Below are 54,036 nucleotides of genomic sequence, written 5' to 3'. Positions count from 1 at the left end.
ACCTCCACCGGCCCCTCCCACCCGGCGACCCCCGCCTCCGCGCACCCCACCAGCCGATCCCGCAACCGCTCCGCCGCCCCCCGCCGATCCCGCCACCATCCGTCCGGCACGGACCCGACGACATTCGCGGCATCGATGACGACAAGGGGCACACTCAACTCGGCCATGGGAGAAGCGTCGCACGCGCCTCCCCACCACCACCGGCCCCTCCCACCGGCCCCCGCCCCCGCACGTCATAAAGTGAGCCCGTGAACGGCGACTGGCTCCTCCGCGGCCGCGACGGCCGGCTCAGCGTCTACCAACTCTCCGAGGACTCCGTCCTCTGCCGGGCGGAAACCGTCCCCTCCGGCGCCTGGGACGCCCCTCGCCGGGTCGGCGGCGACCAGAAACTGCACCCCGTCCTCGCCGTGGGGCAGGGCGCCGACCGCTACGCCCACCTCGTCTCCTGGCGCCCCACCGTCCGCGGCGAGTCCGGCCTCGTGCACTCGACGCACTTCCGGCCCGCGCTGGCCGCCCTGGACTGGGCGCCGATCGGCCACCCCAACAAGAGCGGCAAGGTCACCGGAGCGCCGGCGGTCGCCGTCGACGCGCAGGGCCGTGCGCACGTCTTCGTCCGCAACAAGGGCGGCGGACTGAGCATGATCGCCCAGAAGGAGAAGGGCGGCTGGGACCCGTGGCGCGACCTCAAGGGCCGCGACCTGCACGACGACCTGGTGGCGGTGACCACCCGGGCGGGGCTTGTGGAGGTGTACGGCACCGTCCCGGGCGGAATCGTGTGCTGGCGGCAGCCGGAGGCGGGGGCGCGGCCGGTGCCGGACGACTCGTTGCGGATTCCGGTGCGGCCGGGGACGCTGCGGCCACTCGCGACCTCCGACGAGCACGTCACCGTGTTCTTCGGCGACGAGCACGGGAATCTGTGCGCGTGGCGTTCCGGCGGGAAGCCGATGGTGCTGTTGCCGGCGGCGGGTCCGGGGCCGGTGGCGGCGGTGGGATGCGAACTGGACGGTCACCCCTGCACGTTGCTGGCGCAGCGGGCGGCGGGGAGCGGGCGGGTGGCCTTCGCGGCGTATCCGGCGGAGGAGGAGTCGGCGGGGGCGTGGTGGACGGAGTCGGGGGACGCGGTGGGGGCGGATGCGGGGGTCGCGCTCGCGGAGGACGAGGCGGGACGGGTCGTCGCCGCGACGCTGTCCCCGGCGACGGGGGAGCTGCGGATGACGCGTCGCAAGGCGGAGCCGGGGCTGGCGCTGGAGGCGTGGCGGACGTTCTAGTTCTCTTCGCCGGCCAACCGCCGGTGGTGCTGAGCCCCGTGCACCCCGTGCGCCCCGCGTCCCTGAAGGAGGCGCGGAGTGTGACCTTCGACGCTCCCGGCGGGGGGACTGGGCAGCATGGTTACCCGTAAGTAGCATAGACTCTGAGCGCACGCTCAGCGTGCCGCGGCAGTGCCATCCCGCACCCTGGAGGAGAGCCATCGTGCCTCGTACCGTCAGGGACGTCGTCTTCGTCGACGGCGTCCGCACCCCGTTCGGCAAGGCGGGCCCGAAGGGCATCTACCACGAGACCCGCGCCGACGACCTCGTCGTGAAGGCGATCCGGGAGCTGCTGCGCCGCAACCCCGGCCTCGACCCGCAGAAGGTCGACGAGGTCGCCGTCGCCGCCACCACGCAGATCGGCGACCAGGGCCTCACCATCGGCCGCACCGCCGGCATCCTCGCGGGCCTGCCCACCTCCGTCCCCGGTTACTCCATCGACCGCATGTGCGCGGGCGCCCTGACCGCCGTCACCACGGTGGCCGGCTCCGTCGCCTTCGGCGCGTACGACGTCGCCATCGCCGGCGGCGTCGAGCACATGGGCCGCCACCCGATGGGCGAGGGCGTCGACCCCAACCCGCGGTTCGTGAGCGAGAAGCTGGTCGACGAGTCCGCCCTGTTCATGGGCATGACCGCGGAGAACCTGCACGACCGCTACCCGAGCATCACCAAGCGGCGCGCCGACGAGTACGCCGTGCGCTCCCAGGAGAAGGCCGCCAAGGCGTACGCCAACGGCAAGATCCAGGCCGACCTGGTGCCGATCTCCGTACGCCGCACCAGCCCCGAAGGCGGCGAGACCGGCTGGGGCCTGGTCACCGCCGACGAGCCGATGCGCCCGGGCACCACGCTGGAGAACCTGGCGAACCTCAAGACCCCGTTCCGCGTGCACGGCCGGGTCACCGCGGGCAACGCGGCCGGCCTCAACGACGGCGCCACCGCCTCCGTCATCGCGAGCGAGGAATTCGCCCGCGAGAACGACCTGCCCGTCAAGATGCGGCTGGTCTCCTACGCCTTCGCGGGCGTCGAGCCCGAGGTCATGGGCTACGGCCCGATCCCGGCCACCGAGAAGGCGCTCGCCAAGGCGGGCCTGTCGATCTCCGACATCGGCCTGTTCGAGATCAACGAGGCCTTCGCCGTCCAGGTCCTCGCCTTCCTGGAGTACTACGGCATCGCCGACGACGACGCCCGCGTCAATCAGTACGGCGGCGCCATCGCCTTCGGCCACCCGCTGGCCTCCTCCGGTGTCCGGCTGATGACCCAACTCGCCCGCCAGTTCGAGGAGCAGCCGCACGTCCGCTACGGCCTGACCACCATGTGCGTCGGCTTCGGCATGGGCGCGACGGTCGTCTGGGAGAACCCGCACTTCGAGAACGCCGGAGGCGACAAGTGAGCACCACCGCCGACCTGTTGAAGCGCGCCGCCGAGCTCTTCCCGGACGAGGTCGTCACGCAGGCGCACGTACGCCACTTCGACCTGCCCCTCACGGAGTCCGACAGCGGCTCCGCCGCGGGCGGCCGTTTCGCGCTCATCACGCTCGACAACGGGCACGACCACACCAAGCCGACCACCCTCGGCCCCCAGTCGCTGGCGAACTTCGACGCCGCGATCGACCAGGTCGAGAAGGAGGCCGCCGACGGCGAGATCGTCGGCGTAGGCGTCACCGGCAAGCCGTTCATCTTCGCCGTCGGCGCCGACCTCAAGGGCGTCGAACTGCTCGGCAGCCACGAGGACGCGCTCGCCATCGGCAAGGGCGGCCACGACGTCTTCAAGCGGCTCTCCCAGCTCGCCGTGCCGACCTTCGCGTACTACAACGGTGCCGCGATGGGCGGCGGCGTCGAGATCGGCCTGCACTGCGCCTACCGCACGGTCTCCGCGGCCCTCCCGGCGTTCTCGCTCCCCGAGGTCTTCCTCGGCCTGGTCCCCGGCTGGGGCGGCTGCACGCTGCTGCCGAACCTGATCGGCGCCGACAAGGCCGTCTCCGTCATCATCGAGAACAGCCTCAACCAGAACAAGCAGCTCAAGGGCGCGCAGGTCTACGAACTCGGCATCGCCGACGCGCTGTTCGAGGGCGCCGACTTCCTGGAGCAGTCGCTGATCTGGACGGCGGCCGTCCTCAAGGGCGAGATCGCCGTCGACCGTCCGGTGATCGACCGCGGCGAGGGCTGGGACCAGGCCGTCGCCAAGGGCCGGTTCATCGCCGACTCCAAGGTGCACGGTGCCGCACCGGCCGCCTACCGCGCCCTCGACATCATCGCCGCCGCCAAGAACGGCGACCTCCAGCAGGGCTACGACGCCGAGGACCAGGCGCTCGCCGACCTCATCATGAGCGGCGAACTCCGTTCCGGCATCTACGCGTTCAACCTCGTCCAGAAGCGCGGCAAGCGCCCCGCGGGCGCCCCGGACAAGAACCTGGCCCGCCCGGTCACCAAGGTGGGCGTGGTCGGCGCCGGCCTGATGGCCAGCCAGCTCGCGCTGCTGTTCCTGCGCCGTCTGGAGGTGCCGGTCGTGCTGACCGACATCGACCAGGAGCGCGTCGACAAGGGCGTCGGCTACGTCCACGCCGAGATCGACAAGCTGCTCGGCAAGGGCCGCATCAACCAGGACAAGGCCAACCGGCTCAAGGCCCTGGTCACCGGCGTCCTCGACAAGGCGGAGGGCTTCGCGGACGCGGACTTCGTCATCGAGGCCGTCTTCGAGGAGATCGGCGTCAAGCAGCAGGTGTTCGCCGAGGTCGAGGCGGTCGCCCCGGCGCACGCGATCCTGGCGACCAACACCTCCTCCCTCTCCGTCACGGAGATGGCGTCGAAGCTGAAGAACCCCGAGCGGGTCGTCGGCTTCCACTTCTTCAACCCCGTCGCCGTCCTGCCGCTCCTGGAGATCGTCCGCGGCGAGCAGACGGACGACGCCTCGCTGGCGACCGCGTTCGCCGTGGCGAAGAAGCTGAAGAAGACCGCCGTCCTGGTCAAGGACGCCCCGGCGTTCGTCGTCAACCGGATCCTGACCCGCTTCATGGGCGAGATCCAGAACGTCATCGACGAGGGCACGCCGGTGCCGGTGGCGGAGAAGGCGGTGGAGCCGCTCGGCCTGCCGATGTCCCCGCTGGTCCTGCTGGAGCTGGTCGGCCCGGCGATCGGCCTGCACGTCTCCGAGACGCTGCACCGGGCCTTCCCGGACCGCTTCACCGTCTCGCCGAACCTCAAGGCGGTCGTCGAGGCCGGCAAGCGCGGGTTCTACGTGTACGACAGCGGCAAGCCGGAGCTGGACCCGGAGGTCGCCGCGCTGCTCAAGCAGGGCGACGTCGTCCTGACGGAGGAGCAGGTGCGGGCGCGGGTCCTGGACGCGGTGGCCCAGGAGATCGGGCTGATGCTGGAGGAGGGCGTCGTCGCCGAGGCCCAGGACATCGACCTCTGCCTGATCACGGGCGCGGGCTGGCCCTTCCACCTGGGCGGCATCACGCCGTACCTGGACCGCGAAGGCGTCTCCGACCGGGTCAACGGTTCCCGCTTCCTCGCCCCCGGCGTGGCCAGCGTCCCCGCGTAACCCAGGATTGCGCAGTTCCCCGCGCCCCTATGAGGGGCGCGGGGAACTGCGCATCTTTTTGGGGGTCCGGGGGCTTGCCCCCGGGGACGGGAAGGGTAGGGGCGGCGGGGGCGAAAACCCTCCTGCGCGAACTCCCATGCCCATACCCACACCCCGGCCGAAGATCTTGGCGTGATCTCGTCGGTCGGGGACCGGCCGGGAAGGGGCCGGTCAACCCACCGAGCGCAGCGCCTCCACCAGCACCGGCCCCACCAGCCCCACCTGCCACGCCCGCGCCCCGTACCCCGCGAGCGCCTCCGCGACGGACTCCCCGTCCACCACCCGCGGCGGCTCCCAGCACACCCGCCGCACGGTGTCCGGAGTGATCAGATTCTCCGGCGGCAGATTCAGCTCCTCGGCCCGCGCCGAGACAGCCGCCCGGGCCGCACTGAGCCGCGCGGCCGCCGCCGGATCCTTGTCCGCCCACGCCCGCGGCGGCGGGGGCCCCGTCACCGCCTGCCCCGGCTGCGGCAACTCCGCCTCCGGCAACGCCCGCGCCCGGTCCACCGCACTCTGCCACTGCTCCAGCTGCCGCCGCCCCATCCGGTGCCCGAACCCGTTCAGCCCGGCCAGCGCGTGCACGTTCGGCGGCAGGGCGAGCGCCGCCTCGACGATCGCCGCGTCGCCGAGCACCTTGCCCGGCGACACGTCCCGCCGCTGCGCGATCCGGTCCCGCGTCTGCCACAGCTCCCGCACCACCGCCATCTGCCGGCGCCGGCGCACCTTGTGCATCCCGGACGTCCGCCGCCAGGGGTCCTTGCGCGGCTCGGCGGGCGGCGCGGAGGCGATCGCGTCGAACTCCTCCAGGGCCCACTCCAGCTTGCCCTGGCGGTCCAGCTCCTTCTCCAGCGCGTCGCGCAGGTCGACCAGCAGTTCGACGTCGAGCGCGGCGTACCGCAGCCAGGGCTCGGGCAGCGGGCGGGTCGACCAGTCGACGGCGGAGTGCCCCTTCTCCAGGACGAAGCCGAGGACGTTCTCCACCATGGCGCCGAGTCCGACCCGGGGGAAACCGGCCAGCCGTCCGGCCAGCTCCGTGTCGAACAGACGGGTGGGGCGCATGCCTATGTCACGGAGGCAGGGCAGGTCCTGGGTGGCGGCGTGCAGAACCCATTCGGCGTCGGCGATCGCCGCGCCGAACCCGGAGAGGTCGGGGCAGGCCACGGGGTCGATCAGGGCGCTCCCGGCGCCCTCGCGGCGCAGCTGGACCAGATAGGCGCGCTGGCCGTAGCGGTACCCGGAGGCGCGCTCGGCGTCGACGGCCACGGGGCCGCTGCCGGCGGCGAAGGCGGCGACCACCTCGGCGAGCGCGGCCTCGTCGGCGATCACCGGCGGAATGCCCTCGCGGGGTTCGAGCAAGGGGACCGGGGCCTGAGCCGCAGCGGCTCCGTCATTGTCCGGAGGGGCGCCCTCCGCGGTGCGCAGGGGGCTGTCTGCTGCGGTGTCTTGGGCGTCGGTCACCTGTCAAGGGTATCCGTGGATGCACCGCACCCGCCGACGGAACGTTCCGTCGGCGGGTGCGGGAGGGGCGTAAACCGGTCAGGTACGGGACGAGACCGGTCGCCCGGGTGACTTTCCGGCCGGGAGTCCGGGCGGCCGTACCGTCGGCCGGCCGGTCAGTGGATGATCCCGGTGCGCAGTGCGACCGCCACCATGCCGGCCCGGTCGCCCGTGCCGAGCTTGCGGGCGATGCGGGCCAGATGGCTCTTGACGGTGAGCGCCGACAGGCCCATGGAGACGCCGATCGCCTTGTTCGACTGGCCCTCCGCGACCAGCCGCAGCACCTCCACCTCGCGCCCGGACAGCTCGCGGTAGCCGCCCGGGTGGCTCGGGGCGCCCGGGGGGCGCCGGTGCATACGGGTGGCGCCGAGGGGGGAGACGCCGGGCCGGGCGGGGAGTCCGAGGTTGGTGCGCGTGCCGGTGACGACGTAGCCCTTGACGCCCCCGGCCAGGGCGTTGCGGACGGCGCCGATGTCGTCGGCGGCGGACAGCGCGAGACCGTTGGGCCAGCCGGCGGCGCGGGTCTCCGACAGCAGGGTCAGACCGGAGCCGTCGGGGAGGTGGACGTCGGCGACGCAGATGTCGCGAGGGTTGCCGATTCGGGGACGGGCCTCCGCCACGGACGACGCCTCGATGACGTCACGCACTCCGAGCGCCCACAGATGGCGGGTGACGGTGGAACGGACCCGGGGGTCGGCCACGACCACCATGGCGGTCGGCTTGTTGGGGCGGTAGGCGACCAGGCTTGCGGGCTGCTCGAGGAGAACGGACACCAGGCCTCCTGGGAGGTGGGGGGTGGGGACGGGGCCGGCTTCGGGGTTTAAGCCGGGACGAACCGTGCTTTCAGGGTCACAGTCGTCTTCGGCAGTGACGGGGGGCTCCTTTAGAGAATGATCACGATTTGGTGAGTAACAATCCGTGCAATTCGGACGCGCGATCGATCACCCGAAGATCGAATCGGGTCGCTGGTGAGTCGATAGCTGTCGGAAAGTGGTCGTATCGACAAAACGTGAGGTGTCATATCGACAAATTGAGGTGCCGGGTGGGGTGACACGGCGGACGGCGGAACCGCCGCCGGGCGGCATGCGGGCGCACACGAGAGAAGAGCCGCACGGAGTGTGCGGCTCTTCGGGTGGGCGGAGCGGTGGGCGTCAGCGGGGCTGGGGGCCCCGGCGCTGGGGGAGGGTCACCACGGAGGCGTCGGACGGACCGGCCGGCGGCAGGCCGGCGACCTGGCAGAGCAGGTCGCCCCAGGCGGCGAGGTGCGCGGCGGTGTCGGGGACCCCGCCGAGGCCCTCGCGGGGCGTCCAGGAGGCACGGATCTCGATCTGCGAGGCGGCGGGACGCTGCCCCAGGCCGCCGAAGTAGTGCGAGCTCGCCCGGGTGACCGTGCCGCTGGGCTCGCCGTACGACAGGCCGCGGCCCTGGAGCGCGCCGGTCAGCCAGGTCCAGCAGACGTCCGGGAGCAGCGGGTCGGCGGCCATCTCCGGTTCCAGCTCCGCGCGGACGAGGGTCACCAGGCGGAAGGTGCCCTGCCAGGCGTCGTGGCCCGCGGGGTCGTGGAGGAGGACGAGACGGCCGTCGGCCAGGTCGTCGTCGCCCTCGACGACGGCGGCCTCCAGGGCGTGGGCGTAAGGGGCGAGCCGGCGGGGGGCCGGGGTCGCGGAGAGCTCGATCTCCGGTCGCAGCCGGGCGGTGCGCAGGGCCTCGACGGCCGCGCGGAAGGGGGGCGGGGCCGTCTGCATCGCTTTCCGGTTCTCCTCCGTCGTGTCGTCCCTTCCGCCAGCGTCGTCCGACAGTCGTCCCTGAGCCGCAGCCATGCGGGGAAGATTAAGGGGAAGTGCGGGCTCGTGCGGGGAGGGACACCCGGGCGGCGGTGTCCGGGGGCGCTTTTGCGCCCCCTCCGCCCTTGCTCTTTCCCCTCCACCAGGCGCTCCGGCCCCTCCGGCCCCGGACGTGCGCGTGGGGCGGGTGGGGGCGCGGCCCCCGGCGTTCCGGGGGAGCCGCGCATGGGAGACTGGGGCGTGTGAGTGCCATGGACCAACGCCCCGCGCCGGGCGGCCAGCCGTCAGCGACCGACCCCGCAGTCAAGGAGTCCGCCTTCCTGAAGGCGTGCCGGCGGGAGCCCGTGCCGCGCACCCCCGTGTGGTTCATGCGGCAGGCCGGCCGGTCCCTGCCGGAGTACCGCAAGGTGCGCGAGGGCATCCCGATGCTGGAGTCCTGCACGCGGCCCGAGCTGGTCGCGGAGATCACCCTCCAGCCGGTCCGCAGGCACCACGTCGACGCGGCGATCTACTTCAGCGACATCGTCGTCCCGCTGAAGGCGATCGGCATCGACCTCGACATCAAGCCCGGCGTCGGCCCCGTCGTCGCCCAGCCGATCCGCACCCGCGCGGACCTCGCCCAGCTGCGCGACCTCACCCCCGAGGACGTCTCCTACGTCACCGAGGCCGTCGGCATCCTCGTCCGAGAGCTCGGCCCGACCCCGCTCATCGGCTTCGCCGGCGCCCCCTTCACCCTCGCCAGCTACCTCGTCGAGGGCGGCCCGTCCCGCAACCACGAGCACACCAAGGCGCTCATGTACGGCGACCCGCAGCTCTGGGCCGACCTGCTGGACCGCCTCGCGGTGATCACCTCCGCCTTCCTGAAGGTGCAGATCGAGGCCGGCGCCTCCGCCGTCCAGCTGTTCGACTCCTGGGCCGGCGCACTCGCCCCCGCCGACTACCGCCGCTCCGTGCTCCCCGCCTCCGCCAAGGTGCTCGACGCCGTCGCCGGGTACGGCGTCCCACGCATCCACTTCGGCGTCGGCACCGGCGAGCTGCTCGGCCTGATGGGCGAGGCCGGTGCGGACGTCGTCGGCGTCGACTGGCGCGTCCCGCTCGACGAGGCCGCCCGCCGCGTCGGCCCCGGCAAGGCGCTCCAGGGCAACCTGGACCCCGCGATCCTGTTCGCCACGCCGCAGGCCGTGGAGGCCAAGACCCAGGAGGTGCTGGACGTGGCCGCCGGCCTGGAGGGCCACGTCTTCAACCTCGGCCACGGCGTGCCCCCGACCACAGACCCGGACGCGCTCACCCGCGTCGTGGACTACGTGCACACCCACACCGCGCGCTGACCCCGCGCCCGCACCCCCGGGCCGACGGTCTTTCCCGCGGCACCGATGGTATTCGGCAGCGCCTTGCAGCATTATTGGTGCATAACTTCCCACGGGGAAGTGGGTGCCGCGGAGGTGCGCGGCGCTCACGGGCGAGAGGAGTGGCGGATGGCGACGACGACAGCGACACAGCAGAGGGCGCGGGCCAAGGTGGACTACGACGCCTTCGTGGCCGCCTGCCCCAGTCGCCAGTTGCTCGACCGGCTCTCCAACAAGTGGGTCACCCTGATCATGGCCGCGCTCGGCAGCGACAGCGCGCACGGGCCGGGTGCCGTCTGCGCCGGCGAGCCGCGGGCGATGCGCTACTCGGAGCTGGCCCGCCTGCTGGCCGGCGTCAGCCAGAAGATGCTCACCCAGACGCTGCGCTCGCTGGAGCGCGACGGACTGGTGACCCGCACCGTGGTGCCGACCGTGCCCGTGACGGTCTCGTACGAGCTGACCGGTCTGGGTCTGTCGCTGTACGAGACGATGCGTGGTCTCAAGGCCTGGGCCGAGGCGCACATGGACGACGTGCTCACCCACCGCGAGAGCTACGACACCCGCGTCGCCTGAGCGAGCACCGCACCGGACAACGTGCCGTCGCTGCCCCCGGCCGACGCCGTTGCCCGTGTGACTCCGGATTCTTCGGCGCCTCGACCGGCGGTCCGGACGGCGGCGAAGCCGCCCGGACCGCCCTGCTCTCACTTCCCGAGTGTGCGGGCGAGCCAGCGGTCGATGAGGTGCGTGGTGGTGTCGGCGTTGCGCTGGAGCGCCAGGTCGTGCCCCGCGTCGCGGACGGTCACCACGTCGGCGTCGGGGCTGGCGGGGTAGGACCTGGGCTCCGCGGCGACGGCCTCGTCGCGCTGGTCGGGGTCGAAGAAGAAGGTGTCGTGCTCGCCGACGACCGACAGGACCGGGACGTCGACCCGTCTGCCGAAGGCGGCGCTGTTCGCCTCCGTCTGGAAGTCGGCCACCTCTCCCGGGGTGGCGGTCTGCTTGGTCTCCTCGTCGGCCCCGATGGTGCTCAGGTCCGCGTCGAAGGGCCAGTAGAACAGGTGGCGCAGGCCGTCCTGGCTGGTGAGGTAGCCGGACGGCACCGGGTGCGCGGCGAACCGGGGGTCCTCGGCCGCCGGCTGGATCAGGGCACTGAACAGTCCGCCGGCGACACCGGAGTGGTGGAGGTACCCGGTCGCCGCGACCGCGTCGACGTCCTTGTAGGTGGCCGCTTCCTGGAGCGCGACGGCGCTGCCCAGGGAGTGGCCGACCAGCACGACGGGCAGCTTCTTGTAGGTGGCCTTGAGACGGGTGACGAGTTCGTGCACGGTGAGGGCGTGGACCGTGTTGTCGAGGTCGTCTGCGGGCGGACGGCTCGACCTGCCCGTTCCCAAACGGTCGACGGCGACCGTGATCCAGCCGTCCCCGGCCGCCCGGCGGGCCTGCGAGACCCAGCCGCGGCTCGTTCTCAGGTCGAAGTAGCTGTGGTCGTAGGTGACGCCGGGAATCATGACCTGGATGCCGCGGGCGGGTCGACCTCTCGGCTCGTGGACCACCGCGCTCAGCGTCTGGTCGGCCCGGCCGCCGGCCGTGAGCGAGACGTGCTGGGTGATCGTGTGGCGTTCGAAGGGCCGGGACTCGTTGGTCGCGGCGGCCTGACCCGGTGCGGGAAGGATGCCGGCAGCGACGACGGAAACGGGCACGAGGGCGAGGGCCGCGCGACGGACCGCGCGACTTCGGAGTGTGGCAAGGGCCACGGAATCCTCCTGCGACTGTGGCGAGTGGGAGAAAGGGTGTGCTCCGGTGCTCCGGCCGGCGGCTTCCGGGCGCCGTGGCGCACGTCCCCCACGGGTTCGGCCCGGTGCCTTCGGAGCAGCGGGCAGCGGGCACGGGGGAGTGGGAAGCCGGTGAGATGGGTGGCGCCCCGGCCCGGTGCGGACGGCCGTCCCGGGGAAGGCCGTGCCGGGCGGGCCGTGCGGTGGGGGCCGGACGGTCGGGATCGTCAGGCCCCCACCGGCCGGACGGTCGGGACCGTGGCGAGGCGGTGTCGTCCGCGGTCGCTCCCGCACTCGGCCGGAGAACGTCCGAGGGCCCGCCCCGTGCCGTACGGAGAGGACCCTCGAGCGGCGTTGTCAGCGGCCGATCCGGTCCAGCTCGGCGACGTCCTCGTCGGAGAGCGGGAGAGCCGCGCCCGCGACGTTCTCGCGCAGGTGCGCCACCGACGAGGTACCGGGGATCAGCAGGATGTTCGGTGACCGTCGCAGCAGCCAGGCCAGGGCGACCGACATCGGCGTGGACTTCAACCGGTCGGCGACGGCGGTGAGCGCGGAGGACTGCAACGGGGTGAAGCCGCCGAGCGGGAAGAAGGGCACATAGGCGATGCCCTGCTCGGCGAGCTCATCGATCAGCTCGTCGTCCTGGCGGTGGGCGAGGTTGTACATGTTCTGCACGCACACGATCGGCGCGATCGAACGCGCCTCGGCGACCTGTTCCGCCGTGGCGTTGCTCACGCCGAGATGCCGGATCACTCCCTGCCGCTGGAGCTCGACGAGCGTCTCGAACGCCTCGGCGAGCGAACCGGGCTGGGGCCCCTCGGCGTCGCCGAGCCGGAGGTTGACCAGGTCCAGCGTCTCGACCCCGAGGTTCTCCAGGTTGTGCTCGACGGCCCGGCGCAGGTCGTCGGGCTTGCGGGCCGGAGGCCAGCCTCCCTGCTCGTCACGGTTCGCGCCGACCTTTGTCACGATGTGCAGCGAATCCGGGTACGGGTGCAGCGCTTCACGGATCAGCCGGTTGGTGACGTGCGGCCCGTAGGCGTCGGCGGTGTCGATGTGGGTGATGCCGAGGGCGACCGCCTCGCGCAGGACGGCGAGTGCGCCGTCGTGATCAGCCGGCGGGCCCATGACCCAGGGGCCGGCGAGCTGCATGGCGCCGTAGCCGAACCGGGTGACGGACAGGTCGCCCAAGGCCCAGGTGCCACCGGGAAGCGAGGCGGGGAACGTACTCATGACTCTGCCTTTCGAATCGGGCGTCAGAGGTGCCTGACAGCGCCTTGCACCATATTCGGAAAGTAACTCTCCAATGAGAAGAGGGCACTTCAGAGTGCGTAAGGCACCCGCTGGTGAAGGACGTGGCAGGCGGCGGCCCGGTGGCGGGACGGGGGCCTCACGCCTGTGCGGCCGGCCCCCGCGGAGCTCGTCGGGCCCGGCGGCCGAAGAGGATGCCGCGCGGCTCCGGCGGTGGGGGAGTGCCGCGTCTGAGCGGCCAGGCGAGAAGCATGCCGACCGCGAACCCGACCACGTGGGCCACGTAGGCCACGGCGCCGGCGTCGGAGACGCCCCGGCCGGCGGAGTAGAAGGCCTGGAGGACGAACCACAGGCCCAGGACGATCCAGGCGGGCAGGCGCAGCGGCAGGAAGATCAGGAAGGGAACGAGGACCCAGACGCGGGCGCGCGGGTACAGCACCAGGTAGGCGCCGAGGACGCCGGCGATCGCCCCGGAGGCCCCGATCAGGGGGGTGGTGGACGAGGGGTCCGTGAGCGCGAACCCGTACGCGGAAGCGTAGCCGCACACGCCGTAGAACAGCAGGTAGCGCAGATGGCCCAGCCGGTCCTCGACGTTGTTGCCGAAGATGTACAGGAACAGCATGTTGCCCAGCAGGTGCAGCCAGCTGCTGTGCAGGAACATCGCCGTGAACACCGACAGCGGCGGCGACTTGTCGTAGTCCGGCGGCGCCGCCAGACACGCCGTGCCGTGCGGCCCCCCGGCCACCTCGCCCGTCGGCACGAGATGCGGCATCTGGTGGTGGATCAGCTCTCTGGGCACCGCCGCGTAGTGGTCCAGGAACGCCTGTAGATGGCACAGCTGCGCCACGTCGCTCTGTCCGGCCACCGCGCCCGACAGACCGGGGGTGAGCAGGAACACCAGGAAGTCGGCCGCGATGAGCGCATACGTCACGTAGGGCGTGCGGCGCGCCGGGTTGACGTCATGGACGGGGATCACCACAAGGAAGTACTGCCCGGGACGGCCCCGGCGAACCGGTGAACGCGGCCGTACGCCCGTGCGTATGACTCCTCGACCGTCCAGGGACGACGTGAGGAACGAACGATGAACGACCGAGCCATCCCCGCGATGCACGCCCTGCCCGACGGCGAGGCGGAGATCGCGCTCGTACTGCGTCTGCCGTGGGAGGACGTCGCCCGGCTCGGCCAGGAGGCGGGGCGGCTCGCCGCGCAGATGCAGCGGCCGGTGACGTTGGACGAGGCGGTCAGTCATCGGTTGCGGTCGGTGCGGGGGGCGGCGCACGCACGGGCGACGGCGGCACCGGCCGCGTCTTCCGCCTCCGCGGCGTCCGTCTCCTCCGGGTCCGTGTCCTCGCTGCCGCCGAGGCCGCCGGCGGAGCCGGTGCGGGGGAGCGGGGAGTCCGCGTAGGGCGCCTTACAGCTCGGGGGCGCGCACGCCCCCCGAGTTCTCAGGCGCCCCGCGCCCGCACCGCCGTCGTTGCCTTGCGGGCTGCGACGAGGACCGGGTCCCAGACCGGGGAGAACGGTGGGGCGTAGCCCAGATCCAGCGCCGTCATCTGTTCGACCGTCATGCCCGCGGTGAGGGCGACCGCGGCGACGTCCACCCGCTTCGCGGCCCCCTCGCGGCCGACGATCTGCGTGCCGAGGAGCCGGCCCGTGCGGCGCTCGGCGAGCATCTTCACCGTCATGGGGGCCGCGCCCGGGTAGTAGCCCGCGCGGCTGGACGACTCGATGGTGACCGTCACGTATTGCAGCCCCGCCCGCCGCGCGTCCTTCTCCCGCAGCCCGGTGCGGGCGATCTCCAGCGCGCAGACCTTGCTCACGGCCGTGCCGACGACCCCCGGGAACGTGGCGTAGCCGCCGCCCGCGTTGGTGCCGATGACCTGGCCCTGCTTGTTGGCGTGGGTGCCCAGCGCGATGTGCCGCTCGCTGCCCGAGACCAGGTCGAGGACCTCGACGCAGTCGCCGCCCGCCCAGATGTTCTCGTGGCCGCGCACCCGCATCGCGAGGTCGGTGAGCAGCCCGCCGTGCGCGCCCAGCGGCAGCCCGGCCGCCCGCGCGAGCGCCGTCTCGGGGCGCACGCCGATGCCCAGCACCACGACGTCCGCCGGGTACTCCGTGCCCCCGGCCACCACGGCCCGCGCCCGCCCGTCGGCACCGGTCAGCACCTCGGTGACCTCGGCGTCGTTCACCATGGTGATGCCCATGCCCGCCATGGCGTCGTGCACCATGCGGCCCATGTCGGGGTCGAGCGTGGCCATCGGCTCCGCGCCCCGGTTGAGGACGGTCACCTCGTAGCCGCGGTTGATGAGCGCCTCCGCCATCTCCACGCCGATGTACCCGGCGCCGACCACCACCGCGCGGCGGCCCTCCGTCGCCGCGAGCGTGTCGAGGAGGGCCTGGCCGTCGTCCAGGGTCTGCACGCCGTGCACCCCGGGGGCGTCGATGCCGGGCAGCTCGGGGCGGACGGGGCGGGCGCCCGTGGTGATCACCAGCTTGTCGTACGACGTCCAGGACTCGGCCCCGGAGTCCGCGTCCCGGGCGCGGACCCTGCCGCCCGCGACGTCGATCTCCGTGACCTCGGTGCGCATCCGCAGATCGATGCCGCGGGCCCGGTGCTCCTCGGGAGTGCGGGCGATCAGGTCGTCCCGGTCGGTGACGTCGCCGCCGACCCAGTACGGGATCCCGCAGGCCGAGAAGGAGGTGAAGTGGCCGCGCTCGAACGCCACGATCTCCAGGCGGTCCCGGTCCCGCAGGCGGCGCGCCTGCGACGCGGCGGACATGCCCGCCGCGTCGCCGCCGATCACGACCAGTCGTTCCCCGCCGCCCCTGTCCGGGCGCGTGCCACTCATGCTCATGCGGACACGCTACGGGGGCGGGGGAGCCGACCGTGCGGCGGGCCGGACGGTCGACTCCCCGTGGGATCCGCGCGTGTCAGTCGCCGTCGGCCGGGGCGGGCGGCGCCGTCGGCAAGGTGCCCGGGGAGGTGGCCGCCACCGGGGCGGGGCGGCGGGGGAGGCGTGGGCGGACGAGCCGCGTCCAGACCAGCGCCCCCAGGGCGATCACCGCGGCGAACGGCAGCAGCGCGCCGACGGCGAGCGCGATCCAGCGCAGCAGGGTCAGGAACACGTCCCAGCCGCCGGCGAGCGCGTCCAGGAACCCGGGGCCGTCGTCCCCGGCCGCCTTCTTCGCCGCCGCCGGGGCCCCGGTGAGGGAGAGCGTGATGGTGGCGAGGCCCACCCGGTCCTTCAGGGAGGCCTGCTGGGCGAGGAGCGCCTCCAGATCGGCCTCGCGGCTGCTGAGTTCGCCCTCCAGAGCGACGACGTCGCCGAGCTTGTCCGCCCGGTCCATCAGCTCGCGGATCCGGGCGACGCTGGCGCGCTGCGACTTCACCCGGCTGTCCACGTCGACGACCTGGTCGGTGACGTCCTCCGCCTTGGCGGTGCGGTGGAGCAGGACGCCCGTGCCCTGGAGGTCGCCGAGGACCTCGTCGTACTTCCCGGCCGGCACGCGCAGCACGACACGGGTGTGCTCGTGGCCCTCGGCGTCCCGGCGCGTGGTCTCGTCGCCGACATAACCGCCCGCGTCCTCGGCGGCCGTACGGGCGGTGCCGAGCGCCTTGGGCACGTCCTTGACGCGCACGGTGAGGGAGGCGGTGCGGATGATGCTGCCGGCGGTGAGCTTCGGCGCCTTGGAGGCGGTGCCGGCGCCCGCCGCGTCGCCCTTGGCGGCGCCGCTGCCGGCCGCGCCCTGCCGCTGTGCCTCCGCGCCGGACGCGGCGGCCTTGTCGCCGGCCGCGCCCGAGTCCCCGGAGCCGGCACCGCAGCCGGCCAGCGCGAGCGCGGCGGCCAGCAGCGCGACCGCCGGCAGCCGGCGAGGGCACCGGGCGCGGGTACGGGCGTGCTGGTGTGCGGAACGTGAGGTGGTACGCATCTGGGAGCCCCCCGGAGTGTCGACGTGCGAGTTGCTACTTCGACGTACGTCCACCCGCAAACGTTGGCCGACAGGCGTACCGAACCCATCACGGTCCGGCCTCGGCCCGGACACCGGGGCGGGGGAGAAGGGCCGGCCGGCCCCGCGTCGCCGGGCCGGTCGGCACGGTCGCCGAGGGCCGGCCGGCCCCTTCCCCGCGCGGAACGGCCCCCGGGGCGAGGGGCCGGGCCGGGTTGTCGGTGGGGTCTGAGAGGGTGGAGGCATGAGCGCAGAGGAGGCCCGTGCGCAGGCCGGGCATGTCGTCGTCATCGGGGGCGGGATCGCCGGACTGGCCGCCGCGCACCGGCTGCTGGACCGCGGCGCGCGGGTGACGGTCCTGGAGGCCGCGGGCCGGGTCGGCGGCAAGCTGCTGCCCGGCGAGATCGCCGGCGTCCGGGTCGACCTCGGCGCCGAGTCGATACTGGCCCGCCGCCCCGAGGCGGTCACCCTCGCCCGCGAGGTCGGCCTCGGCGGCCGCCTGACACCGCCCGCCACCGCCTCCGCGTCGATCTGGACCCGCGACGCCCTGCGCCCCATGCCCAAGGGCCACGTCATGGGCGTCCCCGGCACCGCCGCCGCGCTGTCCGGGCTCCTCTCCGCGGAGGGCCTCGCCCGCATCGAACGCGACGCCGACCTGCCGCCCACGGAGATCGGCGACGACGTGGCCGTCGGGGAGTACGTGGCGGCCCGTCTCGGCCGCGAGGTCGTCGACCGCCTGGTGGAACCGCTGCTCGGCGGGGTCTACGCGGGCGACGCGTACCGGCTGTCGATGCGCTCCGCCGTCCCCCAGCTCTTCGACGCCGCCCGCACCCACACCTCCCTGACGGCGGCCGTCCGCGAGATCCAGGACCGTACGACCGCCGCACCCAAGCAGGGCGGCCCGGTGTTCACCGGCATCGAGGGCGGGGTCGGCCGGCTGCCGCTCGCCGTCGCCGAGTCGGTACGGGCACGCGGCGGCGAGATCGCCACCCACACCCCCGCCACCGCGCTGCGCCGCACCGCCGACGGCTGGCGGGTCACCGCGGGGGAGCGGGAACTGGCCGCCGACGCCGTGGTGGTGGCCCTGCCCGCCGGGCCCGCCGCCACGCTGCTGCGCGCCGAGGCGCCCGCCGCCGCGGCCGAGCTGTCCGGCGTCGAGTACGCCTCCATGGCGCTGATCACCCTCGCCTACCGCCGCCGGGACGCCGCACTGCCCGAGGGCAGCGGCTTCCTGGTGCCCCCGGTCGACGGCCGCGCGATCAAGGCCGCCACCTTCGCCTCCCGCAAGTGGGGCTGGATCGCCGAGGAGGACCCCGAACTGCTGGTGCTGCGCACCTCGGTGGGGCGGTACGGCGAGACGGAGATCCTCGGCCGGGACGACACCGGCCTCGTCGAGCTCTCCCGGCGCGACCTGCGCGCGGCGACCGGCCTCGCGGCCGAGCCCGTCGCCACCCGGGTCACCCGCTGGGACGACGGCCTGCCGCAGTACCCGGTCGGCCACCACGCGCGCGTGGCCCGCGTCCGCGCGCACCTCGCCGCCCTGCCCGGCCTCGCGGTCTGCGGAGCGGCGTACGACGGCGTCGGCATCCCGGCGTGCGTCGCGAGCGCCCACGCCGCCGTGGAGCGGCTCGGCGCCCCTCTCGCAGGAGTGCGGGAACTCACCGCGCACCCGGTGCCAAGTGCCCAGGCCGGAGCAGGAGAATAGCCCCATGAGTGACGACGCACCCACCACCGAGCCCGCCCGCATCCCGAACAAGGGCAAGCTGGCCAAGGACCTCAACGAGGTCATCCGCTACACCCTGTGGTCCGTCTTCAAGCTGAAGGACGTGCTCCCCGAGGACCGCGCCGGGTACGCCGACGAGGTCCAGGAACTGTTCGACCAGCTCGCCGCGAAGGACGTGACCGTCCGCGGCACGTACGACGTCTCCGGCCTGCGCGCCGACGCCGACCTCCTGATCTGGTGGCACGCCGAGACCGCCGACCAGCTCCAGGAGGCGTACAACCTCTTCCGCCGCACGAAGCTGGGCCGCGCGCTGGAGCCGGTGTGGTCGAACATGGCGCTGCACCGCCCCGCCGAGTTCAACCGCGCGCACATCCCGGCGTTCCTCGCCGACGAGACCCCGCGCGACTACGTCGCCGTCTACCCGTTCGTGCGCTCCTACGAGTGGTACCTGCTGGCCGACGAGGACCGTCGCCGGCTGCTCGCCGAGCACGGCAGGATGGCCCGCGACTACCCGGACGTGCGCGCCAACACCGTGGCGTCCTTCGCCCTCGGCGACTACGAGTGGGTCCTCGCCTTCGAGGCCGACGAACTGCACCGCATCGTCGACCTCATGCGCCATCTGCGCGGCTCGGAGACCCGCCGCCATGTGCGCGAGGAGGTTCCGTTCTTCACGGGCCGCCGGAAGGATGTCGCGGAGCTGGTGGCGGGACTGGCCTGAGGCCACGGATCAAGGGGGCGGCGTGTCCCGGGTCCCGCGACGCGCGGGGCCGGGGCTACCGGTGGGTGAACGCCGCCCTCAGTTCCGGTTCGCCGAGCGCCCGGGTGCCGCGGACGGCGACCAGCGCCAGCTCCTGGTCCGTCCCCTCGGCGGCCACGGCCGCGGCGAGCAGCCGCTGACCGGCCGGTGAGGCCCACCGCGTGTACGGATGGGCCTCCACCCGGGCGATCGCCAGACAGCTGACGCTCAGCAGCAGCGGCAGTGCGAACCACAGCGCGACCAGCCAGTCGGCCGCGCCGCCGTCCTCCGGCATCAGCAGCGCGACGGCGCCCAGCGCCACCACGGCCGCGGCGGCGGCCCGCACCTGGCGCACCGCGCCCGCCACCGTCGTCCGCGCCCCGTCCCCGTCCGGCACCGCGAGCCCCGCGGCGGTCAGCCGGCCGGCGAGGCCGCGCACGGCGTCCGCGGCGGCGGCCGCCCTGCGCACCGGGGCGATCCGGGACTGGCCCTGTGGCCCTATGGCCGCCAGCACCGACCGTTCCAGCTCGTCCTCGGGCTCCGGGTCCACGACCGTCACCCAGCCCGTGTGCGCCAGCAGCAGCCGGCGCCCGCGCGCCATGGAGACGAGGGTCAGATCGACGACCCTGGTGGGGCCGCCGGACAGGAACGCGGCCTCGTAGAGGGTGAGTTCGCGTGGCTCGTCCCGCTCCCGGCCGGCGGCGCCGGTGCTCCGGGCGGTCTCGGTCCCGGCGGTCTCGGTCCCGGCGGAGGTGACGACAGCGGTGGCCGCGCGGACCGCGGCGAGGCAGAGCCGCGCGCAGGCCGTGCCGGCGGCGCACCAGGCCAGGAGCAGCAGGAGGACCGAGACCATGGCGTTGATCCAAGACCAACCGGCCGGTCACCGCCATGGGGTTCTCACGATGCGGACGGCACGGGCGGTGCGGGGGCTTCCGCGGGTGGTTCCGCAGACGGGGACGACATGACGTCAGTGGGCGAGGAGGCGGCGGGCCGCGCGGGTGAGGCGGGCCGGCGGGGTGGGGCCCGCGCGCTCCAGCCACCAGCGACGCAACCGGCGGCGCGCCCGTGCGCCCACCGCCCCGCCGCCGTCCAGCACATGCTCCGCGAAGTCCAGCGCGTCCCGCCGGTACCCCCCGTCCATCGGCCGCAGCTCCGCATACGCCAGGAACGCCGCCCGGTACCCCTCCCCCAGAATCTCCGGCAGCTCCGGTGCCACCTTCGCCACCACCCCCGCCCGCTTCGCCGCCAAGGCCCGCGCCTGCACCCCGACCCGGACCGCGTCGAACCCCTCCGGCACCGCCGCCCCCGCGACGAGCGCGGCCAGCAGCGCGGTCTCCGCACGCCCGACCCGCTCCCGGGCGGCGTCGGACGCGGTGGCGGGACCGGCGCCGGAGAGGCGGCCGGCAGCAGGGGCCGCGGTGACGGCAGTCGTCCTCGCCCCCCTCTCCACCGCCTCCCCGATCGCCCGCAGTTCCCCCTCCAGCTCCGCCCCCGACGGAAAGTCCTCGTCCCGCTCCAGCAGCACCCCCGGCGGCCGCACCCGCGCCGCGAGGTCGGCCAGGATGTCGAGGACCCGCGCGGGCACCGGGTGCGCATGGCTGTCGTGCCAGACACCGTCCCGCTCGTAGCCGCCCGCCACATGCACGTACGCGATCGCCTCGACCGGCAGTTCGTCGAGCGCCCGCGCCGGATCCTCGCCCCGGTTGACGTGATTGGTGTGCAGATTGGCCACGTCGATCAGCAGCCGCACCCCCGTGCGGTCGACGAGGTCGTACAGGAACTGGCCCTCCGTCATCTCCTCGCCGGGCCAGGCCAGCAGCGCGGCGATGTTCTCCACCGCGAGCGGCACCGGCAGCGCGGCCTGCGCGATCCGTACGTTCGCGCACAGCACGTCCAGCGCGTCCCGGGTGCGCGGCACCGGCAGCAGATGGCCCGCCTCCAGCCGCGCGGAACCGGTGCCGGGGCCGCCCGCGCGGACGAACGCGATGTGCTCGGTGACCAGCGGCGAGCCCAGCGCCTCGGCACGCTCGGCGAGGGCGGTCAGCCGGGCCTCGTCGGGCCGGTCGGCGCCGCCGAGACCGAGGGAGACGCCGTGCGGCACGACGGTCACCCCGCGCTCGCGCAGCCGCAGCAGCGAGTCGGGCAGATGGCCGGGGCAGAGGTTCTCCGCGACGGCCTCGACCCAGTCGATGCCCGGCATCCGCTCCACGGCCTCCGCGATCTCCGGCCGCCAGCCGATCCCCGTCCCCAACCGCTCCATCCCCGGCCCCCTCCTCCCGTAGGTGACGGTGTCATCGCCCGGGAGGGCCCGGCCGAACCGCCCACGAGCACCCTTCAGAGCAACATTTGAGGTTGCCCGGCCCCTCGGGCCCCGCCCGCTCAGCCCCGCCGCAGCGCCGGGTGCTCCGCGACCACCGTGGCCGAGCCGGGCGCGATCTCCGTGAACCCCGCGTCCCGCACCAACGGCAGCCCGGAGGCGGTCAGTTCCGCCCACCGGGGCGCCGGCGCCGTACGCACCGCCAGCGGGAAACCGGCCGCCCGCCAGTCGGCGCGCTGGGCGTCGGACAGCTCCCACCAGGCCAGTTGCGCGCCATGACCCGCCTGGGCCATGGCCTTGCCCGCCGACATCTCCAACCCGGGGTTGAGCCACAGCACGGGCAGGCCGGCCCCGGCGGCGGGCGGCGGCTCCGGGTCGTCGAGGTCGGTGCCGGAGACCTGTAGCCGGGCCAGGTCCTTGGGCCAGCCGTCCAGCGGTACGGGAGGGAAGACCCGTACCTCGGCGGCGCCGCCGGTGACCGTGACGCCGTCGAGCGCCTCGGCCCGCCGCCACTCCGCGCCGCGCGCCCGCCGCACCACCTTGCGGATGCGGGCGTCCTGCCAGTCCCGCACCGCCTGCGCCCAGGGCCCGTCGCCGAGCGACCGCTCGTCGCTCAGCATCACCAGCACCGCCCGGGCGGCCGTCTCCAACGCGTCCGTACGGGCCGGCGGGGCGGCCCGCTGGATGCGGACGACCAGCGGCAGTACGAACTGCCGTGCGGTGTCGCGGGCGGTCGGCTCGGTACGGAAGGGGCTGTCCTGCTCGCTCGCGGACGGCGGCGGCACCTCGGCCCGGGCGGGCGGGGCGGCGCTTCCCGGGGAGGCGGCGGTGTCGGGGATCGGGTCGGTCGTCACAGCCCCAGTCTGCCAGGGGCGCGATCACGGCCGTCCGGTCAGCCCGAGCAGGCGGTCCGCTGGGCCTCCTGCCATTCGCAGACGGGGCAGAGGGTCATCCCCTTCCGGGACTCCGGGTACTCCGTCGGCTCCCGGCACAGCACGCACTCGGCGTACGGCGGCCCGTCGGCCTTCGGCTCCGCCTCCGCCGTGGCCCCGGCGGGCGCGCAGTAGCCGTCCGTGTCCGCCGCGGACTCCGCCGGCTCCCGCGGCTCCCGTGTCCGCCGCGCTTCCCCTGTCTTCTCCACCATGACTCCAGCGTAGAGCCGCCCACCGACAGTCGTGGTCCGGCGCGGGTCCGGCTCAGTGCCGCCCCGTCGAGGCGCCGATGAGCTCCGAGACCCGGACGAACCGGTAGCCGCGCGCACGCAGTTCCGGGACGACCTTCCGCACCGCCCGCTCGGTGGCCGGGGCGGCGCTGCGGGTGCAGTGCAGGACGACCACGGAACCGGGGCGGACGCCGTCGAGCACCTGCCGCGCCACGGCGTCGGCGTCCGTCGCGAAGGCGTCCCCGCCGACCACGTCCCACTGCACCGCCGTGACCCCGAGCGCACTGATCGCGCGCAGCGACCGCCGGTCGTGGCAGCCACCGGGGAAACGGAAGTACGGCATCGGGTGGGGCACACCGGCCGCGCGGATCGCGGTGAACGCCCGCTCGACGTCCTCGCGCATCCGGTCCGTGTCGCCGTCCAGCGTCGGCAGTCCGTAGCAGTCGCCGGTGAAGGCGTAGTGGCTGTAGGAGTGGTTGGCGATCTCGAAGAGCGGGTCCCGGCCGATGGCCTTCGCCTCGTCCGGGTACTCCTCGGCCCACCGCCCCGTCATGAACACGGTCGCCGGGACCTTCAGCGTGCGCAGGGTGTCGATCAGCCGCGGGTTGTCGAAATGCTCCCCGGCGGCGGCACGCGGCCCCTCGTCGGCGGTCATGTCGGCGTCGAAGGTGAGGGCGACGGCCTTCTCCTCGCCGTTCCGGGGACCGTGCGCGAAGACGGGGGTCCGCCCGGCCGGACCAGGGGCGAGGGTGGGCGTCGGGGAGGCCGCGGTCGCCGGGGGGTGCGAGGAGTGCGTCGGGGGACGGGACGGGGGACGGATGCTGTCCGGTGTGCCGGGGGACGCGCAGGCGGCGAGCGCGGCCCCCAGCACACAGGCGGCGGTGAGCCGGCGTACGAGAGGGATCACCGCATGAAGATAAGCGGATGAACGTGACGGAACGGCCGTCATCCGGGTCTGTCGCCGGGAAGGGCCCCGACATCACCCGTCGGACGGACGTCGGGACGGGGGACGGGACGGGGGACGGGGGCCGGGGCAGCGCCTCCTTGTCCCGCCCCGGACCCCAGCCCCTTCCCCGCCCCCTCAGACCGCCGGTTCGGTCACCCGTACCGCCTCCACCCCCACGCCCCCGTGCCGCTCGGCCCAGGCGTCCAGGGCGGTACGGCAGGCATGGTCGAGATGGTGCAGCCCGGAGAGGTCCAGCTCCACCGGCCGGTCCGCCGGCAACGCCTCCAGGGCGTCCAGGATGCGCGGCAGCCGGAGGAACGTCGCGTTCCCGTGCAGGTGCGCCCGCACCGGTCCCGCCCCCTTGTCGACGATCTCCAGCCGCAGGTGGGACGCCTCCCAGGCGGTCTTCACCACGGCCAGGGCCAGCCCGATGAGCACGCCCTCGAACATGCCGACCATGACGATCGACACCGCGGTGACGGCCAGTATCAGCGCCTCGCCCCGCTGGCCGCGCCACAGCGCCACCAGCTGCCGTACCGGAATCAGCTTGGCCCCGGCATGGACCAGGACGGCCGCCAGCGCCGGGATCGGGATGTACGCGAGGACGCCCGGCAGCAGCGCCGCGAACAGCAGCAGCCAGACGCCGTGCAGGACCCGCGACGCCTTGGTCCGCGCGCCCGCCTGCACGTTCGTCGCGCTGCGTACGATCACCGCGGTCATCGGCAGCGCGCCGAGCGCCCCGCACACCGTGTTGCCGACGCCCTGGGCCATCAGCTCCTGGTCGTACCGGGTGCGCGGGCCGTCGTGCAGCCGGTCCACGGCCGCCGCGCTGAACAGCGATTCGGCGGACGCGATCAGCGTGAACGCGACGACCGTGCCCAGCAGTCCGAGTCCCGCCAGCTCGCCGAAGGCGTCCACCGGGGGCGGCTGGACCGAGCCGAGCAGGCCCTTCACCTCGACGGTGGCCACCGGGAGACCGAACGCGGACGCGACGACCGTGGCGAGACCGACCGCGGCGAGCGGGCCGGGCACCGTACGCGCCTTCGCCGGCAGCCGCTTCCACAGCGTCAGGACCGCGAGGGTGCCCGCGCCCAGGGCCAGCGAGGCCGTCGCCCGGTCGTCCCCGAGGGTGTCGAACAGTGCCCCCGGCAGCCCGGCGATCTTCCCCGTACCGGAGTCCGGGGCCTCGGCGCCCACCACCGAGTAGAGCTGCCCGGCGATCAGCACCAGCCCGATCCCGGCCAGCATGCCCTCGACCACGGAGACCGAGATGGCCCGGAACCAGCGGCCCAGCCGCAGCGCGCCCATCAGTATCTGGAGCACTCCGGTGGTGAGCACGACGGCCCCGAGCACCGGCAGCCCGAACTCCTGGACGGCCTCGAAGACCAGCACGGTCAGACCGGCGGCCGGACCGGACACCTGGAGGCTGCTGCCGCGCAGGAACCCGGTGACGATCCCGCCGACGATCCCGGTGACCAGTCCCAGTTCCGCGGGCACGCCCGAGGCGACGGCCACGCCCACGCACAGCGGAAGCGCCACCAGGAAGACCACGAGCGAGGCCGCGAAGTCCTGCTTCAGATACGGGAACCGGGCCGGCTTCCCGGCGCCCGGAGCGTTCGTGCCGGTGCCGGCACCGGTCGTGTCCCTCGCGTCCATGCCGGCGCTCACAGGGCTTCGAAGGTGTCGGTACCCGCGCGGTGCGCCAGTACGGCGCCGGTGTGCACCTCGTAGTACCAGGCGTGCAGCGTGAGCCGGCCGTCGGCCAGCCGCTGTTCCAGGCACGGGTACGAGCGCAGTCGCAGCAGTTGGGTGAGCACATGGCTCTGCACGCCCTCGGCGACGGCCGGGTCCTCGGCCCCGCCCCGGGGGCGGGGGGTGGTGTGTGCCAGCCAGTCGCGTACGGCGGGCACGCCGGTCAGGTCGTCGCCGCGCACCAGGGCGCCGACCGCTCCGCAGTGGGAGTGGCCGCACACGACGACGTCGGTGACGCCGAGGACCTCCACGGCGTACTCGATGGTGGCCGCCTCGCCGGTGGGGCGTTCGGAGGCGTACGGCGGGACGATGTTGCCCGCGGTGCGCAGTTCGAAGAGATCACCGGGCCGGGCTCCGGTGATCAGGGCGGGGACGACCCGCGAGTCCGAGCAGGTGATGAAGAGCACCTGCGGCGACTGGCCCTCGGCCAGCCGGGCGAGGTCCCGCGGATGCCGACCGTACGCACGGGCGTGATCGATGAGGGGCTGCATGTGTCCATTCCTCCTGGCGCGCCTGTTCCGGCGCGTTGGCCTACGAGAACTCGGCAGTCGAGGCACGGCGGAGCGACCCACGTCGACGCGCTCCGCCGACGTGGCGTGGTGAGGTGGGGGAAGGCCGCGGTCCGCGCGTGCACCGGACCCCGTCGCCGCGGCCTCGTCCGTCCGCGGGGCGGAGGGGCGAGGGACGACGAGGGTCAGTGGCGGCTCAGCAGCGGAACACCTGAAGTGCCGCGGGGGCGCGGGTGGTCGAGGATCTCGACATCCGGACCGAGCCGGAGGCCGTGACCGCTGGGGCCGGGTCCGGCGCGCCGTGCGCGAGCAGGGCCCGGGCGGGGGCGTGCGGCGGGGTGTCCACGGTGGTGCGGTGCCGGTCCCGGGTGCGCAGCGGTGCCGTGCGGCTCGTCGGGGAGTCGGTGTCGCCGACGGTGGCGATCTCTTCTTCGGTGTCCGCCCGGCGGTCCGGCGCGGTGGTGCGTTCGCCGGCGTACGCGGGTGCCGTCCCGGAGGACGTCAGGTGCGAGGGGCCCGAGAGGGGCGAGGCGTGCGCGGACGCCGACGACGCGGTGGGGGCGAGGAGTTGCAGGGCCAACAGGACGGCGGAGAGGAGCGTGAACGCCAACCGGACCGTCGTACCTCGTGCCATGCGCCTCCCTCCCCCGACCGTGGGCGTGCCCTCCGCCGCCCTTCGGCACACGCTAACCCGGCCGACCGCAGGCCGGGTTAACTCCATGTTTCGGGTAAAGAGAAGCCCAAAAATCGAGGTCGAATGACTGGAACTCGCCTCTCTTCCCCTACTTGGGGTTCTCGACGAGCCCCTTCGCGTCGCGTGCCAGGGCCGTGAGGCGGGAGATCGCGCGGAAGTACTTCTTGCGATAGCCGCCGTTCAGCATCTCCTCGCTGAACAGCCGGTCGAACGGCAGCCCCGAGGCCAGTACCGGCACCTCACGGTCGTACAGCCGGTCGGCGAGGACGACGAGCCGCAGCGCCGTCGACTGGTCCGGCACCGGGCGCACATCGGTGAGGCAGACGGCCCGCAGCCCGTCGGTCAGCGCGCCGTAGCGGCTGGGGTGGACCCGGGCGAGGTGGTCCAGGAGGGCGGGGAAGGCGTCGAGCGAGGCGCCCGGGGCCGCGTGCGCGGCCTTCGTGACCTGCGCGTCGCTGAACGGGGCCGGTGCCTCGGGCAGGCCCCGGTGGCGGTAGTCCTCACCGTCGATCCGCAGGGCGCGGAAGTGGGCGGACAGGCCCTGTATCTCGCGCAGGAAGTCGGCGGCGGCGAACCGGCCCTCGCCGAGCTTGCCCGGCAGGGTGTTCGACGTGGCGGCGAGCGCGACCCCGGCGTCGACCAGCCGGCCCAGCAGGGTGGAGACGAGGACGGTGTCCCCGGGGTCGTCCAGTTCGAATTCGTCGATGCAGAGCAGCCGGTGCCCGGAAAGCGTCCGCACGCTCTGCTGGAAGCCGAGGGCGCCGACCAGGTTCGTCAGCTCCACGAAGGTGCCGAACGCCTTGCGGGCGGGCTCGGCGGGGGTGGCGTGCCAGAGGGAGGCCAGCAGGTGTGTCTTGCCGACGCCGTAGCCGCCGTCGAGGTAGACGCCGCGGGGGCCGGCCGGGGCCTTGGCCTTCCGGGAGCCCTTCCCGAAGCCGAGGAACGAGCGCTTGCCGGCGCTCTCCGGGCCGCCGCCGTCGAGCCCGGCGGCGAAGCCCTCCAGGACGCGGACCGCCTCGGTCTGGCTGGGCTGGTTCGGGTCCGGGAGGTACGTGGCGAAGCGGACCGAGTCGAAGCGCGGCGGCGGCACCATTTCGGCGACCAGCCGGTCGGCCGGGACGTGCGGTTCGCGGGCGCACAGCGAGAGCGGGGCCGTGTCGGCCATCGGTACTGGTCCGGCGGCGGGGGTGGAGGAGGGCACGGTTCCCCATGGTAGGCGCCGTGCCAGACTGCACCGCATGCGACGCCTGCTGCCTGTGACCGACACGACACCTGGAGCTTCCGGCACGGGGGCCGGCTCCGGACCCGCCGACGCCGCCGGTTCCGGAGATGCCCGTTCGGATACCGCCGGTTCCGCCGGTGCCGCCGGCGTCCGTTCCGGCGCCGTCGACCGTGAGTGGACGTTCGACGAGCTCGCCGCCGCGTACGCCTATCCCGAGCCGGCGGGCGGGGAGCCCCGGCCGTGGCTGCGGGCCAACATGGTCTCCACGCTCGACGGGGCCGCGCAGCACGAGGGCCAGACGAAGCCGATCTCCAGCGCGGCCGACATGCGGATCTTCGGCATGCTGCGGGCGCTGGCGGACGTGGTGGTCGTCGGCGCGGAGACGGTACGGCAGGAGGGGTACCGGCCGGCCCGGGCGGTGGCGGAGGCCGCGGCGCTGCGGGAGGCCGCCGGGCAGGGGCCCGCGCCGGCGATCGCGGTGGTCAGCGCGGGGCTCGAACTGGACTTCTCGCTGCCCTTGTTCACGTCGCCGCTGGTGCCGACGTTGCTCCTGACAGGGGCGGCGGCGGATCCCGGGCGGGTGGCGGAGGCGGAGCGGGCGGGGGTGCGGGTGGTGGTCGCGGGCGACGGGATGGGGGTGGATCCGGTGCGGGCGGTGCGGGCGCTGGGGGAGCGGGGGCGGACGCGGCTGCTCACGGAGGGTGGGCCGCGGTTGCTGGGGCAGTTCGTGGCGGGGGGGGTGCTGGACGAGTTGTGTCTGACGGTGGCGCCGGTGATGGTGGCGGGGGATGCGCAGCGGATCGCCGGGGGGCCGGGGGTGACGGTTCCGGAGCGGTTCCGGCTGACGTCGGTGCTGGAGGAGGAGGGGTTCCTCTTCACGAGCTACCGGCGGGGGTGAAGGGGCGCGGCTGCTCGCGCCCACGCGGCGGAGCCGCGGATCCGGTACGGTCCCGCGCCCCTCATAGAGGCGTCTACCCCTGCCTCCGCCGGGCAGGCGGGGCAGGATGGTAGGAACCCGGGTCCGGGTTGCCGAGGGAGAAGAGGGGCAGACGGCGTGTTTTCGAGTGTGTTGATGATTGAGAAGGCCCTGACGTCGGCCGACGTGGAGTTCGTGACCACCTTGCACGGTGAGGAGGCCGTCTCCTTCCACGTTCTGCTGCAACCTCGCGGGGATCAGGCGGACCGCCTGTTGCGCGCGCTGGACGACGTCGCCCTCGGGGAGCTCGACGAGGCCGCGCGGGAGGGGGAGACGCCCGAGGGGGACGAGGCGCTCGGCCCCGGCCGGCGTGCGCTGGACGTCTCCCTGCGCGCCCTGCACGCGGCCGGCAGCGAGGCGGACGGCAGACTCATCGAGGCGCATCCCCTGGACGCGCTCAAGGCGCTCGTGGCCGAGGTCGGCGCGGACGAGGTGATCGTGCTGACCGATCCGCACTACGTGGAGGAGTTCTTCCACCGGGACTGGGCGTCCCGGGCGCGGCACAAGGTCGGCGTCCCGGTACTCAAGCTGTTCAGCCACAGCAAGGACTGAGCGTGCGGCGGGCGCCGGGCACCGACGGGCACCGCATAGGCTGTGCCCGCGCCCCCGGCGCGTTCACCGTCGTACCGCATCTGGGAGAGACACGTATGGCACCCGGCCTTCCCCCCGCCATGGACCGACCGCACTTCATCGGCATCGGCGGCGCCGGAATGTCGGGCATCGCCAAGATCCTCGCCCAGCGCGGCGCGAAGGTCGCCGGCAGCGACGCCAAGGACTCGCCGACGGCGGACGCGCTGCGCGCGCTCGGCGTCACCGTGCACCTCGGCCACGCCGCCGAGCACCTCGCCGACGACGCCAGCTGCGTCGTCGTCTCCTCCGCGATCCGCGCCGACAACCCGGAGCTCGCCCGCGCGGCCGAGCGCGGCATCCCGGTCGTCCACCGTTCGGACGCGCTCGCCCGGCTGATGGACGGGCTGCGCCCGATCGCCGTCGCCGGCACGCACGGCAAGACGACCACCACCTCCATGCTCGCCGTCTCGCTCACCGAGCTGGGCCGCCGGCCCTCGTACGCGATCGGCGGCGACCTCGACGCGCCCGGTTCCAACGCCCTGCACGGCGAGGGCGAGATCTTCGTCGCCGAGGCCGACGAGAGCGACCGCAGCTTCCACAAGTACGCCCCCGAGGTCGCGATCGTCCTCAACGTCGAACTCGACCACCACGCCAACTACGCCTCCATGGACGAGATCTACGAGTCCTTCGAGACGTTCGCCGGACGGATCGTGCCCGGCGGCACCCTCGTCGTCAGCGCCGACCACGAGGGCGCCCGGGAGCTGACCCGGCGGCTGGCCGGGTCCGTGCGGACGGTGACGTACGGGGAGGCGGAGGACGCCGACGTGCGGGTGCTGTCCGTCGTGCCGCACGGGCTGACCAGCGAGGTCACGATCGACCTCGACGGCGCCCCGCTCACCTTCACCGTCTCCGTCCCCGGCCGGCACTACGCGCACAACGCGGTCGCCGCGCTCGTGGCCGGCCGGGCGCTCGGTGTCCCGGCCGCCGAGCTGGCCCCCGCGCTCGCCGCCTACCGGGGGGTCAAGCGGCGGCTGCAACTCAAGGGCGAGGCGGCCGGCGTCCAGGTCGTCGACTCCTACGCGCACCACCCCACGGAGATGACCGCCGACCTGGAGGCCATGCGCGCCGGGACCGACGGCCGCATCCTGGTCGTCTTCCAGCCGCACCTGTTCTCCCGCACGCAGGAGCTGGGCAAGGAGATGGGGCAGGCGCTCGCCCTCGCGGACGCCTCCCTCGTCCTCGACGTCTATCCCGCGCGCGAGGACCCGATCCCCGGCGTCACCAGCGAGCTGATCCTCGACGCGGCCCGGGCCGCCGGGGCCGGTGTACGGGCCGTGCACGGCATGGACGAGGTGCCCGAGGCCGTCGCGGGAATGGCGGAGCCCGGTGATCTCGTTCTCACCATGGGCGCGGGAGACGTGACCGACCTCGGTCCGCGGATCCTGGAGCGCCTGGCGCGGCGGTAGCCGCGCCGAAGACAAGCGGTTCGAGCGGTTCGAGTGGGTAAGGGGTGGCAGTCGTGGCGTACGACGTCGACAAGCCGGACGAGCAGTGGCGCGCGGAGCTGAACCAGGCGGAGTACGCGGTGCTGCGCCAGGCCGCCACGGAGCCGGCGTTCACCGGTGAGTACACCGACACCAAGACCAAGGGCGTGTACTCCTGTCGCGCCTGTGGTGCCGAGCTGTTCACCTCCGGCACCAAGTTCGAGTCCCACTGCGGGTGGCCGTCCTTCTACGACCCGAAGGACACGGACGCGGTGGAACTGATCCAGGACCGCTCCCACGGGATGGTCCGCACCGAGGTGCGCTGCGCCCGCTGCGGCTCCCATCTCGGGCACGTGTTCGAGGGTGAGGGCTATCCGACCCCCACGGACCAGCGGTACTGCATCAACAGCATCTCGCTGCGGCTGACGCCCGAGGAGAGCTGAGCCGGACGGGGAAGCCGGGCCGGGCCGGGGAGACCCGTGCCGGGCCCGGCCGCCGGGCGGGGTGCGTGCGCGCCCGGCGGCCGGGTCCGGCACGCCGTCCGGCCCCGCCCGGCGGTCCGGCCGGTCAGTCCTCCCAGCCGGTCCAGCCGTCCACCTCGTCCGCCTCCACCTCGTGCTCGGTCATCAGTTGCCCGGCCTCCGCCACGGCGCCGCGGGCCCGCAGGATCCGGACGAGGACCACGGCCGCGTGCCACCGGGTCTCGTTCCAGAGGTCGTCCTCGGTCTCGGCCAGCACGTCCAGGGCGGCGCGGGCCGCCGCCTCGGCCGCGTCCGGGGCGCCGAGGAGCAGCCGGACGCTCGCGAGCCCGGCCAGCACATGGCCGAGCAGCTCCCTGGCCGCGCCGGAACGTCCGCCGTCCGGGGTCTCGGCGGTGAGCAGTGTGCGGGCCTGCTCCAGATGGTCCGCCGTCTCGGCCGTCCGGCCGGTGTCGTAGAGCGCGCGGGCGCCGGTGAACCGGAGCCCGGCCCTCTCCTCGGCCGTGGCCTTCGCCGCCTCGGGTCCGGTCAGTGCCGACTCCACCTCGGCCAGCAGTCCGTCCACCGCCGTCGGGTCCGGGCCGGACAGCAGCGCCCGCCGCAGCGCGGCCAGCCTCTCCTCGGTGCGGCCGAGGGCGGCGAAGCCGCGGGCCGCCGCCGCATGGCGGCGCGACGCCTCCGGCCCGTGCACCAGCCACCGACCGAGCTGCTCCTCCAACTCCGGACGCGGCGGCAGCCCGGGTATCTCCCCGTCCCCGCTCCCGGGCTCGGCTCCGGTCCCGGGCTCGGCCCCGCCTGCTCCGGCCCCCGCCCCTGCTCCGGCCCCCGCCCCGGTTCCAGCCCCGGCCCCGGTTCCAGCCCCGGCCCTGGTTCCAGGCTCGGACCCGCTCGCTCCGGCCCCGGCATCGGTTCCAGCCCCGGCCCCGGCTCCGGGCTCGGCCCCAGCCCCAGCCCCCGCCCCGTCCTCCGCCCCGCGGTCCAGCAGGTCCCGCAGGCGGCGGGCCGCCTCCGCATGGTGGCCGTCGCTCGCGTACGCGTGGGCCAGGAGCAGCCGGCAGCGGTCGGCCTCCTCCGTCAGGCCGAGGCGGGCCAGTTCGCGGACCGCCTCCTCCGCGGCTTCCTGTGCTTCCAGGGGCCGCCGGGACTCCAGCAGCGCCTCGGCGACGGCGAACCGGGTGCGCGCGGCGGTCTCGGCGTCGCCCGCGGCCGTCGCGGCGGCCACCTGTTCGACCAGCGTCCTGACCCGTGCCGCACCCGGCTTGCGCCCCGTATGGGCGGCGGCGGAGAACACGGACAGCTCCACCGGCTCGCCGATCCGCCCGGCCGCCATCCACCGCCCGAGCCGGGTGCTCTGGTAATCGTTGCCGTTGCGGGCGTCGAACCGGGCCGCGATCTCCCCCGCCCGCTCCCGCAGCTCGACGGCGAGCGCGGCGACCGTGGTGTCCGGGCGGCGCCGCCCCTCCACCGTCGGGAACCGCAGCGTCAGCCCGCCCTCGCCGCGCCGCTCCAGCTCGCTCAGCACGGCCACCGCCGCGGCCGCGAACTCGGCCTCCGCCAGCGGCGTCCGGGCGTTGTCCAGCCAGGACAGATGGCGCTCGACGAGGTCCAGGCCCCGCCGCGCGTTCCCGGTGTGCACGCAGAACAGCAGGTGCAACGCCAGCTCGGCCAGGTGGTGCGGGTTGTCGCGGATCCGCCGGTAGGCGGTGCGGTGGGCCTCCGCCGCCTGGCCGCCCCGCCCGGTGCGCACGTACGGCAGCAGCAGCTCGGAGTTGATCCACTGCGGCTGCTCGCTGCACCCCGAGGTGCGGGCCGGCTCCCCGACCCGTATCGCCTCCTCGTCCCGGCCCAGCGCGACCAGCGTGCGCACCTGGCTGCTCGGCACGCAGCCGGAGCAGTCCGACAGACCGTCGCGCCGGGTGCGGGACATCTGCTCGTAGAACTCCTGCGCCCGGTCCAGTTCACCCACGCTCTCCGCGATCAGCCCGCGGTGCTGGAGCACGGCGTGCATGCTGTGGCCGCCGCGCCGGTAGCGGCGCTCCATGTCCTCCAGCAGCTCCGTGGCGCGCCGGAGCGGGATCTCCGGGAACTGGTGGACGCTGTAGATCATCCACTTCATGCCCCACAGCAGCCGGTGCTCGGCGCCCGCGCCGAACCGCTGCGGCTCGCGGTCGTACGCCGCCAGGCACCACGAGTAGGAGAGGAACGCCTTGGCCGGGACCCAGCTGTGCTGGAACACCGACGTGGCGTTCATCCGTACGTCGAAGGCGAACTCCACCAGACCGAGCGCGTCCGCGTGCCGCATCACCTCCTCCAGCGCCGCGAACTTCGCGGGCCCCTTCGGCATGGCGAACGTCTTCTGGTAGAGCCCGCGCAGTTCCTGTTCGGTGTAGCTCATCGGGCACCCCCGGCGACGGCCCGGCCGATGAGGCCGAGGAAGGACTGGTTGAGCGCGGCCGTGTCGGCCGGGCGCAGGGGATGGTGACCGAGCAGCAGGGCCTGCACGTACAGCCCCTCCAGACAGGTCGCGCGCAGTTCGGCGTCCTCCAGCGCGAGCACCTGGCGGGCCAGCGCGTTGCGGTGGTTGAGGACCAGGCGGGGGCGTGACTCCTCGGTGGTCTCGAAGCTGCCGAGGATCGACGCCCACACGTCGTCGGCCGCTTCCCTGGCCTCCCGCAGGTCGACCTGGAACGCGGTGTCGTCGTCGAGCAGATACAGCGCCGGGAGCCCGGACGGCTCGAAGGACCGGACGAGCAGATCGCAGCCGAGGCGGGCCAGGACCCGGTCGGAGGCGGCGAGGGCGGGGGCGAGCGCCTGTTCCTCCGCGGCGGTCAGCCGTTCCAGATGGGTGGTCAGGTCGGCCGCGCGCAGCGGCTCCGCCTCCACCGTGCCGTCCACGGTGGCCATCCGGTCGATGAGCTGCGCGTCGTACACATAGCCGGCGTTGACGACGGCGAGGCCCTGGGCGGCGGCCACGGGGGCGAGCTGGCGGAACTCGTCGACCAGCGGAGTGAAGCGGACGACCCCGTACCGCTCCCGGAACTCGGCCAGGGTCAGCGGGCCGACGTTGGTCTCCATCGGCCAGAAGTCCGTGACCAGCCGCAGCATCTCGTCGTCGTGCAGGGCGAGGGCCTTCACGCCCAGGTGGTGGACGCGCAGGAACTCCCGCAGCCGGGCGGGGTTGCTCCGGCTGAGCCGGACCAGCCACGCGCGCAGGCCCGCGCCGAGCGCGTCCCGGGTGCTCTCCAGCAGGGAGTCCTCGTAGAGCGCCTCCCGGCTCGCGGTGGGGCGCAGTTCGGAGGTGTCGGCGACGCAGCGGACGAAGAAGGCCCACTCCGGCAGCAATCGCTCGGCGCCCTCGGAGAGCAGCATCTGCTTGAGGTACACGCGGTGCCGCGCGGGCACCGCCGGGTTGGCGGGCATCGGCAGCACGAAGGCGACACCGCGCAGCCCGGACTCCGCGGCCTCCAGGTCGACGACGTCGAAGGGGACGAAGCCGAACACCCGCTCGCAGTACGCCTCCAGGCGGGCCCGGCGGCGGCCCGGGTCCTCGTCCGCCGGGCGGTCCCACGGGGCGGGGCCGCCGGTCACCTCCTCGCCGTCGACCGTGACGGTGTGCGGCAGATGGGCGCCGTAGTGCGTCACCAGTTCCGTGACGGCGTCCCGGGTGAGGAGATGCTCGCAGCCGGGACGCGGACGCAGCGTGACCGTGGTGCCGGGCTCGGCGCGCTGGGCGTCGGCGGGGGCCGGGCGCACCGTGTAGCTGCCGTCGGAGCGGCCGTGCCACAGCACCGTGGGCTCGCCGGCGCGGCGGGTGGTCACCTCGATGGAGTCGGAGACCATGAAGCAGGACAGCAGCCCGATGCCGAACTGGCCGAGGAACTCGTGCCGGGCGAACCCCAGTTCGTCGCGCTTGGAGCTGCGGCCGATCGTGGCGAGCAGCTCGTGGACCTGCGCCTCCGTCAGGCCGATGCCGTTGTCCTCGACCGTCAGGGAGCCGTCGCCGGTGGCGTCCCCGGACGTCAGGGCTATCCGGCCGGGGGCATCCGCGCCGCCGGCGTCCGCGCCGCGCGCGGCGGTGATCGCGTCCACCGCGTTCTGCAACAGCTCGCGGGTGTACACCTGCGGGCTGGTGTAGAGGTGATGGCTCAGCAGGTCGACGATCCCGCGCAGATCGACACGGAAGGTTTGGCTCACGGACTCTCCCAGGACACGGATACCGCCCCGGAAGAACGGGCTCCCCAGGACTGATCAGCACTTTAGAGCCGGGCACTGACAACGCCGAGCGAATATCGCTCACTCGTTCGGCTGTGGGCGGTGCGGCGGGGGGCCCGGTTCGTTTCGCCATCACGGCCGACGCCGCCTCCGGACGAGACGCGATCCTCCCGCCACGGAGCGCGACGCCGTCCTGCGCGTGCCGTCAGTCGCCCGTGCCGTCAGTCGCCCGTGCCGGCGCGCAGTGCCGTCAGCTTCACCGATGAGGAGTTGCCGGACACCGGGACCGCGCCCCCGGTCCACTTCACCGACAGGTGGTCCCGCTCGTCGGGCGGCGTGACCAGCAGCGACGCGGGCGTGGCGGTCCGGGCCTCGCTGATCTCCGGGTTGGAGAACGACAGTCCCGCCCACGCGCTGTGCCCCGGCGTCAGTTTGATCGTCTTCGTCGTGTCGCCGGTGCGCACGGGATCCGGGCCCAGCTGCTTGCCCGAGGCGTCCACGAAGGCGGCGCCCGGGTAGCCGCGCAGGGTGCAGGTGCGGTGCGAGGTGTTGGTCAGCACGACGGCGAAGTTCTCCTGCCCGGCACCGGGGTGGTTGGGGCCGAGGGAGGCGTCCAGCTCCGAGGTGTGGCAGCGGGTGCTCCGCGCGGCCGACGAGTCGCCGTCCGAGGTGCCCTTGGTCCCGCCCGTCTTCCCGGGGTCCGCGGAGGCGGACGCGGAGCCCGCCGAGTCGTTCCCGCCGCCCGGGCTCGCCGTGGTGCCCTCGCCGTCCGGCGCCGTACTGCCGTCCCCGGAGGCCGGTCCCGCCGTGCCGGACAGGGTCTCCGGGCTGCTCGCGGAGCCGTCGTCCGTACCGCAGGCGGCGACCAGACCGAGCGCCCCGGCCATCGCGACGAGGGCCGCGGCCCGGCGGGCGGCGGTGGACCGCCGGGACCGGCGGGTGGGGGAGGGGGAACCGTCGGGGGAGGCGGAGGAGGTGGGGGGAAGGATGGCCATGTCGACAACACTCCTGGGGTCGCATCGCGCGTGCTCGGCGAGCCCGCGGACGGCGGCAGGCTGCCCCGTCACAGAGGTCCGATGCGGGGTCGGGCGGAAAAGTTCGGCAAGCGTGAGGTTTTTCGGCGGGGCGGCTTCCGGGCGGTTTCGGGGCCGTCCGGGCGGTGCCCGGTACGGATCGGTTGTGGTCGCGGTCGCGGTACGTGTTCCCGGTGCGAGCGGTCGTACGACAGCCGTACGGTCCGTCCTGCGACCGCACGGTCCGTCCTACGACCGCACGGTTGTACGACGCCTTCAGGAGGTGACCCGTACCGAGTCCAGCACCCGGCCGGCCGCGTCGGCGCCGTCGGACTCCCGGATCTGCACGTAGAGCTGCGGCTGCGCGGTGCCGTCGGCCGGGGTGAGGGCGGCCTCGGTGAGCGAGCCGTCGTCGCCGGGGCAGCCGCTCCAGGTGCGGACCTCGCCGTGCCAGTCGTCGCCGCTCCAGGCATGGCCGCCGGTGTAGTGGCAGCCGGAGTGCCTGAGGGCCTCGAGCTCGGCGGTGACGTCGCCGTGCTCGCTCAGGCCGAGGAAGACGCCGTTGACGGGGGAGCCCAGGTCCTGCCACCGCGAGAGGCCGTCGGCGACGGACAGCCCGGGCTCCTTCCCGGCCCGCAGCCCGAGCACCGCCGGGTCCCAGCCGGAGGCGCGCACCTGGCCGCCCCACTCCGCGGGCACCTCGACGTGCAGCCGCCCGGAGGCGTCGGCGATGCGCACGCCGTCGTCCTTCGCGGGCGGCGACCGGTGCAGCAGCACGGCGGCGACGGTCCCGCCGACGACCACGGCGACGGCGGCGAGGACGGCGGGGAGGAGCAGCCTCCGGGGGCGGCGGGCAGCGGGGGCGGCCACGGAGGTGGGGGCGGCCGCGGACGCGGGTGCGGGGGCGAGGGCGGGAGCGGGAGCGGGAGCAGGGGTGGACGCGGGGCGCGTTTCCGGCTCGGGCTCGGGCTCGGGCTCGAGGTCGGGCTGGGTGTCCGGCTCGGGCTCGGCGCTCGCCGTGTCCGCCAGCCGGTCCAGCTCCTCCGCGAAGGCCAGCGCCGTGGGCCAGCGGTCCTCGCGGTCGGGGGAGAGGGCGCGCAGCAGGGCGTCGCACACCCCGGGGGCCAGGCCGGGGCGCAGCCGGTCGGGGCGGACCACCCTGCCGGGCGGTCCGGGCACCGTACCGGTGACGAGGTGGTAGCCGAGGGCGCCCAGTCCGTAGACGTCGGCGCGGGCGTCGATGCCGGCGCCGGGCTCGGCCTGCTCGGGCGGCCGGTACCCCTCCGACCCCGCGGCCATCGTCAGCCCGGACGCCTGCGCCAGGCTCTTGGCCAGGCCCAGATCGGCGAGGAGCAGCCGCTCGCTGCCGTCGGGGGAGGAGTGCAGCAGCACGTTGGACGGCTTGATGTCCCGGTGCACGATCCCGGCCGTGTGCAGCGCCTGGGCGCCGCGCGCCGCGAGCGCGGTGAGCCGCAGCGCCTCGGGTACGGGCACGGGGGCGCCCGCGGCCAGCGCGGGATGGTCGGCGAGGGTGCCGCCGTCGGCGTACTCCATGACGAAGTACGGCCTGCCGTCGGGGAGTTCACCGATGTCGTAGACCTGGGCGACCCGGCTGGAGCCGGCCCGGCGCAGCAGCCGCGCCTCCTCCAGGAACCGTTCCCGGACGTCGAGCCGGCCGGCCCAGTTCTCGGCCAGTACCTTCATCGCGACGGGGGCTTCGAGCACGTCGTCCCGGGCGAGCCAGACCACCGCGAAGGCACCACTGCCGAGCCGTCGTTCGAGGCGGTACCGGCCGATCCGCTCCAACGAGTGCATACGACTATCATGCCTGGCGCCGATCGACGTCTGAGGAGGCACCCGGTGCAGGACACCGCAGGGACCGAGGAACTCGCCCGGCGGGCGGCCGGGGGTGACGGGGCGGCGCTGGAGGAGCTGCTCGCGGCGGTCCGGCCGGAGGTCGTACGGCGGTGCGGGCGTTTCCTGCCGTGCCGGGAGGACGCGGAGGAGGCGGCGCAGGACGTGCTGCTCCAGATCGCGCGGCGGATCTCGACGTTCGAGGGGCGCAGCCGGTTCGGGACGTGGCTGTACACGGTGGTGGCGAACTGCGCACGGCAGAAGTACCGGGAGCTGAAGCGGCGGGCGGCGGAGGGGGCGGCTCCGCCGGTGGAGACGGTGCAGGTGGCCGACCCGCGGACGACGAGCGTCATCGCGGGCTCGCGGATCGACCTCCTCGAGGCGCTGGAACGGCTGGAACGGGAGGCTCCACTGCTGGTGGAGCCGCTGGTGTACCGGGATCTGTGTCAGCTGGAGTACACGGAGGCGGCGGAGCGGGTGGGGGTGCCGCTGGGCACGTTCAAGTCACGCCTGCATGAGGCACGGCGCCGGGTGCGGCCGTGGCTGATGGGCGCCTCGTAGCGCGGGGGTACGGGTTGCCGGGCGGCAGCGGGTGGGTCGGTGGTGGCTCGCGCGGTTCCCCGCGCCCCTGAAAGCAGTGGGGCGCCCCCCGGCTTTCGAGGGACGCGGGGACCTACGGGGCATCCACCACAGGAGGGTCGCCCCACGGCAGCGTGAGCGCCGCGCGCAGCGCCATCACCGCATCCGCCCCGACCCGCTCGGCCAGCACCCCCTCGATCACCCCCAGCGTCGCCTGTGCCCGCCCGTGCACCCGCTCCCCCTCCGCCGTCATCACGATCAGCCGGTTCCGCCCCGACGCCGGATCCGGCCGCTGCTCCAGCAGCCCCATCCCCACCAGCCCGTGCACCGCCTGGTGCGCCGTCTGCCGCGTCACCCCCATCCGCCGCGCCAGCTCCGCCACCGTCGTCCCCCCGGCGTCGAGGTTGGCGAACACCATCCCCTGCGCGCTGGTCACCGGCTGCTCCCCGGCCGCCCGCATGCTCGTGAACAGCGCCTCCTCGAACCAGCGCTTCGCGCCGGTCAGCAGCATGGGCATGTTGGGGGACGCGGCTTCGCTCATAACTCCTCGGATCATCGGGCCCCCGAAATCCTCGGATCATCGGGCCCCCGAGCATACGGCGCCGGGGCACACCCCCCTCTGTCCCCGGTCACACCCCTTGCGGCCCCGCGAATGTCAGGTAGCCTGACGTTTTATGACCATCGAGTTCGCCCGCACCCACCACCGCCCCGGCTCCCTCATCCCCACCGACCCGGGCAAGCCGTACTTCATCGAGAAGGGCGCCGGCGACCGCGCCCACCTCTTCGGTGACCTGTTCACCGTCTACGCCGGCGGCCCGCAGACCGAGAACACCTTCAACTTCTTCACCTGTGAGGGCCCCAAGGGCGACATCATCCCGGCCCACTCCCACCCCGACACCTACGAGGTCTTCTTCCTCACCCAGGGCGCCGTCCGCCTCTTCGTCGAGGACACCGAGGGGGAGCAGTATGAGAAGCTGCTGACCGCCGGCGACTTCGGCTTCGTCCCCAAGAACTGCCCGCACGCCTACCGCATCGAGCGCCACCACAGCCAGATCGTCGGCGTGGCCGCGGGCCCCGGCGGCACCTTCGAGCGGTTCTTCGAGGCCCTCGGCACCCCCACCGACGAACCCGGCCTGCCGCGGAAGCCGTTCATCCCCGAGCGGGAGAAGTTCGCCACCGTGCCGCAGACGTACGACGTGACGTTCCTCCCCGACCACCAGTGGCGCACAGGCACCCCGGACGCCTGACCCGCACCCTTCCGCACTCCGTTCCCCGCTCAGGAGGCCCCCGTGCCACCGTCCCCCGCACTCCGCCCCCACCTCGCACCGCCCGACCCGGCCACCCTTCCCCTGCCGCCCGCCGCCGAGCCGGAGGACGGCGTACGGCTGCTGCGTGCCGTCCCGTACGCCGTGCGCACCGGCAGCCGGCCCCTCGCGCTCGACCTGTGGCTCCCGGCCGGGCCGCAGCCCGCGCCGCTCCCGGTGATCGTGTTCCTGCACGGCGGCGGCTGGCGCACCGGGCTGCGCGACCGGCTCGGCCCCCGGTTCCGGGACTGGCGGCCGGGTCCGTTCGCCCGCCTGGTCCGCGCCGGGTTCGCGGTGGCCTGCCCCGACTACCGGCTCAGCGGCGAGGCCACGCACCCCGCCCAGCTCGACGACGTCACCGCCGCGCTCGGCTGGCTGCGCGCCCGCGCCGGTGAACTCGGCCTGGACGGGGGGCGGTTCGTGACGTGGGGGGAGTCGGCGGGCGGTCACCTCGCCGCCCTGCTGGCGCTCACCGCACGGCCCGCCGTGGCCGGCTGCGTCGTCTGGTACGGCCCGGCCGACCTCGCCACCACGCCTGCCGACCCCACCGACCCGGCCACCCCGGAGGCTCTGCTCCTCGGCGCCGCCCCCGCCGACGTACCCGAACGGGCCCGCGCCGCCAGCCCCGTCGCTCATGTCACGGCCGACGCGCCCCCGTTCCTGATCCTGCACGGCACCGAGGACACCGCCGTCCCCTTCGCCCAGGGCGAGGCCCTCGCCGCCGCACTGCGCGCGGCCGGGGCCGAGGCCGACTTCCGGCCCGTACCCGGCGCCGAACACGTGTGGGTCGGACTGCCCGAGGAGAAAGTGGAGGAGGTCTTCGCGGCCTCCCTCGACTTCGCCCGCCGCCGCACGGCCGGATGACCCTTCGCCCGCCGCCGCACGGCTGAATCGACTCCCTGAACCGGACGTCCGGCCCGGCCGCCCGCCATACCGCCGCAACACGCGCCGTCTACACTCTCCCCCCGGGCCCTGTCGTCACATTGCCGCCCGGCCCGCCCTCCGGGCGGACGACGGCAATGTGACGACAGGGCCCGGCCTGCTCGCCAGTGACCGGCGCTGACCGGCCAGTGACCAGAACAAGGCAGTTCCCGGCCACACCCGAAGGGTTTGCGGCGTCTTGATACGCATAGATTCAGTCACCAAGCGGTACCCGGACGGCACGGTGGCGGTCGACCGGCTGTCGCTCGAGATCCCGGACCGCTCCATCACGGTTCTCGTCGGGCCGTCCGGCTGCGGCAAGACGACGACCCTGCGGATGATCAACCGGATGATCGAGCCCAGCGAGGGCACCATCCTGATCGACGGCGTCGACATCCAGAAGCAACCGGTCAACACGCTGCGCCGGGGCATGGGTTACGTCATCCAGAACGCGGGCCTCTTCCAGCACCGCACGATCGTCGACAACATCGCGACCGTGCCCCGGCTGCTGGGCTGGAGCAAGGACCGGGCGCGCGGCCGGGCCCGGGAGCTGATGGCGCGGGTCGGCCTGGACGCCTCGCTCGCGAGCCGTTACCCGTACCAGCTCTCCGGCGGTCAGCAGCAGCGCGTCGGCGTCGCCCGCGCGCTCGCCGCGGACCCGCCGGTGCTGCTGATGGACGAGCCGTTCTCCGCCGTCGACCCGATCGTGCGCAAGGGCCTCCAGGAGGAACTGCTGCGCATCCAGGAGGAGCTGGGCAAGACCATCGTCTTCGTCACGCACGACATCGACGAGGCGATCCGGCTCGGCACGATGGTCGCCGTGATGCGTACCGGCGGTCACCTCGCCCAGTTCGCGCCGCCCGCCGAACTGCTCTCCTCGCCCGCCGACGCCTTCGTCGAGGACTTCCTCGGCGCCGACCGCGGTATCCGCCGGCTGTCCTTCTTCACCTCCGCCGGGCTGGAGCTGACCACCGCGCCCGTCGTCGCCGTCGACACCACCGCCCGGCAGCTCGCCGCGCGCGAGGCCACGAACACCGCCCCGTACCTCCTCGTCACCGACCTCGACGGCAAGCCGCTCGGCTGGTGCGCCCCGGCGGACTTCCCCGGCGCCGAACCCGGCCAACTGCTCTCCTTCGGCAGGCCGTTCGAGTCCGGCAAGGACTCGCTGCGGGCCGCCCTGGACTGCGCGGTGCTCTCGCCCACCGGCTGGGCGGTCGCCGTCGACGCCGAGGGCCGGGCCGTCGGCGTCGCCTCCCAGGAGACCATCGGTGAGGCCATCCGCGCCGCGCACGCCGAGCGCCGGAAGGCGGACGTCGCCGGATGAACGGCTTCTTCGACATCCCCAGCGACCTCCAGCACAGCTGGCTCGGCCTGATCGGGCTGCATCTGCGCGAGGCGCTGATCCCGGTCCTGGCCGGACTCGTCCTGGCGCTGCCCATCGGGCAGCTGTGCGTGCGGGTGCGCTGGCTGTACCCGCCGGTGCTGTGGGTGACGACGGTGCTGTACGCCGTCCCGTCGCTGGCGTTCTTCGTCGTCCTCATCGACTACACCGGCCAGAGCGAGACCACGGTGATGATCCCGCTCGCCGTGTACAGCCTGGTGGTGCTCGTCCCCGCCATCGTCGACGGCGTCCGCTCGGTCCCCCAGGAGACCCTCGCCGCCGCCACCGCCATGGGCTTCGGACCCGTACGCCGCTACCTCCAGGTGCAGTTGCCGATCGCGGTGCCCGCGCTGATCGCGGGGCTGCGGGTGGCCACCGTCTCCAGCATCTCCCTGGTCAGCGTCGGCACGCTCATCGGCAACCAGGGCGCGCTCGGCAACCTGCTCGCCGACGCGATGTTCTACCACCGGCCCGTGCTCGCGGTGAACTCCGTGGTCACCACCGCCGTCCTCGCCATCGTCATCGACGCCCTGCTGGTCCTCCTGCGCAAGGTCCTCACCCCCTGGGCACCGCCCGCCTCCGGCCGCACCCGGCCCGCCCGCCGGCGCCTCGGCCGGCCCGCCGGGGCAGGGACGGCCGTACGTCCCGAACCGGCCGCGCTCACCGTGCAGGACACCGCACCCGTGAAGGACACCGCCCGATGAACGTCCTGAACTTCATCAACGCCTTCTTCAGCGACAGCGCCCACTGGCACGGCTACGACGGCATCCCGCACCGGCTCCTCGAACACGTCCAGTACTCGCTGATCGCGCTCGCCATCGCCGCCGCGATCGGGCTGCCCGTCGGCCTGATCACCGGGCACACCGGGCGCGGCGGCACCACGCTCGCCCTCATCGCCACCGCCGCCCGGGCACTGCCCAGCTTCGGACTGCTGGTGCTGATGTTCGTCCTGCTCGGGCTCGGGCTGCTGCCGGTGATGATCCCGCTGGTGGTGCTCGCCATCCCGCCGATCCTCGTCACCACCTACGAGGCGGTCCGCACCGTCGAGCCCGCCCCCGTCGACGCGGCCCGCGGGATGGGCATGACCGAGCCGCGCATCCTCTTCCAGGTCGAACTGCCGGTCGCGCTCCCGCTGATCCTCAGCGGTCTGCGCTCGGCCGCCATCCAGATCGTCTCCACGGCCACGATCGCCGCGTACGTCAGCCTCGGCGGCCTCGGCCGCTACATCGTCGACGGCCTCTACCAGCGCAACTACGAGAAGGTCGTGGGCGGCGCCACCCTGGTGGCGGTCCTTGCCCTGGCCACCCTCGGCCTGTTCTGGGCGGCGGCACGGGCGGCGGTCTCGCCGGGGGTGCGGCGCAGCTGAGCGGGAGCGGGGGCGGCGTCAGAGGGTGTCCGCGTAGAAGGACGCCAGCCGCTCGACCGCACGGCCGACGTACTCCGGCCGGTCGTAAAGGTCGTAGTGGCCGGCGCCGTCGACGACGAAGAGGTCCTTGCGGCCCGGCGCCCTGTCGAACAGCTCCTGCCCGTCGCGGCGGGAGCCGAAGGACCCGGTGCGGTCGCCGACCACGATCTGGAGGGGCTGGGTCAGCAGCTCCTCCACCAGGTGGAAGGCGTCGAACGCGAGCATCGAGGCGATGCCGCGGTGCGCCAGCCGGTTGACCGACCGCTCGTGCCGGCCGCGCGGAGTGAGGTAGTAGTCGACCGCCTCGATCAGGTCGATGTCCGTGACACCGGCCTCCGCCAGGTTCTCCGGGCCGTCGGGGAGCCACGCCGTGAGCGTCGGATCCTCGCCGCGGGCCTCGGCCGTACGCCGCTTCCCCACCTCCTCGAGCCGCTCGACGACGGACCCGCCGGCCCGCCGGGCCCGGCCGATGTTCACGGGCACGACGGCGCCGACCGCCCTGATGCGGTGCTCGGTCATGGCGGCGTTGACCGCGTAACCGCCGCCCGCGCACACCCCGAGCACGCCGATGCGCTCCTCGTCCACGAAGGGCAGAGTGGTGAGGTAGTCGACGGCGGACCTGATGTCCTCGACGCGGGTGGCCGGCTCCTCCAGATGCCGGGGCTCGCCGCCGCTCTCGCCCTGGTGGGAGGCGTCGAACGCGAGGGTGGCGTACCCCTTGGCCGCGAGATGCCGGGCGTAGAGCCCGGCCGTCTGCTCCTTCACGCCGTTGCCGGGATGCACGCAGACGAGCGCCGCGTGGCGCCGGCCGGCGACGGAGCCGGGCGGGACGCGGAGGTGACCGGCGAGGCCGACGCCACGGCTGTCGAAGGTCACGTGGTCCGGGGCGGGTGGTGCGGTGGTGTCCATACGGGGGAGTCTGCCGAGCGTAAGGTGGACTGTGAATGCTTTGTGGTCCCAGATACTTGAATGAGAGTCCGCCCATGTCCGTCGACCCGCTGTCGGACGTGCTCGCGCTGGTGCGGGCCCGATGCGAGATCACCGGTGGGCTGCGCGCGGGCGGCCGGTGGGCGCTGCGTTCCGGGCCGCGCGCGGAGGTCAAGTTGGACGCCGTGACGGACGGCGCCTGCTGGCTCCTCGCTCCCGGCCGGCTCCCGCTGCGACTGGCCGCGGGCGACGTCGTCGTCCTCAACGGCGCCGGACCGGTGGTGCTGTGCAGCGACCCCGAGGAGCGCCCGGTCGAGGAGGCGGAACTCCCCGCGTCGGCGCCGGGCGCGCTCCACCGGCTCGGCAGCGGCGGGGACGTGACGATCGTCGGCGGGCACGTGGAACTCGACCCGGCCGCCGCGGAGTGGTTCACCTCGGCGCTGCCCGACGTCCTGCACGCGGCCGCGCACGGCGTCGAGGCGGCACGGATGCGGAACCTCCTCGAAGAGATCGTCGAGGAGACGGCCCAGGCCCGGCCGGGCGCCGCGTTCGCCCGGCACCAGCACGCGCAGCTCCTGCTGCTGCACGCCCTGCGTGTCGGAGTGCGCGGCGGTGCGGGCCTGCGTCCCGGCTGGCTGCGCCTGCTCGCGGACGCCCGTTTGCGGCTCGCCGTGGCGGCCGTGCACGCCGATCCCGCGCGCCCCTGGGGGCTGCGGGAGCTGGCCGCGGTGGCGGGCATGTCGCGCAGTCACTTCGCCCGGCGGTTCCGCGAGGTCGCGGGGCAGACCCCGCTGGCGTACCTGTCCCACTGGCGCGTCCGGCTGGCCCAGCAGGCGCTGCGCGACTCCGACACGACGGTCGCCGCACTGGGCGAGCGCCTCGGCTACGCCTCGGAGAGCTCCTTCAGCCACGCGTTCCGCCGTGTCGTCGGCATGTCTCCGAGCCGGTACCGCCGGAACGCCGCGGACGGAAGCTGAGCGGAAGTCATCCCTCCGTGCGGGCCAGCGCCAGTTCCAGGACCGTCAGCAGCGCGTCGCGGACGGAGCCGCGTTCGCGGGCGTCGAAGACCACGACCGGCACCTGGTCGGCCATGTCCAGCGCCCAGCGCACCTCGTCCAGCGAGTGCTCCACCATTCCGTCGAACGCGTTCAGCGCGACGGCGAACGGGATGCCCCGGTGCTCGAAGTAGTCGACGGCCGCGTAGCAGTCGTCGAGGCGGCGGCTGTCGACGATGACCAGTCCGCCGACCGCGCCCTCCACCAGGTCGTCCCACATGAACCCGAACCGGTCCTGGCCGGGCGTACCGAACAGGTACAGCTTCAGGGTCGGGTCGATGGTGATGCAGCCGAAGTCCATCGCGACCGTGGTGGTCGTCTTGGCCGGGGTGTGGCTGAGGTCGTCCACCCCCGCCGCGACCTCGGTGATGGCCGCCTCGGTGGTGAGCGGCTCGATCTCCGAGATGGAGCCGACGGCGGTGGTCTTGCCCACGCCGAAGCCGCCCGCGATCACCAGTTTGACCGGCAGCGGCGGCCGTTCGGCGGTCACCGCGCCGCCGTGGGCGGCCGGTTCAGTCGGAGTCACGGAGTACCCCCCGGGAGTCGGGGATGGCACGGAGGCCATCGATAACCCTTCGCAGTACGGAAGCGTCGCGGACGATGTCGGTGCGTGGTACGTGCACCGACAGCTGTCCCTCGGCGCGCAGGTCCTCGGCCAGGACGCGGACCACGTTCAGATGCAGCTTCAGCCGGGCCGCGATCTCGGCGAGGGACTGCGGCCGCCGGCAGGCGGCGACGATGTCGTGCTGCTCGAACGACAGCCGCTCCAGCGCCTCGATCCCCGCGGTGGTCGCCACCACCTGGGTCTCGACCGGGATCGGGCGGCCGGACGCGGTGCCCGCCACCCGGCCCGCGGTGACCAGGAACGGCCGGACCGCGGGGGCCGGGCCGACAGGGGTGCCGTCCGGGCCGGTGAAGCCGTGCGCGCCGGCGGGCGCGTGGCCGTCCGCCATCGGTGATTCTTCCTCCCTCGACCCGGCGGCGACCGGTCATCCCGCCGACGCGGCGCCGACGCTGTTCTTCAGTTCGAGTACGAGCTGCGGGCTCAGCGCGGCGCCGGCGCGGTTGGCGAACAGCGTCATCTCGTAGGCGATGTTGCCCAGCTTGGCCTCCTTGTCGGTGACCACGCCGAGGACGGCGCCGCTGCCGATCGCGGAGACCAGCACATGGCCGCCCTCCAGATCGATGATGACCTTTTTGAGGCCGCCCAGACCGTAGTTGCCGGAGGCGCCCGACGCCAGGCTCGTGATGCCGGAGACGATCGCGGCGAGCCGCTCCGAGTCCGCGTGCTCGCGCAGCTCGGAGACGGCGATGAGCAGACCGTCGGAGGACACGGCGATGGCGTCGACGACGCCGGCGGTCTCGGTGGCGAAACGGTTCAGGAGCCAGGTGAAGTCGGCCGCGGCAGCCCGCAGGTCCGTCGGCGAGGCCCCGCCCATGGAGGTGTCACCTGTCGACGTTGTCACTGCTCCGCTCCTTCCGGGAGGTGGTTCTGGTCGTGCGTGGCGCGGGGGGTGGCTGAGGACGTGGGGGATACGGAGGGAAGCGTACGTGGGCCGTCGGCGGGGTCGGTGCGCGCGTCGCGGTTGGCGCGGGCGACGGCGGCCTCGAACTCGTCGAGCGCGTCGCGGACGGCCTCGGCGTCGGCGGGCCGCAGCGGCTCCGCGGCCCGTTGCGCGGCCGCGTCCCCGACGGTCGTCCGCAGGGTCGCCCCCCGCACCCGCCGCCGCAACGGCCGGACACCGCCGGCCGCGGCCTCGCCGTCCGGGGCGGACGGTACGGCGGGGCCGGTCCGGCGCGGCGAGCCGCTGCCCCCGGGCACCTCGTCGTCACGGTGCGCCCGGGGCACCTCGGTGGTGTGGTCCCGGTACGCCCGGGGGGCGTCGTCCGGGTACGCACGCGGGGTGCCGGCGTGGTGGTCGCGGGGCGCCTCGGCGGTCTCGTCCCTGTCGGCCCGGAGAGCGTCCGCGTGGTCGTCCCGGTGCGCCCGCGAGGCGTCGGTGTCGCGGTGCGGGGCGGGGCCCGGCTCGGCTCCGTACCCGGCGCCCTCCGTGAGATACGGCCGGTCCCGCTCGGACCGCAGCGGAGTCTCCGTCCGCGGTCGCGGTACGAGCGGCGTCCGTGTGCCGTCACCGGCGGGCTCCGGTCCGGACCCGGCGGAACCGGCCCGTCCGGCGGCGTCGGCCTCGGGGGCCCGCTCGGCGGGGGTGTCGTCCATGGACGTCCGTCCGGTGGGGCCTGCTTCTTCCGTCACCCGCCGGGAGGTGCCCGGCCGGGCCGGGAGACGGCCGGGGCCGTCGGCCTCGGGCGCCCGCTCGGCGGGGGCCGCCTCCTCCGCGTCCCGGCGCGGGACACGGCGGGGGAGCGGGACGAGCGGGTCCCCGTCGGCCGGCATCGGCTCGGCGGAGCCGGCGTCCGCGCCTTCCGCCGCACGGCGGGCGGCCCACGCCGGGGTGCGACCGGTGTGCTCGTCGGCCGCCGCGGAGCCGGGGTCCTCGGACCGTGCCGTCCGCGACGCCGCCGGCAGGGCCCTGCGGGGCTCGGCAGGCGCGACCGCGGGGGCGTCCGCCGGGCTTCCGGCGACCGCGCGCCCACCGTCCGGGGCCGCCGACGGCGTGCCCGCGAGCCGTCCGCCGCCGGCCGACGCGGGTGCGTCCGCCGACAGCGGGCTCAGCGTCAGCAGCAGCGCGGACGGGAGCGCGATGCGGGAGGTGACGCCGCCGCCCGGGGTGCGGGAGAGCGTCACCGTCACACCCCAGCGGCGCGCCAGCGTGCCGACCACGAACAGGCCCAGCACCTTCGTCGGCACCAGGTCGAGCCGCTCGCGGCGCACCAGTCGCGCGTTCTCCTCGGCGAGCCGCTCCGTGCTCATGCCCAGACCGTGGTCCGCGATCTCGATGTGCGCGCCGTCGCCGTCCGCCCGCACCGCCACCTCGACCGGGCTGCGCGCGGGCGAGAACGCCACCGCGTTCTCGATCAGTTCGGCCACCATCAGCGTCAGGTCGCCGATGATGTCCGGCTCGACCATGACCTCCGTGTCGGCCCGCAGCACCACCCGCTGATAGCCCTCGATCTGCCCCAGCGCGGCCCGTACGACGTTGGTGAGCGCGGTCGGCCCCGCGTCCAGCACGGTCTCGCGGATGCCGGCCAGCAGCATCAGGCTGTCGGCGTTGCGGCGCAGGCGCACGGCGATGTGGTCGATGCGGTAGAGCCGGTCGAGCAGCGCGGGATCGGTCTCGCCGCGCTCGACCGCGTCGATCAGCGCCAGCTGACGTGCCGTCAGGTTGCTGACCCGGCGCCCCACGTTGCCGAACATCTCGGCGACGTTGCGCCGGCTGAGCACCTGCCGCTCCAGCAGCGCCGCCGCCGTGCCCTGCACATGGTTGAACGCCTCGGCGAGCTCGCCGATCTCGTCGCGCACGGCCACCGGCACCTCGCTCAGCCGCGGCGGCCCCGCGTCCTCCGCGTCGTCGTCGGCCACCCGGGCCAGCTCGCGGCCCGCCACCTCGGCGACCCGCTGCGCGGCCCCGGTCAGCGCCGTCACCGGCCGCACCACGGACCGCCGTACGGCGACCGAGAAGCCGAGCCAGAGCACGAACCCGAGCAGTGCGGCGGCGAGCAGCCAGCCGGCCCGCCACCAGGCGTCGGAGGAGGCGTCGTCGGCCCGGCCGGCGATCTGGTCGGTCAGTGAGGTGGTGATCTTCAGCCGGGACTCGGCCTGGGCGCGGTAGTCCGGGTAGGTGCCGAGCGCCGAGGTGAACGCGCGGCGCAGCTGGGCGGGCCCCTTGGCCTGCAACGCGCTCGGATCGACCTGGAGCTCGGCGTACTGCTGGGCGATCGTGGCCTGCGGGCCGTCGCGCTCCATGCCGCCCAGCTCGTCGGCCTGCGCCTCGGTGGCGAAGCGGCCGAAGCGGTCGGCCTGGTACGTGTACAGCTGGTAGGCGCCGACCGCGCTGTTGAACTGGATCAGCGCGTTGCTGTCACCCGTGGTCGCGGAGAACACGTTGGTCTCGAACGCGCTGTGCGCGGCGTCGGCGCGCAGCAGCGACTCCAGCATGTTGCCGGTGAACGTGGCGGCGAGGGCGGCGTTGCGGTCCAGGCCGAGTCCGTCGATCAGGCCCTTGGCGACGCTGGTGTACGTGGGGTCGATGTTGTCGGCGGGCAGATAGCCGGCCTCGACGTTCTCCCGGAGGCTGGTGAGACCGTTGACCTCGCGCAGGGACTGCGCCTCGGTGCCGGGGAGCCGGTCGCCGAAGGCCTCACGCACCTTCTCGACCTGCGCGTCCACGGCCGCCTGCGCCTTGCGGTACCCCGTGGTGGACGGCTTCTCGCCGCTGCCGGCGGCCTCGTACCGTACGGAGAGCAGGATCGCCTGCTGGTACTCGTTCTGCACCTGGTCGACGAGGGCGGCCACCTGCACGCTGTCCCGTACGAGCTGTGCCGCGTCCGCCGCGTCGCGGGCCTGCCCCACCTGGTCGGCGATGAGGTACGACAGCAGCAACGCGACCACCGCGAGCGGGACGCCGACGAGGGCGTTGAGCTTGCGCCGGAACGGCCACCGGTCGGCGAATCGACGGATACCGCTCGGCGGCGGCGATGGCGGTGCCGGCGCGGGGGTGGGCGAGTCCACCACGTTCGTGGACACCGAGCCTCCTTGTGGGCGTCATCACGGCGCGCGGGATTCACGAAACCGCTGTTCGGATGTTGATCGGCTGCTGATCGGTTCGGGCAGGGGCACCTGGGGCACCGCGGTTCCCCAGCGGGCGACCCCCGCACGCCCAGGCCGGCCACACCGCTCCCCGTGGTCAACTTCGGTGAGACTACCGCCTCTTGTGATCCTTGACGGGCACGCTATGTCAAGAATCCGTTACAACCCCATCAGCCCCACCGGTGAACACGCACCACATCTTCACAACAAGTCACCCACGGAAGTCACTTGTTGACCGGAAGACACTTGACTGATGAAGAAGCGGCTGGATTGGATCAGTCGGGTGCGGTGCCGGAATGACGCGTACCGTCGTCCTCGGCACACGCTCCGGGCCCCGCCCGTGCGGCCGTGCCGTCCCTCCACCCTCCACCCCCGAGTTCCGGAACGGGAATTGTGACTACCGCGAAGAGCAGCAGGTCCAGCACGAGACGATCCGGAGCGGCTGCCGTAGCGCTCGCCGCCGCCACGGCCCTTTTGGCGGCGGGGTGCGGCTCCGACGACAAGAGCGACGATCCGCTCGCGGGCGAGAAGTCGGGCGACACGGTCGTCGTCGGCTCCAACAACTTCGCCGAGAGCATCCTCATCGCCGACATCTACGGCGAGGCGCTGAAGGCCAAGGGCGTCAAGGTCGGCTACAAGCCCAACATCGGCAGCCGCGAGACCACGTACGGGCTGCTGAAGAACGGCTCCATCACGGTGCTGCCGGAGTACAACGGCGCGCTGCTGGCGTACCTCGACGCCAAGGCCACGCCGAAGACGGTCGCCGAGACGACCGCCGCGATCAACGCCAAGCTGGACAAGAAGCTGGAGCTCCTGGAGCCGGCCGCCGCGCAGGACAAGGACTCCGTCACCGTCAACGCGGACACCGCGAAGAAGCACGGGCTGACCGAGAAGTCCACCATCGCCGACCTCAAGGACATCGCGTCCGAACTGGTCATCGGCGGCTCTCCGGAGTTCCAGACCCGGCAGCAGGGCCTCAAGGGCCTGAAGTCGGTGTACGGCGTGGAGTTCAAGTCCTTCAAGGCGCTCGACGCGGGCGGTCCGCTCACCCAGGCGGCGCTGAAGAAGAACACGGTCCAGGCGGCCGACCTCTTCACCACCGACCCGACCATCACCAAGGAGAAGTTCGTCGTCCTCCAGGACCCGGAGAACCTCTTCGGGTTCGAGAACGTCCAGCCGCTCGTCTACAAGGGCGGGCTCTCCAAGGAGGGCGCGGACGCGCTGAACGCGGTGTCGGCCAAGCTCGACACGGCCGCGCTCCTCGACCTGGACGCGCAGGTGCAGCTCGAGAACAAGGACCCGCTGGACGTCGCCAAGGCCTGGCTGAAGTCCGCGGGCCTCGACTGACGGCCCACCACCGGTGAGCACGACCGCCGACGAGCCGACCCGGGTGCCCTCCGCGGAGGGCACCCGGGCGGTGCCGGACGGGCCTGACGCGGGCGCCCCCGCCTCCCCGGCCGGGGCCCGCGTCGTTCTGGACGGTGCCGGGCTGGACGTCGGCGGTGTGGTCCGGCTCGCCGACAACGATGCCGCGCCGGTTCTCACGGCCGAGGCGCTGGCCCGGGTCCGGCAGGCCTGGGAGGCGGCCGAGCGGCTCGCCGCGCGCGGCCGGCTGTACGGGCGCGGGACCGGCGTCGGCGCGCACCGGCAGGTCGCCGTCGACGACGGGGACCAGGCCACCCACGGCCTGCGGCTGCTGCGCAGCCACGCGGGCGGCGGGGGAGCGGTACTGCCGGCCCGGCAGGCGCGCGCGATGCTCGCCGTCCGCACCAACCAGCTCCTGGCCGGCGGCTCCGGCATCCACCCCGACTTCGTCGAGGCGCTCGCCGAAGCGCTGCGGCTCGGCGTCCACCCGTCGATCAGCGAGTACGGCTCGGTCGGCACGGGCGACCTGACGGCCCTCGCCCAGACGGCGCTCACCCTGCTGGGCGAACGCCCGTGGCTGGGCGGCAACCGGGCCGTCGAGACGGCGACCGGCCCGACGGCGCCTCCGCCCGCGCGCCCTGACGGGGGCGGACCCCCGTGGGCAACGGGCGCGCACCCGCCGTCGCCGTACCCGGACGGCTCCCCGATCCCGATGCCGCGCCGACCGCGGAATGGCGCGGGCGCCGTGGGGCTGGCGGGCGTTTCAGAACTGCCGGGCGCCGTGGGACTGCCGGGTGTCCCGGCGCCGGGGGGTTCCCCGGGCGGCCGGGCGTGGCCGTCCGCGCCGCAGCCGCCCGTCGCTGCGCCGCTGTCGTTCCCGTCCGCCCCGCCGGAGGCCCCCGCCCCCGCCCCCGTCGCGTTGCGGCCCGGGGACGCGCTCGCGTTGCTCAGCAGCAACGCGCTCGCGCTCGGGCAGGCCGCGCTCGTCTGCCATGAGCTCGACGTGCTGCTGCGGGCCGCGCACGCCGTGGCCGCGCTGTCGCTCGTCGCCGTCTCCGGGGCGACGGAGGCGTACGCCGCGCCCGTGCACGCCGTGCGCCCCTACCCCGGGCCCGCCCGCGCGGCCGCAGAGGTGCGGCGGCTGCTCGGGCTGCCCGACCGGCCACCGCACGGCGGCGGGCGGCGCATCCAGGACCCGTTCGGCTTCCGCGCCTTCCCGCAGGTGCACGGCGCCGCACTCGACGCCGCCGACCGGCTGCGGCACGTCGTCGAGACCGAGATCAACTGCCCCACCGAGAACCCGCTCATCGCCCCGGCGGACGACGCCGCGTACCACCACGGCGGCTTCTACGCCGCGCCGCTCGGCCTCGCCCTCGACGGGGCGGACCTCGCGCTGGTGGGCACCGCCCAGCTGTCCGCCGCGCGGCTGTCCGCGCTCGGGCGCGCGGACCTCACCGGGCTGCCGGCCTTCCTCGCGCAGGGCCCGGCGGGCAGCTCCGGGACGATGATCCTGGAGTACACCGCGCACTCCGCCCTCGCCGAACTGCGGGCGTCGGCGGCTCCCGCGTCGGCGGGCCACGCCGTGCTCTCGCACGGCCTGGAGGAGGCGGCCGGGTTCGCCTCCCAGGCCGCCCGTCAGGCGCTGCGCGCGGTGGACGCGTACCGGACGGTGCTGGCGTGCGAGCTGGTCGTGGCGGTACGGGCGCTGCGGCTGAGCGGTGCGGGGCGGGACGTACCGGCGTTCACCCTCGCGTCCGCGGCGCTGCCCACAGCAACGGAGGACCGCCCGCTGACGGCGGACGTATCCACGGCCGCAGAGCTGCTACAGCACCTGGCCACGCTGTAGCACGTGCGCGGCTCCTCCCTTGCAACCCGCACCCGACAACGCACCGCCACCGCCCCCCAGGGGCGCGGGGAACTGCGCGAGCAACCACGACCCACCCGCACCCGAGTACGCAAGGGGCGCGGGGAACTGCGCGAGCAACCACGACCCACCCGCACCCGAGTACGCACTGCCACCGCCCCCTAGGGGCGCGGGGAACTGCGCGAGCAACCACGACCCACCCGCATCCGAGAACGCACTGCCACCGCCCCCTAGGGGCGCGGGGAACTGCGCGAGCAACCACAACCCACCCGCACCCGAGTACGCACCGCCACCGCCCCCTAGGGGCGCGGGGAACTGCGCGAGCAACCACGACCCACCCGCACCCGAGTACGCACTGCCACCGCCCCCTAGGGGCGCGGGGAACTGCGCGAGCAACCAC

48 protein-coding genes and 1 pseudogene are annotated in these 54,036 nt (G+C 74.0%); 21 read left to right on the top strand and 28 right to left on the bottom strand.

Translation table 11 applies throughout. The features are described from left to right. A pseudogene (locus IO29_RS39660) lies at positions 1-167 on the bottom strand (NTP pyrophosphohydrolase); the annotation flags it as partial. Between the two features lie 81 nt (positions 168-248). Between IO29_RS39660 and IO29_RS23830 the strand changes: the two are divergent. The 3 genes from IO29_RS23830 (at position 249) to IO29_RS23820 (ending at position 4,847) form a co-directional block, all read left to right on the top strand. Further along, positions 249-1,268: a PLL family lectin gene (locus IO29_RS23830; protein WP_030381370.1), complete on the top strand. Its 1,020-nt coding sequence runs from the start codon at positions 249-251 to the stop codon at positions 1,266-1,268. Positions 1,269-1,470: 202 nt separating this feature from the next. Next, positions 1,471-2,697: a thiolase family protein gene (locus IO29_RS23825; RefSeq protein WP_030381369.1), complete on the top strand. Its 1,227-nt coding sequence runs from the start codon at positions 1,471-1,473 to the stop codon at positions 2,695-2,697. Further along, a complete protein-coding gene (locus tag IO29_RS23820) occupies positions 2,694-4,847 on the top strand; it encodes a 3-hydroxyacyl-CoA dehydrogenase NAD-binding domain-containing protein (protein WP_030381368.1) in 2,154 nt (717 codons plus the stop codon). The genes IO29_RS23825 and IO29_RS23820 overlap by 4 nt, the downstream gene beginning before the upstream one ends. 210 nt (positions 4,848-5,057) lie before the next feature. On the opposite strand, the gene IO29_RS23815 is transcribed toward IO29_RS23820, so the two are convergent. The 3 genes from IO29_RS23815 to IO29_RS23805 form a co-directional block, all read right to left on the bottom strand. Continuing rightward, a complete protein-coding gene (locus IO29_RS23815; RefSeq protein ID WP_030993946.1) occupies positions 5,058-6,344 on the bottom strand; it encodes an HRDC domain-containing protein in 1,287 nt (428 codons plus the stop codon). Between the two features lie 155 nt (positions 6,345-6,499). Continuing rightward, the gene (locus IO29_RS23810) at positions 6,500-7,156 is read right to left on the bottom strand and encodes a response regulator transcription factor (RefSeq protein WP_030381366.1); all 657 of its coding nucleotides are present in this window, start codon (positions 7,154-7,156) and stop codon (positions 6,500-6,502) included. A gap of 378 nt (positions 7,157-7,534) precedes the next feature. Further along, on the bottom strand, positions 7,535-8,203 hold the full coding sequence (locus IO29_RS23805; RefSeq protein ID WP_030381365.1) for a DUF3000 domain-containing protein: 669 nt from the start codon (positions 8,201-8,203) through the stop codon (positions 7,535-7,537). 215 nt (positions 8,204-8,418) lie between these two features. Here IO29_RS23805 and hemE point away from each other — a divergent pair, with 215 nt between their 5' ends. Together hemE and IO29_RS23795 are read left to right on the top strand one after the other, a co-directional pair. After that, entirely contained in the window at positions 8,419-9,495 is a 1,077-nt protein-coding gene (gene hemE, locus IO29_RS23800) for a uroporphyrinogen decarboxylase (protein WP_030381364.1), read from the top strand. Between the two features lie 147 nt (positions 9,496-9,642). Further along, positions 9,643-10,086, top strand: a complete 444-nt coding sequence (locus tag IO29_RS23795; protein ID WP_030381363.1) for a winged helix-turn-helix transcriptional regulator — start codon at positions 9,643-9,645, stop codon at positions 10,084-10,086. Positions 10,087-10,214: 128 nt separating this feature from the next. Here IO29_RS23795 and IO29_RS35690 read toward each other — a convergent pair whose 3' ends face one another. The 3 genes from IO29_RS35690 to IO29_RS23780 all read right to left on the bottom strand — a co-directional run bounded on the left by IO29_RS35690 (position 10,215) and on the right by IO29_RS23780 (position 13,509). Next, positions 10,215-11,264, bottom strand: coding sequence for an alpha/beta hydrolase (locus IO29_RS35690; RefSeq protein WP_158709330.1), 1,050 nt, complete (start codon positions 11,262-11,264; stop codon positions 10,215-10,217). A gap of 375 nt (positions 11,265-11,639) precedes the next feature. Continuing rightward, positions 11,640-12,512, bottom strand: coding sequence for an aldo/keto reductase family oxidoreductase (locus IO29_RS23785; RefSeq protein ID WP_030381362.1), 873 nt, complete (start codon positions 12,510-12,512; stop codon positions 11,640-11,642). 157 nt (positions 12,513-12,669) lie between these two features. After that, positions 12,670-13,509 carry a rhomboid family intramembrane serine protease gene (locus tag IO29_RS23780; protein ID WP_030381361.1) on the bottom strand — a complete coding sequence of 280 codons (840 nt, stop codon included), beginning with the start codon at positions 13,507-13,509 and terminating at the stop codon, positions 12,670-12,672. Positions 13,510-13,611: 102 nt separating this feature from the next. On the opposite strand from IO29_RS23780, the gene IO29_RS23775 reads away from it, so the two are divergent. Next, positions 13,612-13,935, top strand: coding sequence for a hypothetical protein (locus IO29_RS23775; RefSeq protein ID WP_030381360.1), 324 nt, complete (start codon positions 13,612-13,614; stop codon positions 13,933-13,935). A 40-nt stretch (positions 13,936-13,975) separates the two neighbouring features. Here the strand turns inward: IO29_RS23775 and IO29_RS23770 are convergent, their stop codons facing one another. Together IO29_RS23770 and IO29_RS23765 are read right to left on the bottom strand one after the other, a co-directional pair. Continuing rightward, positions 13,976-15,385, bottom strand: a complete 1,410-nt coding sequence (locus IO29_RS23770) for an FAD-dependent oxidoreductase (RefSeq protein WP_030381359.1) — start codon at positions 15,383-15,385, stop codon at positions 13,976-13,978. A 76-nt stretch (positions 15,386-15,461) separates the two neighbouring features. After that, a complete protein-coding gene (locus IO29_RS23765) occupies positions 15,462-16,460 on the bottom strand; it encodes a DUF4349 domain-containing protein (RefSeq protein ID WP_030381358.1) in 999 nt (332 codons plus the stop codon). Positions 16,461-16,722: 262 nt separating this feature from the next. Here IO29_RS23765 and hemG point away from each other — a divergent pair, with 262 nt between their 5' ends. Both hemG and hemQ read left to right on the top strand, forming a co-directional pair. Beyond that, positions 16,723-18,183, top strand: coding sequence for a protoporphyrinogen oxidase (hemG, locus tag IO29_RS23760; RefSeq protein WP_030381357.1), 1,461 nt, complete (start codon positions 16,723-16,725; stop codon positions 18,181-18,183). A gap of 4 nt (positions 18,184-18,187) precedes the next feature. Further along, a complete protein-coding gene (gene hemQ / locus IO29_RS23755; RefSeq protein WP_030381356.1) occupies positions 18,188-18,919 on the top strand; it encodes a hydrogen peroxide-dependent heme synthase in 732 nt (243 codons plus the stop codon). 55 nt (positions 18,920-18,974) lie between these two features. Here the strand turns inward: hemQ and IO29_RS23750 are convergent, their stop codons facing one another. From IO29_RS23750 to zapE, 9 genes are all read right to left on the bottom strand, one after another. Continuing rightward, positions 18,975-19,790 carry a TIGR04222 domain-containing membrane protein gene (locus IO29_RS23750; protein WP_030381355.1) on the bottom strand — a complete coding sequence of 272 codons (816 nt, stop codon included), beginning with the start codon at positions 19,788-19,790 and terminating at the stop codon, positions 18,975-18,977. 114 nt (positions 19,791-19,904) lie between these two features. Beyond that, positions 19,905-21,197: an MbnB/TglH/ChrH family RiPP precursor modification enzyme gene (locus IO29_RS23745; RefSeq protein ID WP_030381354.1), complete on the bottom strand. Its 1,293-nt coding sequence runs from the start codon at positions 21,195-21,197 to the stop codon at positions 19,905-19,907. Positions 21,198-21,316: 119 nt separating this feature from the next. Further along, entirely contained in the window at positions 21,317-22,039 is a 723-nt protein-coding gene (locus tag IO29_RS23740) for a peptidyl-tRNA hydrolase (protein WP_030381353.1), read from the bottom strand. 107 nt (positions 22,040-22,146) lie between these two features. After that, entirely contained in the window at positions 22,147-22,398 is a 252-nt protein-coding gene (locus tag IO29_RS23735; RefSeq protein WP_030381352.1) for a hypothetical protein, read from the bottom strand. A 52-nt stretch (positions 22,399-22,450) separates the two neighbouring features. Beyond that, entirely contained in the window at positions 22,451-23,323 is an 873-nt protein-coding gene (locus IO29_RS23730; protein WP_030381351.1) for a polysaccharide deacetylase family protein, read from the bottom strand. A 174-nt stretch (positions 23,324-23,497) separates the two neighbouring features. Continuing rightward, positions 23,498-25,018: a SulP family inorganic anion transporter gene (locus IO29_RS23725; protein ID WP_078618407.1), complete on the bottom strand. Its 1,521-nt coding sequence runs from the start codon at positions 25,016-25,018 to the stop codon at positions 23,498-23,500. 8 nt (positions 25,019-25,026) lie between these two features. Beyond that, positions 25,027-25,605 carry a carbonic anhydrase gene (locus tag IO29_RS23720; protein WP_030381349.1) on the bottom strand — a complete coding sequence of 193 codons (579 nt, stop codon included), beginning with the start codon at positions 25,603-25,605 and terminating at the stop codon, positions 25,027-25,029. Positions 25,606-25,819: 214 nt separating this feature from the next. Further along, positions 25,820-26,257 (bottom strand): hypothetical protein, encoded by a 438-nt coding sequence (locus IO29_RS23715; protein ID WP_030381348.1) that lies wholly within the window; start codon positions 26,255-26,257, stop codon positions 25,820-25,822. A 148-nt stretch (positions 26,258-26,405) separates the two neighbouring features. Then, entirely contained in the window at positions 26,406-27,482 is a 1,077-nt protein-coding gene (gene zapE, locus IO29_RS23710; protein WP_030381347.1) for a cell division protein ZapE, read from the bottom strand. 73 nt (positions 27,483-27,555) lie between these two features. Here zapE and IO29_RS23705 point away from each other — a divergent pair, with 73 nt between their 5' ends. From IO29_RS23705 to msrB, 4 genes are all read left to right on the top strand, one after another. After that, positions 27,556-28,437 carry a pyrimidine reductase family protein gene (locus IO29_RS23705; RefSeq protein ID WP_030381346.1) on the top strand — a complete coding sequence of 294 codons (882 nt, stop codon included), beginning with the start codon at positions 27,556-27,558 and terminating at the stop codon, positions 28,435-28,437. A 156-nt stretch (positions 28,438-28,593) separates the two neighbouring features. Continuing rightward, a complete protein-coding gene (locus IO29_RS23700; RefSeq protein WP_199806874.1) occupies positions 28,594-29,067 on the top strand; it encodes an indole-3-glycerol phosphate synthase in 474 nt (157 codons plus the stop codon). 95 nt (positions 29,068-29,162) lie between these two features. Further along, positions 29,163-30,551 carry a UDP-N-acetylmuramate--L-alanine ligase gene (gene murC / locus IO29_RS23695; RefSeq protein WP_030381344.1) on the top strand — a complete coding sequence of 463 codons (1,389 nt, stop codon included), beginning with the start codon at positions 29,163-29,165 and terminating at the stop codon, positions 30,549-30,551. A 53-nt stretch (positions 30,552-30,604) separates the two neighbouring features. Continuing rightward, complete coding sequence (gene msrB, locus IO29_RS23690) at positions 30,605-31,012, top strand: peptide-methionine (R)-S-oxide reductase MsrB (RefSeq protein ID WP_030381343.1); 408 nt, start codon at positions 30,605-30,607, stop codon at positions 31,010-31,012. Positions 31,013-31,136: 124 nt separating this feature from the next. Here the strand turns inward: msrB and IO29_RS37975 are convergent, their stop codons facing one another. The 4 genes from IO29_RS37975 to IO29_RS23670 form a co-directional block, all read right to left on the bottom strand. Beyond that, positions 31,137-33,443, bottom strand: coding sequence for a hypothetical protein (locus tag IO29_RS37975; protein ID WP_051707612.1), 2,307 nt, complete (start codon positions 33,441-33,443; stop codon positions 31,137-31,139). Further along, positions 33,440-35,242, bottom strand: coding sequence for an HSP90 family protein (locus tag IO29_RS23680; protein WP_030381341.1), 1,803 nt, complete (start codon positions 35,240-35,242; stop codon positions 33,440-33,442). The genes IO29_RS37975 and IO29_RS23680 overlap by 4 nt, the downstream gene beginning before the upstream one ends. Positions 35,243-35,481: 239 nt before the next feature. Beyond that, positions 35,482-36,255, bottom strand: coding sequence for a DUF4232 domain-containing protein (locus IO29_RS23675; RefSeq protein ID WP_030381340.1), 774 nt, complete (start codon positions 36,253-36,255; stop codon positions 35,482-35,484). Between the two features lie 294 nt (positions 36,256-36,549). After that, on the bottom strand, positions 36,550-38,088 hold the full coding sequence (locus tag IO29_RS23670) for a serine/threonine-protein kinase (protein ID WP_030381339.1): 1,539 nt from the start codon (positions 38,086-38,088) through the stop codon (positions 36,550-36,552). A gap of 45 nt (positions 38,089-38,133) precedes the next feature. Here IO29_RS23670 and IO29_RS23665 point away from each other — a divergent pair, with 45 nt between their 5' ends. Then, a complete protein-coding gene (locus tag IO29_RS23665; RefSeq protein ID WP_030381338.1) occupies positions 38,134-38,688 on the top strand; it encodes an RNA polymerase sigma factor in 555 nt (184 codons plus the stop codon). A 112-nt stretch (positions 38,689-38,800) separates the two neighbouring features. Here the strand turns inward: IO29_RS23665 and IO29_RS23660 are convergent, their stop codons facing one another. After that, the gene (locus IO29_RS23660) at positions 38,801-39,247 is read right to left on the bottom strand and encodes a MarR family winged helix-turn-helix transcriptional regulator (protein ID WP_030381337.1); all 447 of its coding nucleotides are present in this window, start codon (positions 39,245-39,247) and stop codon (positions 38,801-38,803) included. A gap of 133 nt (positions 39,248-39,380) precedes the next feature. Between IO29_RS23660 and IO29_RS23655 the strand changes: the two genes are divergently transcribed. The 5 genes from IO29_RS23655 (at position 39,381) to IO29_RS23635 (ending at position 43,678) form a co-directional block, all read left to right on the top strand. Beyond that, on the top strand, positions 39,381-39,953 hold the full coding sequence (locus IO29_RS23655; protein ID WP_030381336.1) for a quercetin 2,3-dioxygenase: 573 nt from the start codon (positions 39,381-39,383) through the stop codon (positions 39,951-39,953). A 42-nt stretch (positions 39,954-39,995) separates the two neighbouring features. Beyond that, the gene (locus IO29_RS23650; RefSeq protein ID WP_030381335.1) at positions 39,996-40,874 is read left to right on the top strand and encodes an alpha/beta hydrolase; all 879 of its coding nucleotides are present in this window, start codon (positions 39,996-39,998) and stop codon (positions 40,872-40,874) included. 256 nt (positions 40,875-41,130) lie between these two features. Continuing rightward, positions 41,131-42,255: an ABC transporter ATP-binding protein gene (locus IO29_RS23645; RefSeq protein WP_030381334.1), complete on the top strand. Its 1,125-nt coding sequence runs from the start codon at positions 41,131-41,133 to the stop codon at positions 42,253-42,255. Next, entirely contained in the window at positions 42,252-43,016 is a 765-nt protein-coding gene (locus IO29_RS23640; RefSeq protein ID WP_030381333.1) for an ABC transporter permease, read from the top strand. Before IO29_RS23645 ends, IO29_RS23640 begins: the two co-directional genes overlap by 4 nt. After that, positions 43,013-43,678: an ABC transporter permease gene (locus IO29_RS23635; RefSeq protein ID WP_030381332.1), complete on the top strand. Its 666-nt coding sequence runs from the start codon at positions 43,013-43,015 to the stop codon at positions 43,676-43,678. Before IO29_RS23640 ends, IO29_RS23635 begins: the two co-directional genes overlap by 4 nt. Before the next feature lie 18 nt (positions 43,679-43,696). Here the strand turns inward: IO29_RS23635 and IO29_RS23630 are convergent, their stop codons facing one another. Further along, positions 43,697-44,626 carry an alpha/beta hydrolase gene (locus IO29_RS23630; protein WP_030381331.1) on the bottom strand — a complete coding sequence of 310 codons (930 nt, stop codon included), beginning with the start codon at positions 44,624-44,626 and terminating at the stop codon, positions 43,697-43,699. 74 nt (positions 44,627-44,700) lie between these two features. Here IO29_RS23630 and IO29_RS23625 point away from each other — a divergent pair, with 74 nt between their 5' ends. Beyond that, positions 44,701-45,621, top strand: a complete 921-nt coding sequence (locus IO29_RS23625) for an AraC family transcriptional regulator (RefSeq protein ID WP_051707611.1) — start codon at positions 44,701-44,703, stop codon at positions 45,619-45,621. A gap of 7 nt (positions 45,622-45,628) precedes the next feature. Here IO29_RS23625 and IO29_RS23620 read toward each other — a convergent pair whose 3' ends face one another. The 4 genes from IO29_RS23620 to IO29_RS23605 are packed head-to-tail and all read right to left on the bottom strand — an operon-like array spanning position 45,629 to position 50,344. Continuing rightward, a complete protein-coding gene (locus IO29_RS23620) occupies positions 45,629-46,225 on the bottom strand; it encodes a GTP-binding protein (protein WP_030381329.1) in 597 nt (198 codons plus the stop codon). After that, positions 46,212-46,652 (bottom strand): DUF742 domain-containing protein, encoded by a 441-nt coding sequence (locus tag IO29_RS23615; RefSeq protein ID WP_030381328.1) that lies wholly within the window; start codon positions 46,650-46,652, stop codon positions 46,212-46,214. The genes IO29_RS23620 and IO29_RS23615 overlap by 14 nt, the downstream gene beginning before the upstream one ends. Positions 46,653-46,688: 36 nt before the next feature. Beyond that, positions 46,689-47,165, bottom strand: coding sequence for a roadblock/LC7 domain-containing protein (locus tag IO29_RS23610; protein WP_030381327.1), 477 nt, complete (start codon positions 47,163-47,165; stop codon positions 46,689-46,691). After that, entirely contained in the window at positions 47,162-50,344 is a 3,183-nt protein-coding gene (locus tag IO29_RS23605) for a sensor histidine kinase (protein ID WP_030381326.1), read from the bottom strand. Before IO29_RS23605 ends, IO29_RS23610 begins: the two co-directional genes overlap by 4 nt. Positions 50,345-50,797: 453 nt before the next feature. Between IO29_RS23605 and IO29_RS23600 the strand changes: the two genes are divergently transcribed. After that, positions 50,798-51,754, top strand: coding sequence for an ABC transporter substrate-binding protein (locus IO29_RS23600; RefSeq protein WP_030381325.1), 957 nt, complete (start codon positions 50,798-50,800; stop codon positions 51,752-51,754). Positions 51,755-51,767: 13 nt separating this feature from the next. After that, positions 51,768-53,618, top strand: a complete 1,851-nt coding sequence (locus tag IO29_RS23595; protein ID WP_078618402.1) for an aromatic amino acid ammonia-lyase — start codon at positions 51,768-51,770, stop codon at positions 53,616-53,618. Positions 53,619-54,036: the final 418 nt, after the last annotated feature.

This window comes from Streptomyces sp. NRRL F-6676 (genome assembly GCF_000725625.1).
Taxonomy (GTDB): Bacteria; Actinomycetota; Actinomycetes; order Streptomycetales; family Streptomycetaceae; genus Streptomyces.
This window is presented reverse-complemented; position numbering and strand designations above follow the sequence as displayed.

Excerpts from the sequence above, each read along its gene's own strand:
- hemE (WP_030381364.1), top strand. The coding sequence starts at position 8,419 with ATGGACCAACGCCCCGCGCCGGGCGGCCAGCCGTCAGCGACCGACCCC.
- zapE (WP_030381347.1), bottom strand. The coding sequence starts at position 27,482 with ATGGCCGACACGGCCCCGCTCTCGCTGTGCGCCCGCGAACCGCACGTC.
- IO29_RS23765 (WP_030381358.1), bottom strand. The coding sequence starts at position 16,460 with ATGCGTACCACCTCACGTTCCGCACACCAGCACGCCCGTACCCGCGCC.
- IO29_RS23795 (WP_030381363.1), top strand. The coding sequence starts at position 9,643 with ATGGCGACGACGACAGCGACACAGCAGAGGGCGCGGGCCAAGGTGGAC.
- IO29_RS23725 (WP_078618407.1), bottom strand. The coding sequence starts at position 25,018 with ATGGACGCGAGGGACACGACCGGTGCCGGCACCGGCACGAACGCTCCG.
- IO29_RS23805 (WP_030381365.1), bottom strand. The coding sequence starts at position 8,203 with ATGGCTGCGGCTCAGGGACGACTGTCGGACGACGCTGGCGGAAGGGAC.
- IO29_RS23770 (WP_030381359.1), bottom strand. The coding sequence starts at position 15,385 with ATGAGCATGAGTGGCACGCGCCCGGACAGGGGCGGCGGGGAACGACTG.
- IO29_RS23735 (WP_030381352.1), bottom strand. The coding sequence starts at position 22,398 with ATGGTGGAGAAGACAGGGGAAGCGCGGCGGACACGGGAGCCGCGGGAG.
- IO29_RS23675 (WP_030381340.1), bottom strand. The coding sequence starts at position 36,255 with ATGGCCATCCTTCCCCCCACCTCCTCCGCCTCCCCCGACGGTTCCCCC.
- IO29_RS37975 (WP_051707612.1), bottom strand. The coding sequence starts at position 33,443 with ATGAGCTACACCGAACAGGAACTGCGCGGGCTCTACCAGAAGACGTTC.
- IO29_RS23775 (WP_030381360.1), top strand. The coding sequence starts at position 13,612 with ATGAACGACCGAGCCATCCCCGCGATGCACGCCCTGCCCGACGGCGAG.
- hemG (WP_030381357.1), top strand. The coding sequence starts at position 16,723 with ATGAGCGCAGAGGAGGCCCGTGCGCAGGCCGGGCATGTCGTCGTCATC.
- IO29_RS23785 (WP_030381362.1), bottom strand. The coding sequence starts at position 12,512 with ATGAGTACGTTCCCCGCCTCGCTTCCCGGTGGCACCTGGGCCTTGGGC.
- IO29_RS23720 (WP_030381349.1), bottom strand. The coding sequence starts at position 25,605 with ATGCAGCCCCTCATCGATCACGCCCGTGCGTACGGTCGGCATCCGCGG.
- IO29_RS23640 (WP_030381333.1), top strand. The coding sequence starts at position 42,252 with ATGAACGGCTTCTTCGACATCCCCAGCGACCTCCAGCACAGCTGGCTC.
- IO29_RS23625 (WP_051707611.1), top strand. The coding sequence starts at position 44,701 with ATGTCCGTCGACCCGCTGTCGGACGTGCTCGCGCTGGTGCGGGCCCGA.
- IO29_RS23615 (WP_030381328.1), bottom strand. The coding sequence starts at position 46,652 with ATGGCGGACGGCCACGCGCCCGCCGGCGCGCACGGCTTCACCGGCCCG.
- IO29_RS23660 (WP_030381337.1), bottom strand. The coding sequence starts at position 39,247 with ATGAGCGAAGCCGCGTCCCCCAACATGCCCATGCTGCTGACCGGCGCG.
- IO29_RS23630 (WP_030381331.1), bottom strand. The coding sequence starts at position 44,626 with ATGGACACCACCGCACCACCCGCCCCGGACCACGTGACCTTCGACAGC.
- IO29_RS23750 (WP_030381355.1), bottom strand. The coding sequence starts at position 19,790 with ATGGTCTCGGTCCTCCTGCTGCTCCTGGCCTGGTGCGCCGCCGGCACG.
- murC (WP_030381344.1), top strand. The coding sequence starts at position 29,163 with ATGGCACCCGGCCTTCCCCCCGCCATGGACCGACCGCACTTCATCGGC.
- IO29_RS23745 (WP_030381354.1), bottom strand. The coding sequence starts at position 21,197 with ATGGAGCGGTTGGGGACGGGGATCGGCTGGCGGCCGGAGATCGCGGAG.
- IO29_RS23705 (WP_030381346.1), top strand. The coding sequence starts at position 27,556 with ATGCGACGCCTGCTGCCTGTGACCGACACGACACCTGGAGCTTCCGGC.
- IO29_RS23655 (WP_030381336.1), top strand. The coding sequence starts at position 39,381 with ATGACCATCGAGTTCGCCCGCACCCACCACCGCCCCGGCTCCCTCATC.
- hemQ (WP_030381356.1), top strand. The coding sequence starts at position 18,188 with ATGAGTGACGACGCACCCACCACCGAGCCCGCCCGCATCCCGAACAAG.
- IO29_RS23670 (WP_030381339.1), bottom strand. The coding sequence starts at position 38,088 with ATGCACTCGTTGGAGCGGATCGGCCGGTACCGCCTCGAACGACGGCTC.
- IO29_RS23635 (WP_030381332.1), top strand. The coding sequence starts at position 43,013 with ATGAACGTCCTGAACTTCATCAACGCCTTCTTCAGCGACAGCGCCCAC.
- IO29_RS23715 (WP_030381348.1), bottom strand. The coding sequence starts at position 26,257 with ATGGCACGAGGTACGACGGTCCGGTTGGCGTTCACGCTCCTCTCCGCC.